Source organism: Kitasatospora sp. NPDC034533 (assembly GCF_055575155.1).
In genome coordinates, this window is record NZ_JBVITE010000024.1 from 60,644 (window position 1) to 101,431 (window position 40,788).

The window sequence follows — 40,788 nt, forward strand, 5'->3', positions numbered from 1 at the left end:
GCGGCGACAGCTCGCGCGTCGCCTCGTCCCCGAGCCCGCCCGAGGAGGACGACGAGGACGACGCGGGGGACGCGGGGGACGCGGGGGACGCGGCCGAAGCAGCCGACCCCGGCGCCTCGTCCCGCGAAGCACCCTTCGAAGCGTCCTCCGCAGCACCCCGCGAGGCGTCCCGGACCGCCCGAAGCTCCCTGGTCGCGTCGTCCCCCGGCACCGCCCCGGCCCCCGGCCCGGGCCCCGCCCCGGCCCCCGGAGCAGCAGCCCCCGGCCGCCCCTCGGCCCGGTCCTCCGCCGAATCCGCCGCAGCAGCCGCGGCGGCGAGCGCGGCGGCCTGCGCCAGCCGTGCCTCCTCCGCCCGCTGAAGAGCCTCCTCCGCCCGGCGGCGCTGCTCCTCGCGGGCGAGTTCACGCTGCCGCTGGAGCTCGGCCTGGGCAGCCGCCTCGTCCGCGATCCGCTTGCGCTCGGCGGCCTCCGCGGCCAGCCGCGCCTCCTCGGCGGCGCGGAGCTTGGCCTCCTCGGCGGCACGGCGCTGGGCTTCCTCCTCCGCCCGCCGGCGCGCCTCCTCCTCGGCCTTGCGCCGGGCCTCGGCGGCGGCCCGCTCGGCCTCCTCCCTGGCCAGCCGTTCCTGCTCCGCCTGCTCGGCCCGCAGCTGCGCCAGCACCTCCTGCCGCTTGCGCTCGGCGGCCTCCTCCTCGGCCTTCTTGCGGGCCTCCTCGGCGGCGCGGCGCTCGGCCTCCTCCTTCGCCAGCCGCTCCCGCTCGGCGCGGGCGGCCTTCTCCTGCTCCGAGAGCGGCAGCTCGCGGTCGAGCCGGTGCCGGATGGCGGTGGTCACGAAACCGGGGGCCTGGCTGCCGTCCACCACCAGGTAGCGCGCCGGGTCGGCGGCGGCGAGGGCGAGGAAGCCGGCCCGGACCCGCTGGTGGAACTCGGTCGGCTCGGACTCCAGCCGGTCCAGTGCCTCGGTGAAGCGCTCGCGGGCCCTGTTCGGGTCGACGTCCAGGACGACGGTCAGGTCGGGCAGCAGTCCGCCGGTGGCCCAGCGGGAGATCCGGGAGACCTCGGTCGCGGCCAGGTCGCGCCCGGCGCCCTGGTAGGCGATGGAGGAGTCCATGTACCGGTCGGTGATCACCACGGCGCCGCGGGCGAGGGCCGGACGGATGACGTTCTCGACGTGCTCGGCACGGTCCGCCGCGTAGATCAGCGCCTCGGCGCGGTGCGACAGGCCGGTGTTGCCGACGTCCAGGACGAGGCCGCGCAGCCGCTGGCCCACGGGGCTGCCGCCGGGCTCGCGGGTGAGCACGACCTCGTGCCCCTTGCCGCGGATCCACTCGGCGAGTGCCTGGGCCTGGGTGGACTTGCCGGCGCCGTCGCCGCCCTCCAGGGCGATGAAGAAGCCGGTGCCCGCGCCCCGGTGCGGCACCGGGCCGCCCGGGCCGCGCACCGCGTCCACCAGGTCCCGGAGGAACGGCGAGGTGCCGCGCCGGTCGTCGGTGCGCAGCAGCACCACGGCGGCGAGCACCAGCGTGAGCAGCCCGGAGGTGGCGACGGCGAGGGCCGCGCCGCCGTGGATGAAGGTGAAGGAGCCGGGTTCGAGGGAGCCGTACTCGACGTCCCCGTAGCCGGCGGCGATCAGCGGGACGCCGATCAGCGCGGCGGCGACCACGGCCCGGAGCACCGCGAACAGGTGCTCGGTGACCTTCGGCAGCCGGGCCTCCTCGACCTCCTGGGCGAGCAGGGTGCGCCCGGCCGAGATCACGATCCCGGCGGCCAGCGCGGCCAGCGCGGTCAGCAGCAGGACCAGGACGAAGTCCAGCACCAGCCCGGCCAGGATCAGCGCGACGCCCTGGGTGAGCAGCGCCAGCGCCAGCAGTCGGCGGCGGGACAGCGAGGGCAGCGTGGCCCGGGTGAGCCGGGCGCCCAGGGCGGGCACCCCGGCGGCGGCGAGCACCAGCAGGCCGTAGCCGATCGGCCCGGCGCGGTGTTCGGCGGCGGTGAGCAGCGCGAGCGCGGCGATGCCCGCCATCGAGGCGTAGCCGGCCGCGACGGCGAAGGTGAAGTACGGGGCGCTGCCCGTGCGGCCCTTGCTCAGCGCGGGGCCGGGGGCCGCGTCGGTCGGGGCGCGCAGGCCCTGGAGCGGGGAGACCGGGGCGACGGCCAGCCGGCCGCCGGACAGCTGCTGGAGGTACTCGCGGACGGCCGCGGCGGCGAACAGCCCGGCCGCGCCGAGCGCCGCGACGGTGAGCTGGTGGGCGCGCAGCCAGTCGGAGCCGAGCGCCGCGCCGACGTTGTTGAGCAGGGTGAGGGCCACCAGTCCGGCGGCCCCGAGCGGCACCGTCACCCAGCCGGTGAAGCGGTCGATGCTCCGGGCGCTCTCCAGGTTGGCCGCGGCGGGGCGCCGCTCGGCGACCGGGAGGTGGGCGTTGGCGGCCGGCAGCAGGCCGGGGACGGCGGCGTCCTTGGCGATCGTCCAGACCCGCTCGGCGGCGCCGGTCACGAAGACGGTGCCGAGCAGGACGTAGGTGGCGGCCCCGGAGGGCTTCGCGGCGGAGCCCAGCCAGACGCTCCACCAGGGCGCCACGCCGATCAGCACGGCGCGCAGCACGTCGGCGCCGAACAGCGTCCAGCGCCGGTCCAGCCGGCCCGTGACCAGCTGGTGCACCGGCCCGAGCAGCACGACCCCGACCAGCCCGGTGGCCAGCACCCGGACGGCGAGGACCGCGGCCAGGGCGAAGGCGAGACTGCGCGGCAGACTGCCGAACTGGGCGCCCTGGGCGACGGCGATCACGGTGAGCGCGAGCAGCACCAGCAGACCGAGCCGGTCGGCGGTGCCACCGATCAGCTGGGTGGTCCACAGGCGCCGGTAGGGACGTGTCCGCAGCAACGCCCGGGCCCGGTCCACCGGGGTTCCGGCGGGCGCGACCTCCGGCAGGTCGGACGCCCAGGCGCTGGCGGCCGGGGCGGCGCTGGGGGTGGGCTGCTCCTCGCTCGTCATACGGTCAGCGTAGCGGGCGGCGGATGGCCGGAATGAGGCGAACGGGCTTCCGGATCGCGCTCATCACCGGGTTGTGACGTTCCCCGCACGGACCGCCCCGACCCCGGGCCCGCACCGCCCTACGGACCGCCCCGACCCCGGGCCCACGCCCCCGCACAAACCGAACCGACCCCAGACCCGCACCCCCCACGTGCCCCGGACCGGACGCGGGCCCGCACCCCCGGGATCGGGGGCACGGGCCCGTCGGCGGTGACCCGGGATCAGCCCTCTTCGGTGCCTGCGGCCTTGCTCGCGGCGGCCTTGCTCGCGGCGGTCTTGCTCGCGGCGGTCTTCTTGGCCGCCGTCTTCTTCGCCGCTGCCGTCTTGGCCGTGGTCGTCTTCTTGGCGGCGGTCTTCTTGGCCGCCGTCTTCTTCGCCGCTGCCGTCTTGGCCGTGGTCGTCTTCTTGGCCGCGGCCTTCTTCGCCGGCGCCTTCTTGGCCGCCTTCTTCACCGGCCCGCGTGCCCGCTTCTCGGCGAGCAGCTCGTAGCCGCGCTCCGGCGTGATGGTCTCGACGTCGTCGTCCTTGCGCAGCGTGGCGTTGGTCTCGCCGTCGGTCACGTAAGGGCCGAAGCGGCCGTCCTTGACCACCACCGGGCGCTCGCTGACCGGGTCGTTGCCCAGCTCCTTGAGCGGCGGGGCGGCGGCGGCCCGGCCGCGCTGCTTGGGCTGGGCGTAGATCGCCAGCGCCTCGTCGAGGGTGATCGTGAAGAGCTGCTCCTCGCTGGTGAGCGAGCGGGAGTCGGTGCCGCGCTTGAGGTACGGGCCGTAGCGGCCGTTCTGCGCGGTGATCTCCGCACCCTCGGGGTCGGTGCCGACCACCCGCGGCAGCGACAGCAGCCGCAGCGCGTCCTCCAGCGTGACGGTGTCCAGCGACATCGACTTGAAGAGGGAGGCGGTGCGCGCCTTGACCGCGTTCTTGCCGGTCTTCGGCGTGCCCTCGGGCAGGATCTCGGTGACGTACGGACCGTAGCGGCCGTCCTTGGCCACCAGCATGTTGCCGCTGACCGGGTCCCGGCCGAGTTCGAAGTCGCCGCTGGGCTTGGCCAGCAGCTCCTCGGCCAGCTCGACGGTCAGCTCGTCCGGCGGCAGCTCGTCCGGGATGTCGGCGCGCTGGCCGGGCTCGCCCTCGACGGCCGAGGCGCGCTCGACGTACGGGCCGTAGCGGCCGACCCGCAGGGTGATGTCGTCGCTGACCTTGAAGGAGCTGATCTCCCGGGCGTCGATCGCGCCGAGGTCGGTGACCAGTTCCTTCAGACCGCCCAGGTGGTCGCCGTCGCCGTTGCCGGCCTCGGCGGCACCGCCCGCGATGTGGCCCTCGCCCTCACCGAAGTAGAAGCGCTTCAGCCACGGCACGGATTGCGCCTCACCGGCCGCGATCCGGTCGAGGTCGTCCTCCATCTTGGCGGTGAAGTCGTAGTCGACCAGCCGGCCGAAGTGCTTCTCCAGCAGGTTGACCACGGCGAAGGAGAGGAAGGAGGGGACGAGCGCCGTCCCCTTCTTGAAGACGTACCGGCGCTGGATGATCGTGTCGATGATCGACGCGTAGGTGGAGGGGCGGCCGATCTCCCGGTCCTCCAGCTCCTTGACCAGCGAGGCCTCGGTGTAGCGGGCCGGCGGCTTGGTGGCGTGGCCCTCCGGGGTGATCCGCTCGGCGGCCAGCGGGTCGCCCTGGGCGACCTGCGGCAGCCGGCGCTCGCGGTCGTCGAGCTCGGCGTTCGGGTCGTCGGCGCCCTCGACGTAGGCCTTGAGGAAGCCGTGGAAGGTGATGATCTTGCCGGAGGCGGAGAACTCGACGTCCCGGCCGTCCGCGGAGGTGCCGCCGACCTTGACGGTGACGGACTGGCCGACCGCGTCCTTCATCTGGGAGGCGACGGTGCGCATCCAGATCAGCTCGTACAGCTTGAAGTCGTCACCGGTCAGACCGGTCTCGGCGGGGGTGCGGAAGCGGTCGCCGGAGGGGCGGACGGCCTCGTGCGCCTCCTGCGCGTTCTTGACCTTGCTGGCGTAGGTGCGCGGGGCGTCCGGCAGGTAGTCCGCGCCGTACAGCTGGGTGACCTGGGCGCGGGCGGCCGCGATCGCGGTGTCCGACAGCGTGGTGGAGTCGGTGCGCATATAGGTGATGAAGCCGTTCTCGTACAGCTTCTGGGCCACCTGCATGGTCCGCTTGGCGCCGAAGCCCAGCTTGCGGCTGGCCTCCTGCTGGAGCGTGGTGGTGCGGAACGGCGCGTACGGCGAGCGGCGGTAGGGCTTGGACTCGACGCTGCGGACGCCGAACGCGGTCTGCTCCAGGGCGGCGGCCAGCTGACGGGCCGCCTGCTCGTCCAGGTGCAGGGTGTTCGTGCTGCCGGCCTTCAGCCGACCGTCCGGGCCGAAGTCACGGCCGCTGGCGATCCGCTTGCCGTCGACGGCGGACAGCCGGGCGCCGAAGGTCTCCGGGTTGGCGGCGTCGACCGGAGTGCGGCCGGTGCCGAAGGTGCCGACCAGGTCCCAGTACGAGGCGGTGCGGAATGCCATCCGCTCGCGCTCGCGCTCGACCACCAAGCGGGTGGCGACGGACTGCACGCGGCCCGCCGACAGCTTCGGCATGACCTTCTTCCACAGCACCGGCGAGACCTCGAAGCCGTAGAGGCGGTCGAGGATGCGGCGGGTCTCCTGGGCGTCGACCAGGCGCTGGTTGAGCTCGCGCGGGTTGGCCACGGCCTCCTGGATCGCCGACTTGGTGATCTCGTGGAACACCATGCGGTGCACCGGCACCTTGGGCTTGAGCACCTGCTGGAGGTGCCACGCGATGGCCTCGCCCTCGCGGTCCTCATCGGTGGCGAGGAAGAGCTCGTCGGACTCGGCGAGCAGCGACTTCAACTTGCTGACCTGGGACTTCTTGTCCGCGTTCACCACGTAGATGGGCGCGAAGTCGTGGTCGACGTCCACCCCGAGGCGGCGCACCTCGCCGGTGTACTTGTCCGGCACCTCGGCCGCGGTGCTGGGCAGGTCGCGGATGTGCCCGACGCTCGCCTCGACGATGTAGCCGGGGCCCAGGTAGCCCTTGATCGTCTTCGCCTTGGCCGGCGACTCGACAATGACGAGTCGCTGTCCGTGCGCGGTCTCGCTGCTCGGGGACACCTTCGCTCTTCTCTCCCGGTCCTTATGTGGCTGGTCGGCGCCGGCAGCACGGGCTGCGCTCCGCCCGACCCCTCCACCGTCCCGGGGCTGCCGCCACACGGCACCCCCATTAGCGGAGTGTGACCGTACCCCGGCCACCCTTGTCAAACGGACGGATCCCGCTTTTTCACTTGCCGGGCTCACCGACGCCACTCGAACGGTAACCCGATGACGGAGGTTCGCGCCGCGCGGAGGGGGGCCTTCGGCAGGTTCCGGAGGATGGAATGACGGATTTCAAGATCTGTCAACGGGGAATCGACGGTGCGCGTTCCCGGTGCGCCCCCGGCGGGGCGTTCCCGGTGCGGGTCCCCGACGGCCGGGGAGGGCGTCCCCGACGGACCGGGAGGGGCGTCCCCGACGGACCGGGAGGGTCTCCGGCGAGGGTCACCGGGGCGGCCGGGCACCGCCAGGCGCTGCTGAGAGGGGCCCGCAGGCTCGGGGCTCAGCCGCCGGCCGCGGCCAACAGCCCGGCGCCCGCCGCCAGGCAGCCCGCGCCCAGGGCGCTCCACAGCACGTCGGCCACAGCCGCCCGCCGGACCTCCCCGGCCGCCAGCACCACCCGGCTCGGGCACCGCGGGTCGTAACAGACCCGCACCGAAGTACCCGGCGTGAAACGGTCCGCACGGCGCAGGGGGGTGTGCCCGCGCGGGCGGGCGACCACGAGCCCCGCGATCCCGCACGCGCCGCTGCCGCCGACCGAGAGCGGCACCGAGAAGGAGAGCAGCGGCGCGCTGTCCAGCGGGCCGTGCACGTCGTCCTCGGCCAACACGGTGGCGACCGCCGACACCCCCCGGCGGCGCATCCGCAGGCGCAGGCGCACTTCGGCGGCGCACCAGAGCAGCAGCACGCCACCGAAGAGGGCGAGCACCAGCCCGCCCACCGTCGCCGTCGTCGTGTCCACCCCTGGCCCCCGGCTCCCCAGCTCCGTCCACAGCCTGTGGACAGAGCCTCACAGCGGCGGGCCAACGGGAGGCAGCCGTCGCGCGGCGGCCGGACGAACCAGGCGGTACGGACGAATGAACCGGGCCCGGCCGGGGGGTGGTGGGGCCTCGGTGGGAAGGACAGGTCGGGCCTTGGCCAGGGGGCCGGGCCTCGGTGGGAGGGACGGGCAGGGCCTTGGCCGGGAGGCCGGGCCACAGTCGGGAAGACGGGCCGGGCCTCCACCGGGCCTTGATCGCCCGCGCCCGGCCGAGGCCACCGCCCGGGTTCAGCGGACCGGGTCGATGAACCCCTGCTCGGTCAGCAGCCGCAGCGACTCCGGCACCCGGTCCCGCAGCACCACCCGGTCCTCGCCGAGCAACTGCGCGATGGCGTCCACGATCTCGCCCGCCGACAGCGTCCCGTCGCAGACCCCGACGAAGCCCGCGCCCACCGTGTCCACCTTGGTGGCCCGGCGCATGCCGCGGTTGTGCCGCAGGATCACGTGCTCCGGGTCCTCCGCCCCCGGCGCGCCGACCTGCTCCTGGACCACCTCGTCGGCCAGCACGTAGCGGGCCGCCAGCAGGCCGGCGTCGTCGTGCGAGCGGAGGAAGTCCTGCCGGTCGAACCAGGCCTCGATGTGCGGGCCGAGCGGCTGCTCCACCGGGTGCGGCCACTCCTCCACCCTGACGGTCGGGCGCTCGGCGCCGCTCGCCCGCAGGGTGATCCAGCCCATGCCGACGCCCTCGACCCGGCCCGCCTCGAAGGCGTCCAGCCACTCGCCGTACCGGGCCTGGTAGTCGCCGCCGGGCCCCCGGTGGTCGCCGCCGTCGCGCAGCCACAACTCGGCGTACTGGGCCACGTCCTGGACCTCACGCTGGACGATCCAGGCGTCCAGACCGGTCCCCGCGACCCAGCCGGCCAGCCGTTCCTGCCAGTCCTCGCCCTTGACGTGCTGCCAGTTGGCGAGCAACTGGCAGTAGCCGCCGGGCTCCAGGTGGTCGGCCGCGGAGCGAACCAGGCTGCGGCACAGGTCGTCACCGGCCATGCCGCCGTCGCGGTACGTGAACCGGCCGGCCGGCGAGATGACGAACGGCGGGTTGGAGACGATCAGGTCGAACTTCCGCTCCCCGACCGGCTCGAAGAGGCTTCCGGCGGACACCTCGGCGTTGTCGAAACCGGACAGCGCCAGGGTCAACTCGGTGAAGCGCAGGGCGCGCTGGTTGAGGTCGGTGGCGGTGACGGTCCCCGCGTGCCGGGCGGCGTGCAACGCCTGGACGCCGGAGCCCGACCCGAGGTCCAGCGCGGCCCGGACCGGACGGCGCACGGTGATGTTGGTCAACGTGGTCGAGGCACCGCCGACGCCCAGCACCAGGTCCTTGCGGGCCACCCCGTGCGCGGTCTCACCGGAGCCGATGCCGCCCGCGCCACCCACCGCGCAGCCCAGGTCGGAGACCACCCAGGCATCCGAACTGGGCATCCCGGCCACCTCGTTGGCATACGGCCGGACGTCGACGGTGGCGCGCACCAGATCGCCGTCGGAGCGCAGCCAGCCGTCCGCCAGGCAGTCCTCCACCGGCAGCGCGGCGGCGGCCGCCCGGTACGGGACCGGCTGCTGGAGCAGGAACAGCCGCACCAGCGTCTCCAACGGGCTGCCGCCCCGGGTCGCGCGCAGCGCCGGAACCGCCTCGCTGCGGGCCAGAGCCGAATAGCCGGTGGGGCCGAGCAGGTCCAGGCATCCGTCGGCGGTGAACGAGGCGTCGAGCAGCGCCTCGCGGAACTTGGCGAGGCGGGTCGGGTCGAGAACGGGGCTACTGATCACCCCGCCATTGTCCCCCTGCCGCCCACCCCCGGCCGCCGCTGCGCCCCGCGCTCACCGACCGGAAGCCCGCACCACCCCGCGCGCCCCCAAGAGCCCCTCCGCGCCTCCCTGCACGGACCCCCAAGGCACCCGACAGCGGGCGGGGAGAGGTGGCGGGCGGGCAGCGTGGCGGTCCGCGGAGACCGCCCCCTCACAGGGAGACCGCCCCCTCACAGACAGGGCGGCTCCGAGAACTGCTCAGCGCCACCGAGCCACCCGGCTGCGACCGCCGACGGAGCACGCCCACTCATGCGGGGCGCCCTCCGCTGCGACCGACTCACGGCCCGACCGGGGCACCAAGCCCTCCCGGGGCGGGCACGCCGGCGCTCAAGGGGCGCTTCGCGGGGCGCACCGACGTACCGGTGCCGCCCGCCGACGCCGCCCGCTGTGCCGACGCGCCGCCCAGCCGAAACACCGGTCGCGCCGCGTCGGCCATCCGGGCAAGCCGGCGCTCTCGCGGCCCCAGAGAACCGCCCACGCAAAGCCACTGAGCCATCCATCCGCCGAGCCCCGTGGCCGACGCCCCGCTCGGCACCGACCGGGGGCAGCGCGCAGAGCGGGCCCGGCAGGGTCGGTGCCAGGGCGAGCCGGTTCCGGGGCGGCGCGTCTCAGATCGATCGGATCCGCGGGGCTCAGCTCGCGCTGGGGGCGGGGGTCGCCGGGGTGGCGGCCGGGTCGGCCGGAGCGGAGGCGCCGCCGGCTGCGGCCGGGCTCGCGCCGTCGGTCGCGCCGGGCGCCGGGGTGGTCCCCGGGGTGCCCGCCGTGTCGGTGGCTCCCGGGGTCGGGGCCGGAGCCGTGCTCGCACCGCCCGAGGCCGGGGCGCTCGCGCCGCCGGTCGCCGCACCCGTCGGAGCGGCCGGGGCGGTGCTCGGGGACGGCTTGCAACCCTCCTGCTTGGCCATCGCCGCGCCGAGCTCGCCGCTCTGGAGCTTGCTCTGCGCCTGGGTGGAGAGCGAGGCCAGCTGCTGCACCTGGTCGGCCACACTGCGCAGCCCGTCGGCGAACTTGGCCTGGTCGTTGTTGGGCAGCGCGTCCAGCTTCTTCTGGACCTCCACGTAGCCGTCGGCCGCCTTCTTCAGCTCCTCGACGGTGTCCTTCTGGAGGAGCGCGCCGTCCTTCACCTTGGGCGCCCCGGCCGTGTCGATGGCCGCCGCTATGTCCTGGTTGGTCTTGGCCAGCCGCCCGATGTCGGCGGAGAGCCGCTTCTGGAGGTCGGCCGGGGCCTCGCCGGTCTTCACCTGACCGGTGTCGGCGAGCGCGGCCTGCGCCTGGGCGATCGGGTCCTTGGCCGCGCCGCAGACGGTGGACGCCCAGGACTCCAGCTGCTTGCTGTTGCCGTCGTCGCCGCAGCCGACGGCGCCGAACGCGAGCAGCACGCCGAGAGCGGGTACGGCCAGCAGTCGCTTGTTCACCGGGGAAAGCCTTTCGGTTCGGTCGTCATCGGTCGTCGAACCTACACGGCCGGTGTCCGTCCCCCGATTCCCGGTTCCCCGCCCCTGCCCGCACCCGTCCGCACCCGCCCGCCCGAACCTTCGGCCGCCCTCGCTTGAACGCTCCGGCCCCCGGGGGGCGTGGGCGCATCACGAGGACCTACGACCGACCACCGGATGCCCGCCTGCGGGAGCGCCCCTCACCGTGTCGAATTGTCGGATCGGCGACCAAGCCCGTCCGAAGCGGCGGGCGGACGACCGTGTCGGCATCCTCGGCCGGGGCCTGACTCCAACCCCCGGACCTCAGTCCCGGGCACGTGCGAAAGCGGCGTCTTCCCGGATCCTCAGAGCGCGACGATTCTTCAGAGCGCGACGGAGGCGGCCGATACCGGCCAGCTCATCCGGATCAGGCCACCATCCGTGCCGTTGGTGACCTCCAGGTCCTCGACCAGGCCGGTGATCACGGCGAGGCCCAGGGTGTCCTCGTCGGGCTCGCCGCCCTCGGCGTCGCCGGAAGTCGGGACGGTGGCAGGGCCGGCCTCGTCCTCGACCTCGATGAGGAAACGCTTCTCCTGGTCGGTCAGCGCGACCCGCACGGCGCCGCCGATGCCGCCGCGCTGGTGCAGTCCGACCGCGCGGGAGCACGCCTCACCGACCGCGAGCCGGACCTCGTCGAGCACCGACTCGTCGACCCCGGCCCGTCTGGCGACGGCCGCGGCGACCAACCGGGCCGTCCGCACATGCTCGGGAAGCGCGCTGAAGCGAAGTTCGACGGTTGCCATCTCTCCCCCTCGGGGTGCTCCGACCGGGGCCGGAGGTCCGGCCCCTGCGGGCCGGCGGAACCGGCCCGGAAACGCCCGAGGACGCGCCGGGCCCACGGACGGGCCCGGGCGCCCGGGCGCGAAGAACGGACTGGGCCGACCGAACGGGCCGACCCGTGCCGCGTCAGTCGGTCGCGTTGACCGCGTCGTCCACCGAGGTGTGGATCGGGAAGACCTTGGTCAGGCCGGTGATGCGGAAGATCTTCAGGATGCGCTCCTGGTTGCAGACGAGGCGCAGCGAGCCCTCGTGGGCACGCACCCGCTTCAGACCACCCACCAGCACACCGAGGCCGGTCGAGTCGAGGAAGTCAACGCCCTCCATGTCGACGACGAGGTGGTACTTGCCGTCGTTGACGAGCTCGACGAGCTGCTCCCGCAGCTTCGGGGCGGTGTACACATCGATCTCGCCGCCCACCTCGACGACCGTACGATCGCCGACTGAACGGGTCGACAGGGACAGGTCCACGGAACCTCCAGCACCTTGCCTTGCTACGTCATGTGCGATCCTCGGCCGGACGGCCGCCACCGCATGGTCGCGAGCCCGGGCGCGCCCAGCCAGCACGTGGCAAGCCTCAGCGCTGCGACCCACGGCCATACGGCCGTCACGGCCACATTCAACCACCTGCGACCATGCCCGCACGATGGCTTACGACGATTCTCCGTCACGCCGGTGACACACTGGGTCCCCATGCCGCCCCGACACAGCCCGCCCGAGGCACTGCTCGCGACCCTGGCCACCGGTCGGGGGCGAGCCGACCGGCTCACCCATACGGAGCACCTTCCCGCCCGAGCTGCGCGTTATTCACCGTGGCCCGACTCGATCCGACCGGAGGTCGTGGCCGCGGCGCTCGCCGTCGGGGTGGAACAGCCCTGGACGCACCAGGCAGAAGCGATGAACCTGGCCAAAAGCGGCCAGACTGTGGTGATCGCCACAGGCACCGCCTCGGGCAAGTCGCTGGGCTACCTCGCCCCGGTGCTCAGCGACCTGCTGGACGGCACCGAGGCCCGCAACGGCCGCGGTGCCACCGCGCTCTACCTGGCCCCGACCAAGGCACTGGCCGCCGACCAGCGCCGCCGGGCCGCCGCACTCGCCCCGCCGCGGGTCCGCGCCGCCCTGTACGACGGCGACACCCCGCCCGAGGAGCGCGAGTGGGTCCGCCAGTACGCCTCCTACGTGCTCACCAACCCGGACATGCTGCACCGGGGCATCCTGCCCGGCCATGCCCGCTGGTCCTCCTTCCTCAAGACCCTGCGCTACGTGGTGGTGGACGAGTGCCACAGCTACCGGGGCGTGTTCGGCTCGCACGTCGCCCAGGTCCTGCGGCGGCTGCGCCGCGTCTGCGCGCGCTACGCCTCGTCACCGACCTTCCTGCTGGCCTCCGCCACCACCGCCGACCCGGCCGCGACCGCCCGGCGGCTGACCGGTCTGCCCGCCGTGGCCGTCACCGAGGACGCCTCACCACGGGGGCCGATGGTCTTCGGCCTCTGGGAGCCGCCGCTGACCGAGAACGTCGGCGAGCACGGCGCGCCCGTGCGCCGCACCGCGACCGCCGAAGCCGCGCACCTGCTGACCGACCTGGTCGAACGGGACACCCGCACCGTCGTCTTCGTCCGCTCCCGCCGGGCCGCCGAACTCGTCGCGCTCCAGGCCCAGGACCAGCTCGGCCGGCCGCTCTCCGGACGGGTGGCCGCCTACCGCGGCGGCTACCTAGCCGACGAACGCCGGGCCCTGGAGCGCGACTTGCACACCGGCCGGCTGCTCGGTCTCGCCTCCACCTCCGCTCTCGAACTCGGCGTCGACATCTCCGGCCTCGACGCCGTCCTGATGGCCGGGTACCCCGGCACCCGGGCCTCGCTCTGGCAGCAGGCGGGCCGAGCGGGCCGGGAGGCCCAAGGCGCGCTGGCCGTGCTGATCGCCCGGGACGACCCGCTGGACACCTACCTGGTGCACCACCCCGAGGCGCTGTTCGCGGCACCCGTCGAAGCCACCGTGCTCGACCCGGACAACCCCCACGTGCTCGCCCCGCACCTGTGCGCGGCCGCCGCCGAACTCCCGCTCACCGACGCCGATCTGGAGCTGTTCGGGCCCTCCACCGCGCCACTGCTGCCGGTCCTGGAGCGGCGTGGCCTGCTGCGTCGGCGCAGCGACGGCTCCTGGTACTGGACCCGCCGCGAGCGCGCGGCCGACGCCGTGGACCTGCGCGGCAGCGGCGGCAGCCCGGTGCAGATCGTCGAGGCCGACACCGGCCGGCTGCTCGGCACGGTGGACGCCGCTGCCGCGCACACCACCGTCCACACCGGGGCCGTCCACCTGCACCAGGGCCGCACCTACCTGGTCCGGGAGTTCGACCTGGAGAACTCGGTCGCCCTGGTCGAACCGGCCGACCCGCCGTACACCACGGCCGCCCGCGACATCACCTCCATCTCGATCCTCGACACCGACACCACCGTGGACTGGGGCGAGGGCCGGCTCTGCTTCGGCTCGGTCGAGGTGGTCAACCAGGTGGTCGGCTACCTCCGGAAGCGGATCTCCACCGGGGAGATCATGGGCGAGACCAAACTCGACCTGCCGCCCCGTACGCTGCGCACCCGCGCGGTCTGGTGGACCGTCACCGAGGACCAGCTGTTCGACGCGGACATCCCGCTCGACCAGTTGCCCGGCGCCGCCCACGCCGCCGAGCACGCCTCGATCGGCCTGCTGCCGCTGTTCGCCACCTGTGACCGGTGGGACATCGGGGGCGTCTCCGTCCCGCTGCACCCGGACACCGGGCTGCCGACCGTTTTCGTCTACGACGGCCACCCGGGTGGGGCCGGCTTCGCCGAACGCGGCTTCCAGCGTGCGGTCCAGTGGCTGACGGCCACCCGGACGGCGATCGCCTCCTGCGAGTGCGAGCGCGGCTGCCCGTCCTGCGTGCAGTCGCCCAAGTGCGGCAACGGGAACGACCCGCTGGACAAGGCCGCCGCCGTCCGGCTCCTGGACGTCCTGTTGGCCGGGGCGCCCGAGGCCGCGGACGGACCAGAGGCGCCGGACGTCCCGGACCGGCCCGACGGACCGGACGGGCCGGACGTGCCAGGCGGACCAGACGGGCCGGACGGGCCGGACGGGCCGGAGGCGGCCTCGGGACCGGGCGGTGGAACCCCGGCCGGCTCATGAGCCCACCACCGCACCGCTCGGCGGTCCGTTCGAGGACGGGCCGGGGACATCGCCGGACCCGCCGCCCGACCCGTCAGCCGCCCCTCCGCCCGAGGCGTCCTCGGCCACGGTGACCGGGATGTCCTCGGCCCCGGTGACAGGTGCCCGCACCGGCCCGGCACGGGCCCTCGCCCGCGCCGGGCCGACCGGCAGACGCGCCGGGAGCCCGCGGACCCCCACCTCGGCCACCACCTCGACGGCGTCCGCCGACCGGTCGACCGTGCAGGACACCAGTCCGGCCCCCTGAGCGGTGGCGATCCCGGCCGCCCGCGCGCAGCCGCCGTCCTGGTCCAGCAGCATCCGGCCCGCCCCGGCCAGGGCCGCGAGGTCGGCCGCCGACTCGGCCCGGTGCCGGGCGGCGACCACCGAGCCGACCACGACCGTCGCCCCGAAGACCGACGTGCCCAGCATTGCCAGAGCGAGCAGCCAGACCGTCGCCGAGCCGGTGTCCGGCCCTCGCCCGGCCGCCGCCGCTCGGGCCGTGCGGGCGTCCGCCACCCGCACCGCCGCCTGCCTCGGCCCGGTCAGGACGGCCATGGACCACCACCTCCGTCCGCGACCGCCACCAGGACGTCCTCCCGCGCCGCCACGGCCGCCGCACCGAGCCGTACGGCGAGCAGTCCGCCGAGCCTTCCCGGCCCCGCACACGGCGCGTCCACGTCCACCCGCACCGTGTCGGCCGCCAACTCCACCCGGACCTGCGCGCCCGGCGGTGCCGCCGAGCGGGCGAGTTCGGCGGCATCCGGCTCCCCTCGCGCGGCCGCCCTGGCCCCGACCCGGGCCGCGTCCACGCAACGGATCTGCGCGGCGGCCGCGAGCACGCCCCAGATCAGCATCGCCGCGAGCAGCAGGAGCGCCGGCAGCGCCACCGCCGTCTCCGCCGTCACGTAGCCCGCGTCACCGCGCCGACCCGAACGCGGAGACCCCGCCCGACCGGCACCGCGGGACACCGCCGGGCGGCCGGGGCCCCGCCCCGGCCGCCCGGCATCCGCCTCGACAGCGGGCTGGACAGCAGGCCGGGCGACGGTCGGGGCCTCGGGCCTGGCGGCGGATCCGGGAATCCGGCGACCGCCCCTACGTCCCATGGAGCGCCCGCACCAGCATGTCGGTCAGCGCCGTCGTGATGCCGTCGCTGGTCACCACCTTGTACAGCGCGAACGCGAAGGCACACGCGCCCAAGGTCCCGACGGCGTACTCGGCCGAGACCATCCCGGCGTCCGAACGGCCCCGGCGCCGAGCCACCGTACGCACCCGGAGGGCCGCCCGACGGCTCCTGCACCGCCATGCCGTCGCCAGCGGCCGGAGCGGATGCCCGTTACCGGGCCTGATCACGATCTCTGCGGTCATGAATCTCTCCTCTTTTCTGATGTTCGTGAAACCGACACTCATTCACATGGTCTGGGCGAAGCGGCTGGTGAGACCGATGACCACCGGCACCACACCGATCAGCACGAAGGCCGGAAGGAAGCAGAGCCCCAGCGGCGCGGTGGCGATCACCGCCGCCCGGCGGACCCGGGCGTGCGCCGCGCGGGCGGCCGCCGAGCGTTGGCCCTGCGCGAGCCCGATCAGCGGCTCGGCGACCGGGACGCCGCCGAGGCTGCTGCGCTCCAGGCAGCGCGCCAGCGGCGCCAACGACGGGTGCTGTTCACCCAGTCGGCTCCAGCAGAGCTCCGGCGGTGCGCCCAGGGCCAGTTCGGCCCCGATCGCCACCAGCCGAGGCCCCATCGGCGGGCCCACGCTGCGGCCCACCGCCGACACCGCCTCCGAGGGCAGGGCAGCCGAACCGAGGCAGGCTGCCAACAGCTCGGCGCTCAGGGGTAGTTGCCTGGTCAGCAGCTCCTCCTCCCGGGCCGCCCGGCGGTCCAGCGGCGAACGTTCCCGGGCCGACCACCGGTGGATGCCCACCGCCAGCAGCGCCCCGACAACGAGCCCGGTGCCACCACCGACCAGCACGGCCCCCGCGAGCCCGCCGCCGACCGCCGCCACCATTCGTCGCCGGCGTCCAACGCCCAAGGTCACCAACCACGTTCGCCCGCTTCCGTCCGACGTTCTTCCCCCATGGGCGAGGGCCCGCCTCCACCTGACCCGACCACGCACCGATCTCCACACCGCGGCGGACGCGGCCACCAGCAGGGCGACCGCCACCCACTCGACACCCCGCATCACCGCGCCCCCGCCCCCGTTCCCACGCCCACGCCCACGCCCGCGTCCGCGTCCGCGCCGAGCATCCGAGCGCGCGCCCTCGACAGGCCACAGCTCCACCCACCCCGCCCTGGAGCGGGCACCCCACGGCCGGACCCCCACCGCCGCTCGCCCCGCCCCTCAGGCGCCTCCAGCGCGCCCCGGGCGGCCCCCCGGACGATGCGCGCCGTCCAGAGCACGCCCAGCCCCTCCAGGACCACCCCCGCCACCAGACAGCTCAACCCGGCCGGCGTGTGCAGGAGGACGTTCAGCGGACGGGCCCCGAGCACCGATCCGACGAACAGCCCGACACCCGGCAGCGCGGCCAGGACGGCGATCGTCGTCCGGGGCCCGGCCAGCTCCCCGGCGATCTCCTCCGCGAGCGCCCGCTCGCCGCGCAGCGCCTCCGCGACCCGCTCCAGCGCAGCAGCCAGCCCCGATCCGCTGTCCGCCGCCACCCGCCAACAGGCCGCGATCGCCGAGGCCCCCCTGCCGCCCGGGAGTTCGGCGAGCAGGTGCAGCGCGGCAGGCACGTCCCCGCCGTAGCGGCCGGCGGCCAGTCGGGCCACCGGCTCCTCACCGAGCCCGCGCAGCCGCTCCGGATCAGCCGCGAGCCGTGCGGTGACCAGGTGCAGCGCCTGCTCCGGCGTCGCCCCGGCGCGCAACTCCCCCGCCAGCCCGGCGCAGAGCTCCACCACGGCCGCAGACCGGTGCCGAGCCTGCGCCGCCGACCGCCGCCGCAACCGCCACCCGCGCAGCGGCAGGACGGCCACCACGGCCGCGAGCACCGGCACCAGCGAGTCGGTGGCGCTCCCGGCCACCAATCCGACCGGTAGCAGTAGCAGTTCGGGCACCAGGAGGTCCGGCAAGCGCCCCCGGGCCCAGACCTCGGCACCCGGACTCAGCCCCCGGACGGGTGGACCACTGCCCGCCGGCACCAACCTGGAACGCCACCCGCCCGGCAGTTGCTCCTGCACCGCGCGCCACGCCGCGACGGCCACCAGGCACAGCACCAGCGCCCAGCAGAGCGATAGTTGATTCCACGTCATGCGATTCACCTCCGTTGCCGTCGGCCTGTCCCGGCCGAGCCTGCGAGCAGAACCAGGGCTCCCGCCACGCACCCGCCCAGCAGCAGGGCGAAGGCGAGTTCCACCATCCGCACGTCCACACCCACCGGTCCGGCCACCGTCACCGCGATCACGACCGCCCCGACCCGAGCGAGACCCCGCGTGCCGCCAGCAGCCCGACCAGCCGCTCCCAGCCCGCACCGGGACGCAGGCCGCCGGACGCCGGGAAGGCCACCGCGGGTGTGGTCACGGCCAGCCCGGCCCGGTCCCCGGCCATCGTGTGGACCTCCGCCACCCGGCGCAGCCCCGATCCCGGATCGCGGACCAGGTGCACCACCACATCGAGCGCGGCCCGCAGTTGGCTGTGCAACGCCGGCCGGTCGAGGCCGGCCAGCGAGCCCAGGGCCTCCAGCCGGACCGGCACGTCCGCCGCAGTGTTGGCGTGAACCGTCCCGCAGCCGCCTTCGTGCCCGGTGTTCAGGGCCGCCAGCAGGTCCGACACCTCGGCCCCGCGGACCTCGCCGATCACCAGTCGGTCCGGCCTCATCCGCAGCGCCTGGCGGACGAGGTCCCGCAGGGTGAGTTCGCCCAGTCCTTCCTGGTTGGGTGGGCGGCTCTGCAACCGGACCACGTGCGGATGGGCCGGTTGCAGCTCGGCCGAGTCCTCGGCGACCACGATCCGCTCCTCCGGTCCGACCAGGCCGAGCAACGCTGACAGGAGGGTCGTCTTCCCCGAGCCCGTCCCGCCTGACACGAGCAGCGACAGCCGGGCCCGCACGATGCCCGCGAGCAGGTCCGCGCCCTGCGCCGGCAGGGCGCCTCCCGCCACCAGTTCGTCGAGTGTGAACGGCCGGGGCCGACACACCCGCAGCGAGATGTGCGTGCAGCCGGCCGCGATCGGCGGCAGCACGGCGTGCAACCGGGTGCCGTCCGGCAGCCGGGCGTCCACCCACGGCCGGGCGTCGTCCAACCGCCGCCCTGCCGCGGTGGCCAGCCGGTGGGCCAGCCGCCGCACCGCCCCGGCGTCGGCGAACCGGACCCCGGTGGCTCGGTGCAGACCGCCACCACGGTCGACCCACACCTCGTCCGGACCGTTCACCAGGACGTCCGTGACGTCGGGCTCCGCCAGCAGCCGGTCCAGCGGGCCCGCACCCACCAGTTCGGCGCGCAGCGAGCGCACGGTGTCCAGGACCTCGTCCCCGCCGAGCGGCGGGCGGGTGGCCCGCAGCGCCGCCGCGACCGAGCCGGCCGTCGGGGCGGCCCCCGACTCGGCCAGCCGCAACCGGATGGCGTCCACCAGGGCCGCGGAGCGCTGCTCCCGGGCCGTCCGGCCGTACGGGCAGGGCCCGTGCTCGGCCTTCGGCGGCCCGCCGGACGGCGGCACGCTCCGCAGCGGCCGCTGCTCCCGCGAGCCGGCACCGGTGCCCTGGCCGGGCCCGCCGGACTGGCCGGTCCGGCCGGACTGGCCGCCCCCGAGGACCGTTCTGCGCAGACGGACCATCAGTACACTCCCCCTCCGACCGCCGACACCGGCGGCAGCACCTCGTTCAGGAAGGTCGCGCAGAAGCGCGCCAGCGGGCCGCTCTCCCGGCTGCCGGGCGGGACGCCCTTCACGACGTCCGGGGCCAGGCCAGGCTCCGGTTCCAGCTCCCCCGCCAGCGGCAGCCGCAGCCCGCGGACGATCTGCCGGGCCGGGAGCCCCCCGGCCCGCACCGGCCGCACCACCGCCCGGACGTCCCCGAGCCGCATCCGGGCCGCCGCCGCGACCCGGTCGGCGGCGGCCACCGCGCGCAGCTCGGCCGCCACCACCAACAGCGCCAGGTCGGACTGTTCCAGCGCCTGCCCAGCGGCCGCGTCGAGGTGGCGGGGCACGTCGACCACCACCAGCCCGCCGCGCCGCCTGGAGGCGGCCAGCACGCTGCGCATGGCCTCCGGCGGCACCGTCAGGGTGTCGCCGCGGTCCCAGGACAGGCAGGACAGCGTGGAGAGCCGTTTGAGCGCCGGCAGCGCCCGGGCCAGCTCGGCCCCGCTGACCCTTCCGCGGGAGCCTGCCAGCTCCGGCCAGCGCAGCCCGCTGACCCGCTCGCCGCCGAGCAGGATGTCGAGGCCGCCGCCCAGTGGGTCGCCGTCGATGAGCATCGTCCGCCGACCCGCCCGGGCGGCCGTGACGGCCAGCGCGCAGGCCAGCGTCGAGGCTCCGGCCCCGCCGGACCCGCCGAGCACCGCGACGGTGACCGCCGGGCAGCCCACGCCCTCGGCCGCGTCGGCGATCCGGTCGAGCAGCCAGGCCTCGGCGTCGGGCAGGAACAGCACGTGCTCGGCCCCGAGTTGGACGGCCCTGACCCAGACCCCGGAATCGTCGAGGTCCAACCCGAGCAGCAGCACCCCGCCGCGCCGCCCCAGCCCGGAGCATCCAACGGCCTGGTCGTCCCCCACCAGGACCAGCGAGGCGCCTTCCCAGAGCTCCCGCGTCGGTGGCCCGCCCCGGACGAGTCTCGGTTCGGTGCCCGCGGCCGCGCAGATCCGCAGCAGGTGCTCGGCCAGGCCCTCGTCCTCGGTGACGACGAGCGGCCCGGCGAGCGCGGGGCCCTCGGCGGTGATGTGGTCGGCGATCGGCGTCGACATGGTGTCTCCCCTCCGCGTCGCCGTTCACCGGGGTGATCGACGACGCACGTCGGACGGTTGCGGCGGACGGCCGCCCGACAGACCTCTCGGAGTGGAAGGGATCAGGCCCTGCCCGGCGACCGCCGCCGGTCATCACGGTGGGGGGAGATCCGGATTTCGTCATCCGGGTTCCGATTGCCTGTGGATAACTCGGGGCTGTGGACGAAAACGTTCACCCGGGCGGGGGGCTAATCGGCGAAGAATTGACGAAAGGGGGTCACCGAGATGAACCGGCGACTCCTCGCGCCCCGATCCGTCGACCTCCCGACGGCCGCCCGCGATCGCCCGGACGACGCTTCCGGACAGGCCCGCGCCACCGATCGGAACCAGCCGTTCGACTCTTGGCGGACATGAGCAAACGACAACGCAGAGTGACGAAAGTCGAACATGTGACCGAGGTGTCGACACCCCCTGTAGGCCGCCGACACAGCGGCGCCGGATCCGGCGGAAGTGCCGTTCAAGCCCTGAAAATGGCCCCGGACGTGCGACGACCCCCGCCGGGGGGGAGAGCGGGGGTCGTCTATCCACAGCCCGACTCGGGGGGGAGGAGCCGGACCGGGTTAGCACGGTCGCGAACGATCCGTGACTTCCATGGTGTACCCGAGCGGCCAGAAACACAAACCCGCACGCCCGCGAGTACGCCGAATGGCGGGCTGTTTTGCGGCTCCCTCTATCCTCGGTTCCCGTGGACACCACCGAGAACGCCGACGACCACGCCGACGAGTCCCCGGGCGACACCACCGCGCCCGAAGAGCTCCGCCCGCCCGCTCGCCCCCGCCCGGGCGGGCCGCGCACAGCGGCCTTCTTCGACCTCGACAAGACCATCATCGCCAAGTCGAGCGCGCTGGCCTTCAGCCGGCCCTTCTACCAGGGCGGCCTGATCAACCGTCGGGCCGTACTGCGCAGCGCGTACGCCCAGTTCGTCTTCCTGGTCGGCGGCGCGGACCACGACCAGATGGAGAAGATGCGCGAGTACCTCTCCGCGCTGACCCGGGGCTGGAACGTCCAGCAGGTCCGCGAGATCGTCGCCGAGACCCTGCACAACCTGATCGACCCGATCATCTACGACGAGGCCGCCTCGCTGATCGAGCAGCACCACGCGGCCGGCCGGGACGTGGTCATCGTGAGCAGTTCCGGCTCCGAGGTGGTCGAGCCGATCGGCCGGCTGCTCGGCGCGGACCACGTGATCGCCACCCGCCTCCGGGTCGAGGACGGCTGCTACACCGGCGAGATCGAGTACTACGCCTACGCCGAGAACAAGGCCGCCGCCATCCGGGAGTTGGCCGAGACCGAGGGCTACGACCTGGCCGAGTCCTACGCCTACAGCGACTCCTCCACCGACCTGCCGCTGCTGGAGGCGGTCGGACACCCGTCCGCCGTCAACCCCGACCGGGCGCTGCGCAAGGAGGCGCAGGCCCGGGAGTGGCCGGTGCTGGTCTTCGAGAAGCCGGTGGAACTGCGGCGCCGACTGCCCGAGTTCTCCGCTCCGAGCGGCTCGGTGCTGACCGCCGTGGCGGTCGGGACGGCCGCCCTGACCGCCGGGGTGATCTGGTACCTGGCCCGCCGACGGCGCCCCGCCGCCTGAGACCGCCCCGGGACCACATCGCGCGGCAGTTCTGGACAAAACGGGCAATCGACGCAGACTTCACTATTTCGGGTTCCCCTTTCGCCCGAAACGCGATACAAATGAAGCACGGCCCGCGAGACCCGGTCAGGACCGAAGAGGTCAAACCGACAACGCAGTTCAGGCCCCACGGACCGCACGTACAGATGTCCGGGCACCCACATGCAGCCGACCCGCTGTCGGGCCGCCGGACCAGACGAACGGGCAGGATCCCCGTCTGATCGGCACTTCCGGTGCATGCATGGTCACCCGGTATCTGCACCAGCGGCGGCACCCAGCAGGATCAGGTGCCGCCGCATCCACGTGTCCGAGGCCGCCCGCCCCCTCGGGCAGGGCCGGTCAGACCATCCCGCGCTGCATCGCCTCGCAGACCGCCGTGCTCTCCCGCACGCCGAGCCGCAGCGCCCGGCCGCAGTGCGCGATCCAGGCCGCCATCCCCTCGGGAGTGCCGGCCAGGTAGCCGGCGAGGGCCCGGCGGTAGGCGGCGGTACCGAGCTCCGCCAGGCCGACCTCGGCCGGGCAGATCGACTTCGGGTCGAGCCCCTCGGCGATCAGCACGATCCGCTGGGCGGCCCGCGCGATCACCCCGTTGTGGGTGCCGAACGGCCGCAGCGCGAGCAGTTCGCCGTGCACCACCGAGGCCACCACGAGGGCCGGCGTGCCCACGCCCTGGCCCTCCGCGCGCGCCACCAGCAGCCGGGAGAGCTGATCGAGCCTGGCCGCGACCTCCTCCGCCCCCGGAGCGGGCGGCAGCACGGGCAGCGGCCCGTCCACGGCGTCGACCTCGACGCTCTCCACCGGCTTCAGATCCAGCGGGAACAGCTCCTCGGCCCCCTCCCCGGCCCGCCGCGGGCGGCCGGCGGCCTGCTCGCCGTCGCCGACCGCGAGCAGGTGCAGCCGGGCCAGCACCTGGAGCGGCGAGTGCCGCCAGATGCTGAGCAGCTGGCCGGCCTCCGCGGCGATCCGCAGCGCCGCGCCGACCGTCCGGGCCTCGGGGTCGGCGCCGAAGTCGGTGCGCCGGCGGACCTCCTCCAGCGGCCAGTCGGCCCCGGCCAGGGCCGCCGACGCGCGGGCGCCGCGCAGCGCGGACTCGGAGGTGACCTCGGCCGCCCGGCGGCGCATCACCCGGTGGCCGTAGAGCCGGTCGACGGCCTTGCGCACCTCGGCCACCGCGTCGGGCACCCCGGGGAGCTGGGCCAGCGGGGCGAGGGGATCAGTTCCAGTGCTCACCTACCCGAGAGTAATGAACGGGCGGCCACTCCCGGAACAGCAACCCCGCATCACCCGTTCGAGGCAATCCCCATTTCCCTCCACCGATAGGACCCAAACCCGGGCTAGCATGGCCACTATCGGAGACGATAACGATTTCCAATTGGGGCCCCTCCGTCGCACACGGCCCCTGGGCAGGCGGCCCCGCAGCGAGGGCCCTGAGCGAGAGTCGGAGTCCCCAGATGAAGATCGCTTTCGTCGGCAAGGGCGGCAGTGGGAAGACCACACTGTCCGCCCTGTTCATCCGCCACCTGGCCGCCTCGGGTCGACCGGTCATCGCCGTGGACGCCGACATCAACCAGCACCTCGGCCCCGCCCTCGGCCTGACGGACGCCCAGGCGGCCGAACTGGTCCCGCTGGGTGGGCACCTGTCGCAGATCAAGGAGTATCTGCGCGGCAGCAACCCGCTGATCCGCTCCTCCGAGGAGATGATCAAAACCACGCCGCCCGGCCGCGGTTCGCGACTGCTGCGGATCGTCGAGGAGAACCCGGTCTACGCCGCCTGCGCCCGTCCCATCGCCCTGGACGAGGGCTCGGTCCGACTGCTGGCGACCGGCGCGTTCACCGAGGAGGACCTGGGGGTGGCCTGCTTCCACTCCAAGGTCGGTGCGGTCGAGCTGCTGCTCAACCACCTGCTGGACGGGCCCGGTGAGTACTTCGTGACCGACATGACCGCGGGCTCGGACTCCTTCGCCTCCGGCCTGTTCACCCGCTTCGACCTGACCTTCCTGGTGGCCGAGCCGACCCGCAAGGGCGTCTCCGTCTACCGCCAGTACAAGGACTACGCCGGTGACTTCGGCGTGCGGCTGCGAGTGGTCGGCAACAAGGTGCAGGGCCCGGAGGACCTGGCCTTCCTGCGCCGCGAGGTCGGCGACGACCTGCTCACCACCTTCGGCCAGTCGGACTGGGTGCGCCGCCTGGAGCAAGGGGCCGAGCCGCCGCTGAAGTCCCTGGAGCCTGCCAACCGGGCCGTGCTGGAGGAGCTGCGGGTCGAGGCCGACGCCGCGTACGGGCAGCGGGACGTGCGCCGCTACACCGAGCAGGCCGTGCTCTTCCACCGCCGCAACGCGGAGAGTTGGGCCAACGCCAAGGTCGGTGTCGACCTCGCGACCCAGGTGGACGAGGAGTTCGTCCTGGGCGAGTTCGCGGACGGTGACGAGCACGCGGCCCCGGCGGGCGCCCGCGCCTGATCCCGCCCCCCACCGCGGCCGAACGGGCCGCGGCCTGCCCCGAACCGGGGGAGGCCGCGGCCCGTTCGCCGTGTCCGGCCCCGCCGCACGGAGGCGCTCCAGGCCCCGACCGCCCTACGCCCACAGGTTCCTGACGGTTCGCCCACCACCCAATGGAGTGAACCAGAGGATTTCCGCTTCCCTCCCGCGATCGCGCTGTGCAAAGCTTTCATTACCCTCGGTTTACCGAGTCTTGATGGTTCGCCCGGTGGCCCTCAGCGAGACGTCCCGCACCTCGCCCCAAGCCCCGGCGGCCCGATGGTCCACGCCGGCCGGTGACATCCGCACTCCCCGCCGCGACCACGCCACCCGCCACACCGTCGCGCCCCCACCACAGCCGATTCCGCCCGGAGCCCCGCTCCGGACCCGGCACCGGACCTGACTGCGTTCGCCCCCACCCCGGACAGACGGGAAGACAATGACCCTCGACATCTCCAGCGCTCCCATCGCCTCCGACACCACCGACCACGCACCGCCCGGCCCAGGGCACCGGATCCGCTGGGTCCAGGACCTCTCCTCCTCCCTCGTGGTCTTCCTGATCGCCGTACCGTTCTCCCTCGGCATCGCGCTCGCCACCGGCGCCCCGCTCACCGCCGGTCTGGCAGCCGCGGCCGTGGGCGGGATCGTGGTCGGGCTGTTCGGCGGCACACCGCTCCAGGTCAGCGGCCCCTCGGCAGCGCTGACGGTGGTCACCGCCGGACTGATCGCCCAGTACGGCTGGCAGGCCACCTGTGCCATCACCGCCGCCGCCGGCCTGCTCCAACTCCTGCTCGGCGCACGCCGGGTGGCGCGGACCGCACTCGCCGTCTCGCCCGCGATCGTGCACGGCATGCTGGCCGGGGTCGGACTCACCATCGCCATCGCGCAACTCCACATCGTCCTCGGCGGCTCGCCACAGAGCTCCGCGATCGCCAACCTCCTGGCGCTGCCGGGGCAGTTGGCCGGTCCGCACCCACCCACTCTGCTGGTCGGCGCGGTGACGGTGGCCGCCCTTCTCGGCTGGCCCCGCCTCGGCCGGCTCCCGGGCCGCGCGGGCGAGTTCGGCGCCCGGCTGGCCAAGGTGCCCGGCTCGCTGGCCGGTGTCGTGCTGGCCACCGCCCTCGTGCTCGCCCTGGACCTGCGGCTCGCCCGCCTCGAACTGCCGGACTGGCGACCGCGGGCGTTCCTGCCCGCGCTGCCGCACGGACCGGTCCTCGGACTGCTGGCGGCCGTCCTCACCGTCACCGTCGTCGCCAGTGTGGAGTCGCTGCTGTCCGCCGTCGCGGTCGACCGGATGTCCCGCCGCACCGGCGACCTCGACCGCGAACTGCGCGGCCAAGGCCTCGCCAACCTGGTGAGCGGGCTGGTCGGCGGGCTGCCGATCGCCGGTGGCGCGGTGCGCAGCACCGTCAACGTCCGGGCCGGCGGCCAGACCAGGTGGGCCTCGGTGCTGCACGGCGTCTGGGTGCTGGCCGCCGCCCTCGTGCTGACCGGCGGGCTGCGCCGGATCCCGCTGGCCGCCCTCGCCGCGCTGGTGCTGGTGGTCGGGCTTCACATGGTGAGCTTCGCGCACATCCGCAGGGTGCACCGGCACCGCGAGTTCCCCGTCTACCTGATCACCGCGCTCGGCGTGGTGGCCGCCGGTGTGCTGTGGGGCGTCGCGATCGGCGCCGGGACCGCCGCACTGCTCGCCCTCTACCGGCTGACCCGCGCCCATGTGGACGTCTCGACCGGCCCCGACGGCACGGTCACCGTGCGGACGCACGGCCCGCTCACCTTCACCACCGTGCCGCGGCTGAGCCGGGCACTCGCCGGCATCCCGGCCGGGGCCGAGGTCACCGTGGTCCACGACGGCGCCTTCCTGGACCACGCCGCGTACGAGACGCTGCACACCTGGCGGGCCGCGCACCAGGGGGCGGGCGGCCGGGTCTCGATGGTGACGCGGCGCCAGGACGACGAGGTGCTCGACCCGGACGGCACGGTGCGCGCCGGCAGTTCACCGGGCCCGCACCGCTGCCGGGCCTGGACGCCCTGGGTCGGCCACCACTGCATCGAGCAGCAGGAGGACCCGCACGGCCGGCTGCTCGACGGCGTCCGGGTGTTCCAGCAGCACACCGCCCCGCTGATCCGGCCGGAGCTCGCCCGGCTGGCACGGGAGGGGCAGGCGCCCTCCCAGCTCTTCCTGACCTGCGCGGACTCCCGGATGGTCACCAGCATGATCACCAACAGCGGCCCGGGGGATCTGTTCACGGTGCGCAACGTGGGCAACCTGGTGCCCGCGCCGCACGAGCCCGGCGCGGCGGACGACTCGGTGGCCGCCGCGGTGCAGTACGCGGTCGAGGTGCTGGAGGTGCGCTCGATCACGGTCTGCGGCCACTCCGGCTGCGGAGCGATGAAGGCCCTGTTGGACGGAGTGCACGAGCGCCCCGGTCCGCCCACCCCGCTGGCCCGCTGGCTGCGCAACGGCCGCGGCTCGCTGGACCGGCTCCGACGGGTCCCTGCGGAGTTCGCCGACCGGCCCACGGCGGACGTCGCGGAGCAGCTCTGCCTCACCAACGTGGTCCAGCAGCTGGACCAGCTGCTGGCGAACCCGGCGGTGGAACGCCGGGTCGAAGCGGGCACGCTGCGGCTGGTCGGGATGTACTTCGACTTCGCGACAGCACAGGCCTACGTCCTGGACCGGGCCGCCGGAACGTTCAGCCCGGTCGAGGCCCACAGCGGGAAGCACGCCGACCGAATCAAACACAACGCCGACGGCCCCCATGAGGCCGGACCCGATGCCCGGCCGGGCCGAGTGTCGGCCGAACGGGTGAATGACGACGAACAGGTGCCGGTCGAGGGCAGTGAGGAGGGCCCTCGGCTGGCCGCCTGAGAGCCGGGTCCGTGTCCCCGTCAGGCGGGCCGGGGCACGGGCCCACCCGCCCTCGCGCGGTCTTCCGGTCCACCGCGGCGGACCGTGCCGAGGGGCGACCGCCCATCGGTCAAAGGTCTACACCAATTCACAGGAGCCTCTTGTCAACTGCCCCGTTCGCCTGGTGAGCTGTGCGCTGGGACACACGGGACAATCCCCACGCACGGGATCGCCCCCGATCATGACTCGATGAGGAGTGCGCGTTGAGCAACGAGAGCCTGGCCAACCTGCTCAAGGAGGAGCGGCGCTTCGCCCCGCCGGCAGAGCTCGCCGCAGCCGCCAACGTCACCGCGGCCGCGTACGCGCAGGCCTCCGAGGACCGTCTGGGCTTCTGGGCCGAGCAGGCCCGTCGCCTCACCTGGGCCGTCGAGCCGACCGAGACGCTCGACTGGTCCAACCCTCCCTTCGCCAAGTGGTTCGCCGACGGCAAGCTCAACGTCGCGTACAACTGCGTCGACCGCCACGTGGAGAACGGCCTGGGCGACCGGGTCGCCATCCACTTCGAGGGCGAGCCCGGCGACGGCCGCTCGATCACCTACGCCCAGCTCAAGGACGAGGTCTCGCAGGCCGCCAACGCGCTGCTGGAGCTCGGTGTGCGCAAGGGCGACCGGGTCGCCGTCTACCTGCCGATGATCGCCGAGGCGGTCGTCGCGATGCTCGCCTGTGCCCGGATCGGCGCCACCCACTCGGTGGTCTTCGGCGGCTTCTCCTCTGACGCCGTCGCCTCCCGCATCCAGGACGCCCAGGCCAAGCTCGTCATCACCGCCGACGGCGGCTACCGCCGCGGCAAGCCGTCGGCCCTGAAGCCGGCCATCGACGAGGCGCTCACCAAGGTGGACGGCGTCGAGCACGTCCTGGTGATCCGCCGCACCGGGCAGGACATCCCGTGGACCGAGGGCCGTGACGTCTGGTGGCACGAGATCACCGCGCGCCAGTCCACCGAGCACACCCCCGAGGCGCACGACGCCGAGCACCCGCTGTTCATCCTCTACACCTCGGGCACCACCGGTAAGCCCAAGGGCATCCTGCACACCTCGGGCGGCTACCTCACCCAGGCCAGCTACACCCACCACGCCGTCTTCGACCTCAAGCCGGAGACCGACGTCTACTGGTGCACCGCCGACATCGGCTGGGTCACCGGCCACTCGTACATCGTCTACGGCCCGCTCTCCAACGGCGCCACCCAGGTCATCTACGAGGGCACCCCGGACACCCCGCACCAGGGCCGGTTCTGGGAGATCGTCCAGAAGTACGGCGTGACCATCCTCTACACCGCGCCGACCGCGATCCGCACCTTCATGAAGTGGGGCGACGACATCCCCGCGAAGTTCGACCTGTCCTCGCTGCGGGTGCTGGGCAGCGTCGGCGAGCCGATCAACCCCGAGGCCTGGATCTGGTACCGCGAGCACATCGGCGCCGGCACCTGCCCGATCGTGGACACCTGGTGGCAGACCGAGACCGGCGCCATCATGATCAGCCCGCTGCCGGGCGTCACCGAGACCAAGCCGGGCTCGGCCCAGCGCGCCCTGCCGGGCATCGCGGCCACCGTGATGGACGACGAGGGCAACGAGGTGCCGAACGGCTCCGGCGGCTACCTGGTGCTCACCGAGCCGTGGCCGTCCATGCTCCGCACCATCTGGGGCGACGACCAGCGCTACGTCGACACCTACTGGTCGCGTTTCGAGGGCCGCTACTTCGCCGGTGACGGTGCCAAGAAGGACGAGGATGGGGACATCTGGCTGCTCGGCCGGGTGGACGACGTCATGCTCGTCTCGGGCCACAACATCTCCACCACCGAGGTCGAGTCGGCCCTGGTGGGCCACCCGTCGGTGGCCGAGTCCGCGGTGGTCGGCGCCACCGACGCCACCACCGGCCAGGCCATCGTCGCGTTCGTGATCCTGCGCGGCGGGGTCGCCGAGACCCCCGAGCTGGTCGAGGAGCTGCGGGCGCACGTCGGCCGCACGCTCGGCCCGATCGCCAAGCCGAAGCAGATCAAGGTGGTCGGCGAGCTGCCGAAGACCCGCTCCGGCAAGATCATGCGCCGCCTGCTGCGCGACATCGCCGAGGGCCGCGAGGTCGGTGACACCACCACGCTGGCCGACAGCACGGTGATGAGCCAGATCCAGGCCCAGCTGCCGTCCTCGGACAACGGCAACGGCTGAACCCTCTGAGACAGCGGCTGTGCCCCGGGCGGTGACCACCGTCCGGGGCACAGCCGTCTCATCGGCCCCTCCCGAGCGCCGAGACCCCTCCCAGGCGCCGAGACCCCACCCGGGCGCCGAGGGCCCCACCCGGGCGCCGAGACCCCATCCAGGCGCCGAGACCCCACCCGGGCGCCGAGACCCCACCCGGGCGCCGAGGCCCCCCAGGCCCCAGAAACCCCACCCGGGCAGCAGGCCACTGCTCCTCCGAGGTGCAGTACCAGCTCGAAGGGTTTAAGTCCTTGAATAGGACAATCCGGATGTCACCCGAACTCCCGTTAGACTGTTAGGGACGTATCAAGATCCCTTGACCGGGACCGCGGGCGTCACAGGGCGCGCCGGGAAGTCTGGTCGGCAACTGCACCACCCGTGCATCCGTTGCCGCTCCCAGCCCCAGGAGGTCCGCGTGACCGACCAGCCGCCCGTCCACGAGCCGACGACCCGCCGCCGGCAATTCCTCGGTCGGCTCTCACTGCCCGAGCGCACCTTCATCACCGACGCCCTGCGCACCGAAACGGTCGGCGGCATGCTGCTGCTGGGCGCCGCCGCCATCGCGCTGATCTGGGCCAACATCTGGCCGGACGCGTACCGGAGCATGCTCGACTACACCGTCGGCCCCTCCGCCCCGCTGCACCTCGACCTCTCCCTGGCCACCTGGGCCAAGGACGGCCTGCTGGCGATCTTCTTCTTCGTCGCCGGGATCGAGCTCAAACGCGAGTTCGTCGCGGGTGAGCTGCGCACGCCCAGTGCCGCGCTGCTGCCCGTGGTCGCCGCCGTCTGCGGGGTCGCGCTGCCCGCGATCCTGTTCGCCCTCGTGAACTCCGGCGGCGGCGGGCACCCCAGCGGCTGGGCGATCCCGACCGCCACCGACATCGCCTTCGCGCTCGGCGTGCTGGCCGTGGTCGGCAGCCACCTGCCGTCCGCGCTGCGTGCCTTCCTGCTCACCCTGGCGGTGGTCGACGACCTGATCGCGATCCTGATCATCGCGATCTTCTACAGCCACGGCATCAAGTTCTGGGCGCTCGGCCTGGCCTTCGCCGGCCTGGTGCTGTTCTGGTTCCTGCACCGGCGTGGCGTCCACGGGTGGTACGTCTTCGTGCCGCTGGCCGTCGTCACCTGGGCGTTCATGCACGAGAGCGGCATCCACGCCACGGTGGCGGGCGTCGCGATGGGCCTGATGCTGCGCTGCCACCGGGAGGGTGACGAGCAGCACTCCCCCGGCGAGCACATCGAGCACCTGGTCCGCCCGTTCTCGGCCGGCCTGGCCGTCCCGCTGTTCGCGCTGTTCTCGGCCGGGGTGGCGATCTCCGGTCCGACCCTGCGCGAGGTGTTCACCCAGGCCACCCCGATCGGCGTCGTGATCGGCCTGCTGGTCGGCAAGTCGGTGGGCGTGTTCGGCGGCACCTGGCTGACCGCCCGCTACACCAAGGCCGAACTGAACCCGCAGCTCAAGTGGGCGGACATGTTCGCCGTCTCGGTACTGGCCGGCATCGGATTCACCGTCTCGCTGCTGATCAGCGAGCTGGCCTTCCCGGACGACCCGACGCTCGCCAGCCGAGCCAAGACCGCCGTCCTGGTCGGCTCGCTGATATGCGCGACGGTCGCCACCGTGCTGCTGAAGCTCCGCAACCGGCACTACCGGGCGCTGTGCGAGGAGGAGGAGCGGGACGTGGACGGGGACGGCATCCCGGACGTCTACCAGGAGGACGACCCGGCCTGGCGGGCGCGGGTCGGCGAGGACCGCCACCCCGCCCCCGGAACCGACCGGGAGCCCGGCCGGACTCCCACTCGGGAGGCCGACCCGCGGTCCGGCCGGGAGCCCGGCCCCGGCCGGTCCGGACGGCCCGCCTGAGCCGCCCCGCAGAGCCTCTCCCGAAGGCCCGGGCCGGGTCCCCGCAGGTCGCCCGCAGGTCGACCGCGGGTTCCCGGCGGGTTCCCGGCGAGCGCGCGGAGGGGCTGCCGAAGGACCCCGGCTGCCGGGACACGTCCCTCCGGCGGGGCCCCGGAGTGGTGTGCGACTGACCGGTAAGGGCATGATTCTGAGCTGTCGACAACCCACAGACGCCTCCGGAACCCCCACCGGCCCCCGGAACCGCACAGCCGCGGTGGCGTCACGCCGTACAGCCGCAGAGGAGAACCGCTGATGCCCGCAGGAGCCGCAGACCCGTCCAGCAACGGCCGGGCGCCCTACGAGGGCGAGCGTTCGGTGGGGCAGCTGTTCGCGGCGGCCACCTCCGACCTGTCCGCGCTGGTCCACGACGAGATCGCGCTCGCCAAGGCCGAGATCCGGGCGGACGTCAAGCGCGGCGTCTCTGGCGGTGTCTCGCTGATCGTCGCCGGCGTGGTGGCGCTGTTCTCCATCCCGATGCTGAGCGCCGCGGCCGCCTTCGGCATCCACGCGCTGGGCCTGTCGCTGGGCTGGTCCTTCCTGATCGTGGCCGGTGCCTACCTGCTGCTCGCGGTGCTGCTCGGGATGCTGGCCTGGCGTTCGTTCAAGAAGATCGAGAAGCCGGTCCGCACCATCGAGGGCGCGCAGAAGACGGCCGACGTGCTGAAGAACGCCCGGCCGCGCCCGGCCACCAAGGAGGAGATCGACCGGGCCCTCGGCCGCATCCCGTAAGCAGGAGGTCGGCGGCCCCGACGTCGACGGCCCCGCGCCAGGCGGCCTCACGCCGGGCGGCCCCCGCGCCGGGCGGCCGGTGCCAGGCGGCCCCCGCTCGCCGGGCTGCCCCGCGCCGGAGTCGGCGCGCGTCGACGGCCCCGCGTCGCAGGCACCGGGACCCGCCGACAACGAGTGCCGGGCACATGTCCGGCGCCCGGATGTGACACGCTCTCGGTATGCCGCTCGACCAGAAGCCCGTGCCCGCGCAGCCGCCCGCCGCCTCCGGCCCCGACTCCGGCGCCGGCCCGACCCCCGAAGGCCCCGGCACCGCCCCCGAGGACACCGACCTGGCCCCCGCGCGGGAGCCTGACCGGGAGCCCGGACCGGAGCCCGAGCGGAGCCGGGAACGGGAACCCCTCGAAGCGGCCCCCGGCGCGGCCCCGGCAGCGGGTGGCGAGGCCTGGGACATCCGGCAGCCCGGCCCGTGGACGCACCGCGACCTCGCGGCCAACGGCGCCCGCTTCCACATCGCCGAGCTGGGCTCCGGCCCGCTGGTGCTGCTGGTGCACGGCTGGCCCGAGTACTGGTGGGCGTGGCGCCACCAGCTGACCGCGCTCGCCGACGCCGGCTACCGCGCGGTGGCCCTCGACCTGCGCGGCATCGGCGGCAGCGACCGCACCCCGCGCGGGTACGACCCGGGCAACCTCGCCCTGGACATCACCGGCGTGATCCGCTCGCTCGGCGAGCGCCGGGCCCACCTGGTCGGGCACGCCTCCGGCGGCACGCTGGCCTGGGTCGCGGCGGTGATGCGCCCGTCCGTCATCCAGAGCCTGACCGTGGTCTCCGCCGCGCACCCGAGGGACCTGCGCCGGGCGCTGCTGACCGACCGACGGCAGTTCGCCGCCTTCGAGCACGTCCTGGGCTTCCAGCGGCCGTGGATACCGGAACGCCGGCTGGTGGCCGACGACGCCGAGCTGGTCGGCCGCTACCTGGCCTCCTGGACCGGCCCGAACGGCCTGGACGAGGCCTCGGTGCACGCGTACCGGCAGGCGATCCAGATCCCCAGCACGGCGCACTGCTCGATCGAGCCGTACCGCTGGCTGCTGCGCTCGATGGCCCGGCCGGACGGCATCCAGTTCGCCCGGCGGATGAAGAAGCCGATCACCGCGCCGACGCTGCACGTCCAGGGCGCGGCGGACCCGGTGCTGCTGTCGCACACCGCGCTCGGCGGCGGCGAGTACGTGGCCGCGCCGTACCGCTGGCGGCTGCTGCCGGGGGTCGGGCACTTCCCGCACGAGGAAGCGCCGGAGGAGTTCACCGCCGAGCTGCTGGACTGGGTCGGCCGTCACAAGGAGTGACCTGCCCGGAGCCGAACGGGGGCACGCGGCGAACCGGGCGACGGACCGCACGTCGGACCGTGTGACGGGACCGTGACGGAGCCGTCACGGAGCCGGACGTGCGACCCCCAGGACGGGGCCTTTGGTCCCAACTCCCTTGACACTGAACTCATATGACAACCGCATAGGCCAATTTCGGCGCGCCCCGGGCGGTTACCTCCACCGGCCCAGGGGCATCCATTCCGGTATGAGTTGGATGCCCGAAAGCGGCGGCGCCCCGCGCGGCCGAAGCCACAACAGCCCTCAGCGTTCCGTCCACCGCCCCGACCGGGCGGACGACCTCGGCTTCGACGGGCCGGACGGCCGTCAGCACACGGAACGGCGGCAGCTCGGCATCCCGCGCATCCTCGGCCGGCGCGCCCGCTGGGTGGGCGCACGACTGCGGCGCGAGACCTGAGGCCTCGCGCCGCATCCCCTCGTGAGCGCCGGTCAGTTCGATCTCACCGGCTCGGTCCGCCCACCCACTCGATCCGCTCATCCACCGCTCAGGTCACCGACCACCCGCTTCACCGGCTCGGTCCGCTCACCCTCCGCCCAGGTCACCGACCACCCGCTTCACCGGCTCGGTCCGCTCATCCACCGCCCAGGTCACCGACCACCCGTTTCACCGGCTCGGTCCGCTCACCCTCCGCCCAGGTCACCGACCACCCGCGTCACCGTCCGTTCAGTTCACGATCGTCGGCGAGAGCGCCGTGAACCAGAGCAGGACGAAGGTCGCGACCGACATGATCGGCACCAGCACCTTGGTCTCGACGCTGTTGCCGCTGCGCTTGATCAGCACGATCTCGTAGCGCTCCTTGTGCGGCCAGAGCAGCGGCGCGCCCTTCTTGGTCAGGCAGTCGCCGAGCAGGTGCGCCAGCGTGCCCAGGCCCACCGCGTACGGCAGCCAGCCGGGCGAGTTGGGCATCCAGGTGTTCATGCCGAAGGTGCCCAGCGCGGCCAGGCCGATGACGGTGATCCACGCCTCCGGGCCGTCTCCCGGCGGGCAGAGCCGCAGGGCCCGGATCGCGAGCGCCAGCAGGAAGAACGTCAGACCGAGGGTGAAGTTGCGGCCCAGGAAGGTGACCCCGGCCCAGGTGCCGCCGCCCATCAGCGCGACGAACAGCAGCGAGTGGGTGGCGTGCCGGTGGCCGCCGGAGACCCAGGCCACGAAGCGGCAGAGCACCTTGGAGACCGGCCCGAGGAAGTTGGCGATCGAGCCGTCGTGGTGGTCGAGGTCCGGCAGCAGGGCCGCGCCCGCGCACAGCACCGTGCCCATCAGTATGTCCGCGGGCTGCAGGGTGGTGTGCAGCAGCAGCGGGGGCAGGAAGGGAGCCGAGGCCGCGTACAGCATCGCCCCGCTCACCGCGTGCGAGTGACCCATCATCGGACTGCCACGACCTCCCGTCGGGCCCACTCCGGGACGGCGCCCGATTGAGCCGAACGGGTGAGCGCGGCCGAGGCTACCAGGGCAGCCTGACGGTTCGATGGATATCGGACGGCCCGGCCCGGCGCGGTCGGCGACCGGCCTCCCACGCCTCCCCGCCGCACTCCCGTCACCCGCCCGCCGCGCCCCGAGACGGGCTCCCGAACCGCCCCGCGTCAGAGCGCGCAGCCCTGGGTGTCCACCCGGACGGAAGCCGCTCCGCCCCGCTCGACGTCCTCGCGCACCTCGGCCGCGGTCAGCACGTAGCCGGTGTCCGCGCTGTCCAGGGACTTGGCGAAGACCACGCCGTACACCTCGCCGTCCGGAGTGAGCAGCGGGCCGCCGCTGTTGCCCTGACGGACCAGCGAACGCACCGAGTAGACGTCCCGGACCACCTGGCCGCGGTGGTAGATGTCGGGACCGTTGGCCTGGATCCGGCCCCGGATGCGGGCCGGCTGGACGTTGAAGGCACCGTTCTCCGGGAAGCCGGCCACGATCGCGCTGTCGTTGGTCTTCGCCTCGCCCGCGAAGGAGAGCGCCGGCGCGTTCAGCTTGGGCACGTCCAGGACGGCGATGTCGCGCTGCCAGTCGTAGCGGACCACCGTCGCGTCGTACAGCTGGCCGACGCCGCCGATCTGCACGGTGGGCTCGCTGACCCCGCCGACGACGTGGGCGTTGGTCATCACCCGGTGCGGGGCGAAGACGAAGCCGCTGCCCTCCAGGGTCTTGCCGCAGGAGGTCGCCGTGCCGACCACCTTGACCAGGCTCTGCCGGGCCCGCGCCACCGCCGGGCTGGCGGCCAGTGCCGGGTCGGGGCTGTCGACCTGGGTGATCGGCTCGTGCTCGAAGGGGTTGAAGACCTGGGGGAAGCCGTTGCGGGCGAGCACCTTGGAGAAGTCCGAGAACCAGTTGGGCGCGTCGCTGGGCAGCGCGTTCTGCACCCCGCCGAGGACCGACGAGGAGCGGACCTGCCGGGAGACCGTCGGGAGCGAGGCCCCGGCCAGTGCCGAACCGATCAGCCAGGCCACCAGCAGCATCGAGACGACGTTCACCACGGCGCCGCCGGTCGCGTCCAGCACCCGGGCCGGGCGGCGCCCGATGTGCCCGCGCAGCTTCCAGCCGAAGTGCGCGGTGATCGCCTGGCCGATCGCGGCCAGGACGATCACCACCACGACGGCGACCACCGAGGCCGTGGTGCCGGGGCCGATGTGGTCGAGCAGCAGCAGCGGCAGCAGCTCGACGGCCAGCAGGCCGCCGCCGAGGAAGCCCACCAGCGAGAGCACGCCGACCACGAAGCCCTGCCGGTAGCCCGACACGGCGAATGCCACGGCCGCGGCGATCAGCAGCACATCCAGGACGTTCACCCGGACACCCTCCCACGCGCCGCGGGCCGGAGGCGCCGACGATCGGTCACGAAGCGTCGGCGTCGGCGCCCGGCAGGGCCCGGGAGTGTTCGAGGTCGCCCTGGACCAGGGCCAGCGCGTCGTCCGGGAGGTCGACGATCCGGGACTGGTCCCAGGGCAGCTCCAGGCCGCTGTGGTGCAGCACCCGGTCGATCACCCCGGCGGTGAATCCCCAGACCAGCCGCCCGGCGACCGAGAAGGCCGGTCCGAGGAGCCCGGACGGCTGGCGCAGCCGCACCCGGTTCGCCGGGTCGGCCAGCTCCGCGATGGGCACCCGGAACACCGCGCCGGTCTCGGCCTCGTCCACCGGGCGCACCGGCGACTCCTCGCGCCACCAGCCGAGCACCGGGGTCACCACGAAGCGGCTCACCGGGATGTACAGCCGGGGCAGCTCCGCGAACACCTGCACCCCGGCCGGGTCCAGTCCGGTCTCCTCCTCGGCCTCGCGCAGTGCCGCCGCGATCGGGCCGGGGCCCTTCGGGTCACCGTCCTCCGGGTCCAGCGCGCCGCCCGGGAAGGACGGTTGACCGGCGTGCGAGCGCAGCGAGCGGGCCCGCTCGATCAGCAGCAGGTCCGGCCCGTCCGGCCCCTCGCCGAACAGCATCAGCACGGCGGCCGGGCGACCGCCCTCGGCCGGCGGCAGGAAGCGGCTCAGCTGCTCCGGCAGCACCCGCTCGGCCGCCACCCGGACCGGCTCCAGCCAGTCCGGCAGGCCGTCCAACTCGATGCCCCGGGCCACGCTCGGCTCGCTCATGCCTCCACCGCCAGGTCCGCGACCCGTCCGTGGTGGGCCGCGGCGTCCGCGCGGGCGGCGGCCTCGCCGGGGAAGTCGGCGGGCGGCCGCAGCCGCTGCCCGGGCTGACCGCCCATCTCGTACTTCAAGAGCTTGCGTGCCTTCTCCGGATCGGTCTCCCCCTCGCCGTAGGAGGGGCAGAGCGGCGCGATCGGGCAGGCGCCGCAGGCGGGCTTGCGGGAGTGGCAGATCCGGCGGCCGTGGAAGACCACCCGGTGCGAGAGCATCGTCCACTCCGACTTCGGGAAGATCTCGGTGACGACCGCCTCGACCTTCACCGGGTCCTCCTCGGTGGTCCAGCCGAACCGCCGGGCCAGCCGCCCGAAATGGGTGTCCACGGTGACGCCGGGGACTCCGAAGGCGTTGCCGAGGACGACGTTGGCGGTCTTGCGGCCGACGCCGGGCAGGGTCACCAGGTCGTCCAGTCTGCCGGGGACCTCGCCGTCGAACCGGTCGCGCAGCGCTATCGAGAGGCCGATCAACGACTTCGCCTTGTTCCGGAAGAAACCGGTGGGCCGGATGACCTCCTCCAGCTCCTCCGGGTTCGCCGCCGCCATGTCCTCCGGCGTCGGGTACTTCGCGAACAGCGCCGGGGTGGTCTGGTTCACCCGCAGGTCGGTGGTCTGCGCCGACAGCACGGTGGCCACCAGCAGTTGGAAGGGGTTCTCGAAGTCCAGCTCCGGATGCGCGTACGGGTACAGCTCCGCCAGCTCGCGGTTGATCCTCCGGGCCCGCCGCACCATCGCCAGGTGCGATTCCGGCTTCCTCGGCTTCACCGCCGCCTTCTTCGCCACCGGCTGCTCCGCCGCGGCCTTCCGGACCTTGCTCTGTGCCATGCACGAAGGCTACGCCGACCGGCGGACCGCTCGGGGCCGATCAAGCACGGAAACCGGCTCCGGCAGGGCCTGTTGTCCACTGAAGTCCGCCCGTGACCATCACCTGACGGGGGAGAGTACGGATGATCGGGGTCCTGCCGGCCGAGGACATGAGCATGGTGCGCGGCGCGCTGATGGCCCTGCTCGCGTACGAGGAGGACCTGGAGGTCGTCGCCGACGTGGACCGCGGGGGCCTGGTGGTGCCGACGGCCCTGGAGGTCCGTCCGGACGTCGCGGTGATCGACATCGACCTGCCCGGGCTGGACGGGCTGCGGGTTGCGGGCGGCGGCCGACCTGCACGAGAAGCTCCCCGGGTGCCGGACGCTGGTCCTCACCGGACTGGTGCGACCGGCCCACCTGCGCGCCGCCTTCTCCGCCCGTGCGCTCGGATTCCTCGGCAAGGACGCCCCGGCCGCGGAACCGGCCCTGAACACCGACGAATGACGCCCTGGCCGGGGTCCCTGCCCAGGGCCGCGCAGAACGGTTACCGGGCGGCCACCAGAGCGACCAACAGCGGCCAGGAGCGCGGCGGCGCGACGATCACAGCAGCACCGATCCGGCGAGCGAGCCGGGGATGCCTGCCCAGGCCCGCCGAAGAGCGGGAACGGCAGGTAGGTGAGCACCCCGCGAGCGCCCCCGTGCGCCCGCGCGCCGAGCGTGGTTTCCCTTCGTGGGCGCCCTGTTGACGTTCCGCCCGCACCTCCCACCGAGGCCTCCGGGGCTCGCAAGCTCCGGGGCCCCCGAGGCTCCGGAAAAGAATTCCGGCCGGAGCGATGAGTTCGGCGGCGAACGCCGGTCTACCCCTGCGACCGACTCGTACGACGGAAGGAACATCCATGAGCACCGTGGTCTCCACCGACGGCACCGTCCTCGCCTGCTCCGTGACCGGCTCCGGCCCGGCGGTCGTCCTGGTCGACGGCGCGCTGTGCCACCGCGGCATGGGGCCGGGCGCCGCGATCGCCGAGCAGCTGGCGGCGCACCACACCGTGTGGACCTACGACCGGCGCGGACGCGGCGGCAGCGGGGACACCGCGCCGTTCGCGGTGGAGCGCGAGATCGAGGACCTGGCCGCCGTCATCGCGGCCGCGGGCGGCTCGGCCCACGTCCTCGCCGTCTCCTCGGGCGGCGCGCTCGCCCTGCGGGCCGCCGCCGCGAACGTCGGGATCGCCCGGCTCGCCGTCTACGAGGTGCCGTTCAGCACCGAGGAGGCGCAGCGGGAGCGCTTCGGCGCGTACGTCGCCGAGCTGACGGCGGCGCTGGCCGAGGGCCGGCACGGGGACGCCGTCGCCGCCCTCATGATGTTCGCCGGGGCGCCGGCCGAGATGGTGGCCGGGATGCGCGGCGCGCCGATGTGGCCGGCGTTCGAGGCGGTCGCGCCGACCCTGGCGTACGACGCGGCGGCGCTCGGCGACCGGACCGGCGCGGTCGTCCCGGTCGACCTGCTGGCCACGGTCACGGTGCCGACCCTGGTCCTGGACGGCGGCGCCAGCCCGGAGACCCTGCGGGCCCCGGCCCGCGCGGTGGCGGCGGCCGTGCCGGGCGCGGAGTACCGGACGCTGGACGGCCAGACCCACGAGGTGGCGGCCGAGGTGCTGGCCCCGGAGCTGCTGAAGTTCTACGCCTGACGGGCGTCCACGGGCATCCGCGGGCGCCCACGGGCACCGCCGCACCGTGCCGCGCACCCGTACCACGGCGGGCGGTCGCCCGTTCGATCGGGGCGGACGGAGGTTCGACCAGGGGGTGCCCGCGGGCTCCCGCCACCGGCCCCGCCCGGCGCCCCGCCGGTACGAATGGCCCCGCACGGCACACCTCGGCACACCCCCTCCTCATATGATCGGAGCGACATGCGCCATGCTTGGTGACGCAGAACACTGATCGGAACTTGCGCCGGACGGCCCACCCGCCGAACGGCCGAGAAGGAGGAAGCACGTGGACGACGTTCTGCGGCGCGCCGCACTCTTCGCGGCACTCGACGACGAACAGGCCGGCGAGCTGCGCGCTTCCATGACCGAGGTCACCCTCGCCCGTGGTGAGTCGCTGTTCCACGAGGGCGACCCGGGCGACCGGCTGTACGTCGTCGCGGAGGGCAAGGTCAAGCTGCACCGCGCCTCGCCGGACGGCCGCGAGAACATGCTGGCCGTGCTCGGCCCCAGCGAGATGATCGGCGAGCTGTCGCTCTTCGACCCGGGCCCGCGCACCGCGACCGCCAGCGCGCTGACCGAGGTCAAGCTGCTGGGCCTGGGCCACGGCGACCTCCAGCCCTGGCTGCACGCCCGCCCGGAGGTCTCCATCGCGCTGCTGCGGGCCATCGCCCGCCGCCTGCGCCGGACCAACGACGTGATGTCCGACCTGGTCTTCTCCGACGTGCCCGGCCGCGTCGCCAAGGCCCTGCTGGACCTCTCCCGCCGCTTCGGCGTGCAGTCCGAGGAGGGCATCCACGTCGCCCACGACCTCACCCAGGAGGAGCTGGCCCAGCTGGTCGGCGCCTCCCGCGAGACGGTCAACAAGGCGCTCGCCGACTTCGCCGGCCGGGGCTGGCTGAAGCTGGAGGCACGCGCGGTGGTCCTGCTGGACGTCGAGCGGCTGTCGCGCCGCTCGCGCTGACGTCCGCGAACCGCGCCGACGTCCGCGAACGCGGAGGGGCCCGTCCGATCCGGACGGGCCCCTGCGCGTTCACCGGGTCAGTCGGTCCTACGTTGTTGATGGGTTGGACGGGCCAGTCGTATGGTCCTGAGGCCCAGAGACGCCGGGTATGGCTTTCAGTCGGTTGCCCTCG

At 74.0% G+C, this 40,788-nt stretch carries 30 protein-coding genes and 1 pseudogene (1 of these 31 running past the window's edge); 12 read left to right on the forward strand and 19 right to left on the reverse strand.

Annotation, left to right across the window (positions count from 1 at the left end; genetic code table 11):
• The 7 genes from tmk to bldG form a co-directional block, all read right to left on the reverse strand.
• Nucleotides 1–2,989, reverse strand: the 5' portion of a protein-coding gene (tmk, locus tag ACZ55U_RS18780) for a dTMP kinase (protein WP_465527242.1). 569 nt of this gene lie to the left of the window's left edge; only the first 2,989 of its 3,558 coding nucleotides appear in the window; the start codon lies at nt 2,987–2,989; the stop codon falls past the left edge of the window.
• A gap of 260 nt (nt 2,990–3,249) precedes the next feature.
• Entirely contained in the window at nt 3,250–6,150 is a 2,901-nt protein-coding gene (gene topA / locus ACZ55U_RS18785; RefSeq protein ID WP_465527243.1) for a type I DNA topoisomerase, read from the reverse strand.
• A 481-nt stretch (nt 6,151–6,631) separates the two neighbouring features.
• Entirely contained in the window at nt 6,632–7,090 is a 459-nt protein-coding gene (locus ACZ55U_RS18790) for a hypothetical protein (RefSeq protein ID WP_465527244.1), read from the reverse strand.
• Between the two features lie 306 nt (nt 7,091–7,396).
• Nucleotides 7,397–8,929 (reverse strand): DUF7059 domain-containing protein, encoded by a 1,533-nt coding sequence (locus ACZ55U_RS18795; protein WP_465527245.1) that lies wholly within the window; start codon nt 8,927–8,929, stop codon nt 7,397–7,399.
• Between the two features lie 671 nt (nt 8,930–9,600).
• On the reverse strand, nt 9,601–10,380 hold the full coding sequence (locus ACZ55U_RS18800; protein ID WP_465527246.1) for a small secreted protein: 780 nt from the start codon (nt 10,378–10,380) through the stop codon (nt 9,601–9,603).
• Between the two features lie 380 nt (nt 10,381–10,760).
• The gene (locus ACZ55U_RS18805) at nt 10,761–11,180 is read right to left on the reverse strand and encodes an ATP-binding protein (RefSeq protein WP_465527247.1); all 420 of its coding nucleotides are present in this window, start codon (nt 11,178–11,180) and stop codon (nt 10,761–10,763) included.
• 163 nt (nt 11,181–11,343) lie between these two features.
• The gene (bldG, locus tag ACZ55U_RS18810) at nt 11,344–11,685 is read right to left on the reverse strand and encodes an anti-sigma factor antagonist BldG (protein ID WP_049659132.1); all 342 of its coding nucleotides are present in this window, start codon (nt 11,683–11,685) and stop codon (nt 11,344–11,346) included.
• Nucleotides 11,686–11,907: 222 nt separating this feature from the next.
• On the opposite strand from bldG, the gene ACZ55U_RS18815 reads away from it, so the two are divergent.
• Complete coding sequence (locus ACZ55U_RS18815; RefSeq protein ID WP_465527248.1) at nt 11,908–14,373, forward strand: DEAD/DEAH box helicase; 2,466 nt, start codon at nt 11,908–11,910, stop codon at nt 14,371–14,373.
• Here ACZ55U_RS18815 and ACZ55U_RS18820 read toward each other — a convergent pair.
• The 7 genes from ACZ55U_RS18820 to ssd all read right to left on the reverse strand — a co-directional run bounded on the left by ACZ55U_RS18820 (nt 14,368) and on the right by ssd (nt 20,285).
• The gene (locus ACZ55U_RS18820; RefSeq protein ID WP_465527249.1) at nt 14,368–14,949 is read right to left on the reverse strand and encodes an Rv3654c family TadE-like protein; all 582 of its coding nucleotides are present in this window, start codon (nt 14,947–14,949) and stop codon (nt 14,368–14,370) included. The two genes, ACZ55U_RS18815 and ACZ55U_RS18820, sit on opposite strands and share 6 nt — an antisense overlap.
• Nucleotides 14,937–15,299: a TadE family type IV pilus minor pilin gene (locus ACZ55U_RS18825; protein WP_465527250.1), complete on the reverse strand. Its 363-nt coding sequence runs from the start codon at nt 15,297–15,299 to the stop codon at nt 14,937–14,939. The genes ACZ55U_RS18820 and ACZ55U_RS18825 overlap by 13 nt, the downstream gene beginning before the upstream one ends.
• A 187-nt stretch (nt 15,300–15,486) precedes the next feature.
• Nucleotides 15,487–15,759 carry a DUF4244 domain-containing protein gene (locus ACZ55U_RS18830; RefSeq protein ID WP_465527251.1) on the reverse strand — a complete coding sequence of 91 codons (273 nt, stop codon included), beginning with the start codon at nt 15,757–15,759 and terminating at the stop codon, nt 15,487–15,489.
• Between the two features lie 42 nt (nt 15,760–15,801).
• Nucleotides 15,802–16,401, reverse strand: coding sequence for a type II secretion system F family protein (locus ACZ55U_RS18835; RefSeq protein WP_465527252.1), 600 nt, complete (start codon nt 16,399–16,401; stop codon nt 15,802–15,804).
• A 173-nt stretch (nt 16,402–16,574) separates the two neighbouring features.
• Nucleotides 16,575–17,642 (reverse strand): type II secretion system F family protein, encoded by a 1,068-nt coding sequence (locus ACZ55U_RS18840; RefSeq protein ID WP_465527253.1) that lies wholly within the window; start codon nt 17,640–17,642, stop codon nt 16,575–16,577.
• 148 nt (nt 17,643–17,790) lie between these two features.
• Nucleotides 17,791–19,152 (reverse strand): TadA family conjugal transfer-associated ATPase, encoded by a 1,362-nt coding sequence (locus ACZ55U_RS18845; protein ID WP_465527270.1) that lies wholly within the window; start codon nt 19,150–19,152, stop codon nt 17,791–17,793.
• Nucleotides 19,153–19,160: 8 nt separating this feature from the next.
• A complete protein-coding gene (gene ssd / locus ACZ55U_RS18850; RefSeq protein WP_465527254.1) occupies nt 19,161–20,285 on the reverse strand; it encodes a septum site-determining protein Ssd in 1,125 nt (374 codons plus the stop codon).
• Between the two features lie 724 nt (nt 20,286–21,009).
• On the opposite strand from ssd, the gene ACZ55U_RS18855 reads away from it, so the two are divergent.
• Nucleotides 21,010–21,909: an HAD family hydrolase gene (locus tag ACZ55U_RS18855; protein WP_465527255.1), complete on the forward strand. Its 900-nt coding sequence runs from the start codon at nt 21,010–21,012 to the stop codon at nt 21,907–21,909.
• 378 nt (nt 21,910–22,287) lie between these two features.
• On the opposite strand, the gene ACZ55U_RS18860 is transcribed toward ACZ55U_RS18855, so the two are convergent.
• Nucleotides 22,288–23,178, reverse strand: a complete 891-nt coding sequence (locus ACZ55U_RS18860) for a Fic family protein (RefSeq protein WP_465527256.1) — start codon at nt 23,176–23,178, stop codon at nt 22,288–22,290.
• A 221-nt stretch (nt 23,179–23,399) separates the two neighbouring features.
• On the opposite strand from ACZ55U_RS18860, the gene ACZ55U_RS18865 reads away from it, so the two are divergent.
• From ACZ55U_RS18865 to ACZ55U_RS18895, 7 genes are all read left to right on the forward strand, one after another.
• Complete coding sequence (locus ACZ55U_RS18865) at nt 23,400–24,407, forward strand: ATP-binding protein (protein ID WP_465527257.1); 1,008 nt, start codon at nt 23,400–23,402, stop codon at nt 24,405–24,407.
• Between the two features lie 457 nt (nt 24,408–24,864).
• Complete coding sequence (locus ACZ55U_RS18870; protein ID WP_465527258.1) at nt 24,865–27,297, forward strand: SulP family inorganic anion transporter; 2,433 nt, start codon at nt 24,865–24,867, stop codon at nt 27,295–27,297.
• Between the two features lie 242 nt (nt 27,298–27,539).
• Nucleotides 27,540–29,498 (forward strand): acetate--CoA ligase, encoded by a 1,959-nt coding sequence (acs, locus tag ACZ55U_RS18875; RefSeq protein ID WP_465527259.1) that lies wholly within the window; start codon nt 27,540–27,542, stop codon nt 29,496–29,498.
• 445 nt (nt 29,499–29,943) lie between these two features.
• The gene (nhaA, locus tag ACZ55U_RS18880) at nt 29,944–31,389 is read left to right on the forward strand and encodes a Na+/H+ antiporter NhaA (RefSeq protein ID WP_465527260.1); all 1,446 of its coding nucleotides are present in this window, start codon (nt 29,944–29,946) and stop codon (nt 31,387–31,389) included.
• Between the two features lie 291 nt (nt 31,390–31,680).
• Nucleotides 31,681–32,157 carry a phage holin family protein gene (locus ACZ55U_RS18885; protein ID WP_465527261.1) on the forward strand — a complete coding sequence of 159 codons (477 nt, stop codon included), beginning with the start codon at nt 31,681–31,683 and terminating at the stop codon, nt 32,155–32,157.
• A 218-nt stretch (nt 32,158–32,375) separates the two neighbouring features.
• Nucleotides 32,376–33,497, forward strand: coding sequence for an alpha/beta fold hydrolase (locus ACZ55U_RS18890; RefSeq protein WP_465527262.1), 1,122 nt, complete (start codon nt 32,376–32,378; stop codon nt 33,495–33,497).
• A 226-nt stretch (nt 33,498–33,723) separates the two neighbouring features.
• Nucleotides 33,724–33,933, forward strand: a complete 210-nt coding sequence (locus tag ACZ55U_RS18895) for a hypothetical protein (RefSeq protein WP_465527263.1) — start codon at nt 33,724–33,726, stop codon at nt 33,931–33,933.
• Nucleotides 33,934–34,200: 267 nt separating this feature from the next.
• Here ACZ55U_RS18895 and ACZ55U_RS18900 read toward each other — a convergent pair whose 3' ends face one another.
• The 4 genes from ACZ55U_RS18900 to nth all read right to left on the reverse strand — a co-directional run bounded on the left by ACZ55U_RS18900 (nt 34,201) and on the right by nth (nt 37,973).
• Nucleotides 34,201–34,902, reverse strand: coding sequence for a metal-dependent hydrolase (locus ACZ55U_RS18900; RefSeq protein WP_465527264.1), 702 nt, complete (start codon nt 34,900–34,902; stop codon nt 34,201–34,203).
• 215 nt (nt 34,903–35,117) lie between these two features.
• On the reverse strand, nt 35,118–36,305 hold the full coding sequence (locus ACZ55U_RS18905; protein ID WP_465527265.1) for a MarP family serine protease: 1,188 nt from the start codon (nt 36,303–36,305) through the stop codon (nt 35,118–35,120).
• A 46-nt stretch (nt 36,306–36,351) separates the two neighbouring features.
• Nucleotides 36,352–37,098, reverse strand: a complete 747-nt coding sequence (locus tag ACZ55U_RS18910) for an NUDIX hydrolase (protein WP_465527266.1) — start codon at nt 37,096–37,098, stop codon at nt 36,352–36,354.
• Nucleotides 37,095–37,973: an endonuclease III gene (nth, locus tag ACZ55U_RS18915; RefSeq protein ID WP_465527267.1), complete on the reverse strand. Its 879-nt coding sequence runs from the start codon at nt 37,971–37,973 to the stop codon at nt 37,095–37,097. Before nth ends, ACZ55U_RS18910 begins: the two co-directional genes overlap by 4 nt.
• A 122-nt stretch (nt 37,974–38,095) precedes the next feature.
• On the opposite strand from nth, the pseudogene ACZ55U_RS18920 reads away from it, so the two are divergent.
• The 3 genes and pseudogenes from ACZ55U_RS18920 to ACZ55U_RS18930 all read left to right on the forward strand — a co-directional run.
• Nucleotides 38,096–38,426: pseudogene (locus ACZ55U_RS18920) on the forward strand (response regulator); the annotation flags it as partial.
• 422 nt (nt 38,427–38,848) lie between these two features.
• On the forward strand, nt 38,849–39,637 hold the full coding sequence (locus tag ACZ55U_RS18925; RefSeq protein ID WP_465527268.1) for an alpha/beta fold hydrolase: 789 nt from the start codon (nt 38,849–38,851) through the stop codon (nt 39,635–39,637).
• Nucleotides 39,638–39,941: 304 nt separating this feature from the next.
• Complete coding sequence (locus tag ACZ55U_RS18930) at nt 39,942–40,616, forward strand: Crp/Fnr family transcriptional regulator (RefSeq protein WP_030288117.1); 675 nt, start codon at nt 39,942–39,944, stop codon at nt 40,614–40,616.
• The last annotated feature ends 172 nt before the right edge of the window (nt 40,617–40,788 follow it).

Excerpts from the sequence above, each read along its gene's own strand:
- ACZ55U_RS18815 (WP_465527248.1), top strand. The coding sequence starts at position 11,908 with ATGCCGCCCCGACACAGCCCGCCCGAGGCACTGCTCGCGACCCTGGCC.
- ACZ55U_RS18890 (WP_465527262.1), top strand. The coding sequence starts at position 32,376 with ATGCCGCTCGACCAGAAGCCCGTGCCCGCGCAGCCGCCCGCCGCCTCC.
- ACZ55U_RS18805 (WP_465527247.1), bottom strand. The coding sequence starts at position 11,180 with ATGGCAACCGTCGAACTTCGCTTCAGCGCGCTTCCCGAGCATGTGCGG.
- ACZ55U_RS18900 (WP_465527264.1), bottom strand. The coding sequence starts at position 34,902 with ATGATGGGTCACTCGCACGCGGTGAGCGGGGCGATGCTGTACGCGGCC.
- ACZ55U_RS18840 (WP_465527253.1), bottom strand. The coding sequence starts at position 17,642 with ATGACGTGGAATCAACTATCGCTCTGCTGGGCGCTGGTGCTGTGCCTG.
- ACZ55U_RS18830 (WP_465527251.1), bottom strand. The coding sequence starts at position 15,759 with ATGACCGCAGAGATCGTGATCAGGCCCGGTAACGGGCATCCGCTCCGG.
- ssd (WP_465527254.1), bottom strand. The coding sequence starts at position 20,285 with ATGTCGACGCCGATCGCCGACCACATCACCGCCGAGGGCCCCGCGCTC.
- nth (WP_465527267.1), bottom strand. The coding sequence starts at position 37,973 with ATGGCACAGAGCAAGGTCCGGAAGGCCGCGGCGGAGCAGCCGGTGGCG.
- ACZ55U_RS18820 (WP_465527249.1), bottom strand. The coding sequence starts at position 14,949 with ATGGCCGTCCTGACCGGGCCGAGGCAGGCGGCGGTGCGGGTGGCGGAC.
- ACZ55U_RS18870 (WP_465527258.1), top strand. The coding sequence starts at position 24,865 with ATGACCCTCGACATCTCCAGCGCTCCCATCGCCTCCGACACCACCGAC.
- ACZ55U_RS18865 (WP_465527257.1), top strand. The coding sequence starts at position 23,400 with ATGAAGATCGCTTTCGTCGGCAAGGGCGGCAGTGGGAAGACCACACTG.
- ACZ55U_RS18835 (WP_465527252.1), bottom strand. The coding sequence starts at position 16,401 with ATGGTGGCGGCGGTCGGCGGCGGGCTCGCGGGGGCCGTGCTGGTCGGT.
- ACZ55U_RS18895 (WP_465527263.1), top strand. The coding sequence starts at position 33,724 with ATGAGTTGGATGCCCGAAAGCGGCGGCGCCCCGCGCGGCCGAAGCCAC.
- ACZ55U_RS18910 (WP_465527266.1), bottom strand. The coding sequence starts at position 37,098 with ATGAGCGAGCCGAGCGTGGCCCGGGGCATCGAGTTGGACGGCCTGCCG.
- ACZ55U_RS18925 (WP_465527268.1), top strand. The coding sequence starts at position 38,849 with ATGAGCACCGTGGTCTCCACCGACGGCACCGTCCTCGCCTGCTCCGTG.
- ACZ55U_RS18885 (WP_465527261.1), top strand. The coding sequence starts at position 31,681 with ATGCCCGCAGGAGCCGCAGACCCGTCCAGCAACGGCCGGGCGCCCTAC.